Origin of the sequence: Rhizobium tropici CIAT 899 (genome assembly GCF_000330885.1) — a bacterium.
Classification (GTDB): domain Bacteria; phylum Pseudomonadota; class Alphaproteobacteria; order Rhizobiales; family Rhizobiaceae; genus Rhizobium; species Rhizobium tropici.
On sequence record NC_020059.1, the window covers coordinates 3,714,440 to 3,772,110 of the forward strand.

Sequence of the window (57,671 nt, forward strand, 5' to 3'; positions counted from 1 at the left end):
GCCGGTTTTGCACTCACGGGGCTGACGGCGGCTGCGATGGCCCAGGTGCCCGGCGCGCCAATGCAATTCATGCTCGTTCACGCGGCTCCCGGCTCCGACAATTGTCGGCCCGAGGGCTGCATGGACTGGATTGCAGCCGAAGGCATGATCGATGCAAGATCCCCCGACGACTTGCGCAAGCTTCTTGCAAGCACGGGCAACAAGAAGCTGCCTATAATCGTGAATTCACCCGGCGGAAATGTAGAAGCCGCGATGCAAATCGGTGAGATCATCCGCACCCACGGCCTGTCCGTTGCCGTGGGTGGAACCCGGCTGCAATCCTGTCCAGGCAATCAGCCGCTGTGTGCCGACGGCTGGCGCGCCGGAGCAAAAGCTATTGCATATTCCGCAGGTAGCAGATGTCTTTCGGCCTGCCCCTTCGTGCTGTCCGCCGGCGTCAGGCGCGTCGTCAGCCCCTTCGCTATAGTCGGAGTCCATCAGGTCAAAACGACCTATGATCAGGAACGGATCATTTACCGAATGAAGTATCAGATCGTTAACGGCAAGAAGCACCTCATCAGTCGCCAGGAAATCAGCCGCAAGTTTGTCGGACTGCACGACAGTACGAAACTGTCGAAATCGCAGCGATCGAAGATGCTCGCTTACTTCAAGAAAATGGGTGTTGATCGGTCGATACTGGATATGGCGATGAGTATCGTTCCAAGTTCGATACGGCTTATCACGCCGGATGAGGCGACGAAAATCAACCTAGTGACCGACAAGGCGACCACCGACGACTTGATCAAGGCCGGCGCTTGCGCAGCCGGCCAGCCGTTTTCGGCCTGCTTGGCGCCCATATCGACGGATTCGACAGCTCTTGTCGCAAATCCGCCTTTTGCGGACTGGCAGCTGAACCAGGTTCAGGATTTCCTTGCACCTTCTATCACCGATCACGCCGACCGGAATCAGCAAGCTGGCGCCTGTGCCCAACAGCCGTCAGACTATTCACCCCATTGGGTTTCAAGCACGGTGATTTCGTCAGACAATTCGGCGATCCGTTGCCGCAACTCCGCCTCGGTACCGTCTTCGACCTCGCCGTCGCCGAAACAATAGCGAGCTATATGCAGCTCAAGCTTGGCTTCGAGATCCTCTCGCTGTGAGCGTAGATACTTGAGATGGCTGTTTCGCATCGCGAACCACCCTTTCCGAGAAAATAACTGTTGCCCTTATAAATAGGTTCGGGACGAGAAAGTTTCGATGCCCATATCAGGCGCGTTGCCAAAACCAGCCCCAGTCCCGTATCTCCAGCCTATTGCAAAGCCGACAGCCGATATTCACATTCACGCGACCGGCAGCAGAAACCACGCCTGTGGCAAATATTGCCGCTGACATCGGCTTCGGATTTAGGCTAATTCAGGCGGAGTGTTCGAGGTATGTTGTGTTGAACGAAAAAATTGCCGTCATCGGCCTCGGTTATGTGGGCCTGCCTGTCGCGATTGCGCTTGCCGAAAAATTCCCTGATGTGGTCGGCTTCGACATCAAGGCCTCCCGCGTCGCCGCGCTGAAGGCAGGCGAGGACGATACCCGGGAGATTTCTGCCGAGCGGCTGCAGTCGAGCGGACTGCGTGTCAGCGGCGATATCGCGGATCTCAGGGATCGCGATATCTTCATCGTCGCCGTGCCGACACCGATCGATCGGAACCGGCAGCCCGATCTGCAGCCGATGATTTCGGCCTCGCGCACGGTCGGCAAGGTTTTGCGCAAAGGTTCGGTCGTCGTCTACGAATCCACCGTCTATCCCGGCGTCACCGAAGACGTCTGCGGCCCGGTGCTGGCGGAAGTTTCCGGGCTGCGCCAGGGCGAGGATTTCCATGTCGGCTATTCCCCGGAACGCATCAATCCCGGCGATAAGGAGCACACCTTCGAGCGCATCGTGAAGGTCGTCGCCGGCGATGATGCACAAACGCTGGAAAGGATCGCTGCGATCTATGGCGCTGTGGTCGAGGCCGGCATCCACCGCGCCCCCAGCATCAAGGTGGCGGAGGCCGCCAAGGTGATCGAGAATACCCAGCGCGACGTCAATATCGCATTGATGAACGAGCTTTCGATCATTTTCGAGAAAATGGATATCCGCACCGCCGACGTGCTGAAGGCGGCGCGGACGAAATGGAATTTCCTGCCCTTCACCCCCGGCCTGGTCGGCGGCCACTGCATCGGCGTCGACCCCTATTACCTGACGGCCAAGGCCGAAGAACTCGGCTATCACCCTGAAGTCATTCTTTCCGGCCGCCGCATCAATGACGGCATGGGCGCCTTCATTGCCCAAAAGCTCATCAAGATGCTGGTCGCGGCGAAAAAGCCGATCAACGGCGCCCGGATCGGCATATTCGGCCTGACTTTCAAGGAAAACGTGCCCGACCTGCGCAACAGCCGCGTTCCTGACATTATAAGCGAACTGCATCAGTTCGGCCTGGAACCGCTGGTGCACGACCCGATGGCGAGCACCTCGGAGGCTGAGGAGGAATACGGCATAAAGCTCCGGGAATTGCGGGACTTCGGCAAGCTTGATGCTATCGTGCTTGCCGTTCCGCACAAATCCTATCTGGCAGAAGGTGCAGCCACTATCCTCGATCTCTTGAGCGAGAACGGAGTCGTCGTCGACGTGAAGGCAGCCCTCGATCGAGCCAATCCTTTGCTGGAAGATCATTCGGTCTGGAGCCTGTAAGGCTGAAAGGCCCGCTCAGCGTGCCTTCGTCCTTGCACCGGCAACCGTTGCCGCCAACCCTTCTTCGACCGAATAAGGTGGCGACCAGCCGGTGATCGCCCGCGTCTCGCCGATATCGACCTGAAGCGAGCCAAGCAACCGCTGCGCGGCGGCTCGACGGCCCAGCAGCGCGGCAAGTCCCTCGAGCAGAGCAGGCGGCACCGGCAGCATCCAGGCCTTGCGCCCCGCGGCCAGGGATAGTTTGGCGATCAGCTGGCCGATCGAAACATCTTCACCGTCGCTCACCAGGAAGACGCGGTTTCGAACGGCAGGATGGTTGGCGCAGAGCAGTATAAAGTCGACGAGATTGCCGACGTAAACGAGCGACCTGCGGTTCCGAACCGCACCGAACGGCCAGGGAAACGGCCGGGCGGCCCATGTCATCAGGCTTGCGAAATTCGCCTTCACACCAGGCCCGTAGACGAGCGGCGGCCGGATGATGACAACCTCCATGCCTGTTTCCGCTGATATTGCCAACAATGCCGCCTCAGCCTCCAGCTTCGAGCGGCCATAGGCATCTTCCGGATGCGGCACGTCCGAGGCCCTGAAGGCCTTACCCGCCGACGTCCCTTCGCCATTGACCTTGATCGAGCTCAGGAAAATAAAGCGTTTCACGCCTGCGGTCACTGCCTGTCGCGCCAGGTTTACCGTTGCATCGACATTGACGGCGCGAAACGCGGCCAACGGATCGGCAGCACTCTCGTTCATGACATGGACGCGAGCCGCCAGATGCATGACGGTATCGATGCCGGCAAGCGCCTCCGACCAATCTGTCTGGCCATCGATCGCCCCGATGGCGAAGAAGCCCGGACGAGAGTTGCGGCTGACCGGCCGATAATCCATCCGGCGGTGGGAAAGCTCCGTGCACAGAGCCTGTCCGACAAAACCCGTCGCACCCGTTACCAGGATCATCCGCGCACTGCCTCCGCTTTTCCGCATCATGATTTGCTGAGACATGCTTTGCACGGGATATCCGCTCGGAACAAGGGCGAGGAATCTTGCCGGGGATGGTTGTGCTTGAAATCGCGATATGAGATGGACGGAGCATTGACGACCTTGATCACCCTTAGAACAGAGGGCGATGCAACGACAAGAGACGATGCTTTATACGATCGCCAAGCGCCTTTTCGATTTTCTCGCCGCTCTCGCCGCGACCATCGTTTTTTTCATTCCGGTCCTGATCGTCGCACTCGCGGTACGGCTGACCTCGCCAGGTCCGATCCTCTATTGGTCGGATCGGGTCGGCCGGAAAAACCGAATCTTCCGCATGCCGAAATTCCGTAGTATGCGCACCGACACGCCGGCGGTTGCGACCCATCTGCTGAAGGACCCCGACATTTATCTGACGCCGATCGGCTCCTTCCTGCGCAAGTCGAGCCTCGACGAGCTGCCGCAGCTCTGGTGCATCCTGAAAGGCGAGATGAGCATCGTCGGCCCGCGCCCGGCGCTCTTCAACCAGCACGATCTCGTCGCCCTGCGCACGCAACGCGGTGTCGACGCGCTGCTGCCAGGCTTGACCGGCTGGGCGCAGGTCAATGGCCGCGACGAATTGCCGATCCCCGAGAAGGTGGCACTGGACGAAGATTATCTGCGCCGGCGCTCCTTTCTTTTCGATCTCAAGATCATTTTCCTGACGGTCTTGAAAGTGGTTCGACGCGACGGAGTTGCCCATTAACAAACAATCGGCAAAATCGACATCGTTGACCCAACGGCATAGGAAAATTGCCGCATTCCTGCCCCTTTGCGACCATAGGGGCCGTCATGGGAGCGAGAAATGCCGGATGATGAACCGATTCTGGACGAAGGCGGATGACGACATTGGACGACTCGCGCATCAACAAACCGCGTGCTGACCTTGCAGCCGAACCGATCGGCGTCATGAAGGCAGGAAGCAGCATGACGAAACCGGTCGCCATCATCGGCGGCATTCTCTGGCTGCTGGTCGCCTCCCCCACGGTGGTCGAAAGCGATGCCTATCGCTATGCCACCGCGCTCCTGTCCCTCATCGCCCTCTACTACTATATGAAGGCACCGATACGACCGCGCACGGACTGGATCGGCTGGCTCTGCATGGGCTGGGCCTTCTATGTCATGGCGCGTTTCTTCATCACCTTCTGGCTGACGCCGCAGCACGATATCGGCGCCTCCGACTGGCTTTATGCTTTTCCCTTCTTCTTCCCCATCATGGGCGTCGCCTTCCTGCTATACGAAGAGCTGATGGAGAAGATCGTCGCGGCTTATTTCGCCATGGTTCTCATCATGCTTGTGGCAACACAGCACCTGCGCGAAGTCTTTGCCGGCGAAACCATCCGACCGCTGATCATGAACAATCAGATCCACGGCGCCGTCGCCTGTGGCATGATCGTGATCTTCACCCTGTTCTGGCTGTTGCATTACCTGACAGATAAATCGAGCGACCGCCGGATCGCCCGCTTCGCCTGTATCGCGTCGCCCTTCATCTTCGCGCTCTGTTTCATCGCCATTTATGGCGCCAAATCGAAAGGCGTCTGGCTGGCACTCGGCATCACCCTGCCGCTGCTGGCACTCATTACACTGACTTACCTGCGGCTGAAGAGCGGCGTCATCATCATCATTGCCGTCGGGGCCCTGCTGATCGCCGGTATCTATGGCGTCAGGCACAATCTCGACAAGACGGCCGGCCCAACTGTGTCGGCCGCCCTTTCCATGGTCGAAAATGTGGCCAACGGCCATGAGATGGGCGGCGTGGTTTCAAACGCCATTAGCTCCAGCAATACACCGGTGTCGATGGACGAACGCCTGCAGCTCTGGTCGAACAGTTGGGAAGTCTTTTCCTCCGCGCCGATCTTCGGCTGGGGCAACCGGTGGCTCGAACGCTGGGCCGAGACGCGCTACTCGCATGTCCAGTACACGCTGCTGCACAACGGCTATCTGGAAATCCTAGTGCGCTACGGGCTGTTCGGTGCGGCAATCATGGGCTTCATGCTCGCCACCTTCATCCGCGCCGTCTGGCGCGCCCGCAAGGCCGGCATTATTCCGCGCGCCGCATGGCACGCATACATCGCCTGCCTTTTCTTTTTCTCATTGACGCTCCTCAGCAACTCCAACAACCGCCTGGCGATCGGCGAAAGCCTCGCCTTCGCCTCCTCCGCCTTTGCCTGCTGGTGCCATATGCGGCTGAAGGGGGAGTATTTGGCGGTGGGGAACGTGGAAAGGAAGGAAGCGGTGGCGAGAGCGTGATCATGATAGTTGCACGACCGCCTCTTCGCGGGCTCCGGCGGCTTCAAGACGACCATCAATGTCGTCCCGACGGCGCTGCGCTACAGAGCCGCTGATCTGTCTCGATCCATCGACGGGGCGCGCGATGATTCTCGAGCATCGCGCCCATCTGCTCGGCTGCAAAGTCATGGTACTCGATACGACCAATCCGGTCATGGGCTTCAACGTTCTTAATGGGATCGAGAGATCGATGCGTAAGGAAGAGGACATCTTTGGGATCGCCCATATGCTTTTGTCGGAAAGCCTACGCTTCGGCGCCTCGACTGGCTCCTACTTCCGCCGAATCGAGATCGAGCTGGCCGTCGAACCAGTCGCGCCGACGCTTCAGAAGGTCGGGGCGCTCCTGCTCCAATGCATGTGCGGTCTTTTTTTGAATGTCCAGCCGCGCTTTCGCAGCCAGACGTCAAGCCCGCGGCCAATGGAGACCGCCTTCTGTTCGGCTAACCGCAGAACCATTTCGTTCAGCGTGATGTCCTTTTCCTCTTCGATCATGCCGACGATGTAATCCTCGTGGGTATCGAGGCGCGAGCCGCCGCGTCGTCCCTGTTTCGACGGGGTCAGCCGACCCTGCCGCGCACTCGCAATTCACGCGATGGCTGTCGAAATGCCAATCCCAATCGGGCTGCTGAGCGCGCCGACATGCCATCCCGTGACGCAGCCAGGACGCGGCTACGCAGATCATCGCTGATAAGCTCGGGTCATAGTGCCTCCGACCAAATCACCAGTCGGAGCCAGGGAATCAGAATTCGGCCAGTAAGGGAAGCCCCAACGCGATTCCGCGTTCAACGGATGCGCTCTAGGCTGAGGTGTTGACCGCGAAGCCAACAGCAAATTTCGGCAGCTAGCGGTCATAGAGTGTGACCTTGCATTGATTTCAAAACATCCTTGAAATTATGTTTCTAAGGCGCCGAAGATATCGGTGCCTGCCTGCGGCTTTTGTCTCTACTGCCGGAAAGGCTTCCTGCAGCGCAGTTACAAAAAGTACTGACTCGTGGCCATACTTTCGCAGTATCTGCTCAATCCGACTGGTTTCTCCCCAGCCCCTCACGCCATACAGAAGATACTTCGCTTCCTCTTTCAACAAAAAGGGAAAGTTACGTTGGATGACACTGCAGGCCTCCGCTATGATTTCTTCCGGATTGGTCGACGACGTGCCCTCTGTTCCAAACTCGACGAAGACCTGTTCAACCTTGCGGCATGATATATCCGATTTGATCGCGCGATGAACCCACTCCGCATCGGCACAAATTCGATAGGCTAGATCATACAACCCAACCTTCCGATAAGCCTCTTGGGAAGCGAACATTGCATTGTGACCAAATGGAATGCCGCTGATCAACGCCGCCGGCCTATATTGTTCGTCCGCCCGCAATTGCCCGTCGATCAGGGTCAAGCCTGCAACGATCTCCACCCCTCGCGAAGCATTTTCCTTCACAACCGAAAGTACGTTCGGTTTGTAGACATCGTCCGCGCCAAGAACACCGATCATTCCGCCTTGCGCGCGCGAAACACCCTTGTTGATCGCATCGTAGATGCCTCGATCGGGTTCGGAAATAATAGTAAGGTTTGTCGATGAAAAGCTCTGCACGATGGAGATTGTCGCGTCCGGCGATCCTCCATCGACGACGATGATCTCCGTGGACACGCCCTGCTGGGAAAGAACTGACTCCAGACATTGTCCGACAGTCTTTTCAGCCTTGAATGTCGGGATAACGACCGTGATATCGAACTCAGGCATATTCCGCCCCTTGCCAGTATTCTCAACTAAAAAATCGGTTAAGCCGCTCGCTCATTCGAGCGGTCTGGCATCCAGCATTACATGCCGAAACAAATAGAGTACGTGTAGCGGAAACAGGAAATACTGTGCTGAACGTCTGGTATAGCGATTCCGAACGTGCCGCATTTCCCGCTTGCCGGCTGTGAGTGCTGCCTGTGTCTTTTGGGAAGCATGAACCCTGAAGGCGCCCGTAAAAACAGGAATATGAGCGATATTCGCGCCAACAGATTGGAATTTCAGCACGAGATCCCAGTCCATCGCGAATTGCAAGGTATCGTCCAATTTTCCGCCCGCTTGTTCCCACAGGCTGCGGCGCCAGAATAAGGTTTCCTGCGGCACGTAGTCGACGACGCGCGTTACTGCGGAACTATGGGCAGGCAGCCGCCAGTGGCCGATGACGTTACTCTGCTCATCGATTATGAGGCGATCCGCGTAGAGCGCATCGACATCCGGATTGGCTTCGAAATACGCGGCCACCTGTGTCAAGGCATCCGGAAGAAGAAGATCGTCAGAATTTAGATAGGCCATGATGTCTCCGCTCGTGCGGAGGAAACCACGATTTATCGCATTGGCCTGACCAGTGTCCTTTTCATAGAAGGCCCTTAAGCGTGGATCATGGAAAGATGCAATTACCTCAGGCGTTTCATCCGCCGAGAGCGAGTCCTGTATGACATATTCGAGAAGCGGATAACTTTGTGAAAGAACACTGTTGATTGTTTCGCCGATATAACGCCCTTGATTATAGGATGGCGTCACGAGGGAAAATGTCAGCCTCGCCCGCTCGGCAACGGGCAAAACACATGTGCGCACCCCGTTCAACGGTCGTGCGTCATAAAGGTAAAATAACCCAAGCGAGATACCCAGTTTCTGCTTTAGACGGGCGACAAACCGTGAATCCCTACGCTGCTGGCTATGCATCCGAGCCCTTCCTAGCTACAGCCAAATGCGATTGTGAGGGAAGGCCCGCCAGACCGTAAAATGGTTGCGCAGTGTAGCCACCGCCGGTTTTTCCCACCACCGAGAAGCTGGTCGCCGCTGTGACCACACTATGCCGTGCGGCCGTTCCCTCCAGCTCGATGGTAGGAATGGCATTCTGCCTGGCATAAACATCTGGCGGAAAACTGGAAAAACCCAAATCGACTACATACTCACCTACCGATACGTCCAGCTTAAGCTCATGAACCACCCGAACCGCAGCACCATTGGGGATCGACCTCGGCACAGCGGCATTGGTCTGCGCCGTGTGACGCCCATGAACGACGACGCCTTTGTCCGTTCGCACGACAAACCCGCCACAGGGTGATCCGATATCACTCTGTGTCCGATATTCGGCAAGCAAATGCATCGTATCACCCTGACGAAATACGTTCTTTGCCTGGCCCGCGTCGTCTTGCATTCGAATGGCTGTACAAACGACTTTTCCATCCCCTGTCTGACGATCGGGCGCTACGCTGGAAAAGCCGTCATTTGGCCATGCGGCGGGTAGCATAATCCTATCGGCCTGCATTTCCTGGTCGTCTTCACCGATCCATGCAGTCACTTCTTTTGCCTCAGCTGGAGCACTCATATGCCCAAGCTCATAGTAACGGTTGACAGCGTCGGTGGGGTCACCACAGAAGAGTGCGTTGCCGTGATCGAGTAGCAATGCACGATCACAGTAATACATTATATCTTCAGAGCTATGCGTTACCAGGATTACCGTCGTGCCGTTCGCTTTGAGTGCGTTGAGGCGATCATAGCACTTTATGCGGAAAAAAATGTCGCCAACGGCAAGAGCTTCGTCGATGATGAGGATATCCGGGTTGATCGCGGTCTGGACTGCGAAAGCTAGCCGGACAAACATACCACTCGAATACGTCATGACGGGTCGGTCGATAAAGTCCCCAATATCCGCGAACTTTTCGATCTCAGGCATCGCTGCGGTTATGTCCGCATTCGATAGACCGAGTATCTGCGCATTAAGGCGTGCATTTTCACGCCCCGTAAACTCTGGATTGAATCCGGCGCCGAGTTCCAGCATAGCCCCTACACGACCGTTGACATGAATATGCCCGCTCGTTGGAGGTATAATACCCGATATCATCTGAAGGAGGGTCGATTTACCGCTTCCGTTACGTCCGATAATTCCAAAGAATTCTCCTTTTTTGATTTCAATATCGAGCGAATTCAAAGCGGTGAAGCGCTTGATATGGCTAGCGCCGAAAATCAGACTTCGAAGCCGCTGAGCGCTGCTGTTATAGAGACCATAACTCTTCGAAACCCCACGGCAGATAATCGCCGTCTCATAGGACATCTGCAAAACCTACTCTCAATTTCTGGAAGAAGAGATATCCCGTGACCATAATTACCGCGGCTATCAAGCAATAGATGCCAAGAACGTCGAAACTAAAATCGCCGCCGAAAATCATAGCGCGAATGGTTTCGACCGGAATGGTCAGCGGATTGAATCGCAACAGCCGGCCGAATTGTTCAGGCACCATAGTCTTCGGATAACAGATAGGGGCGGTGAAGAGCAGGATTGTGCTTAGGAACGGCGTTATCTGATTGATATCTCTGAAATAAACACCCAGCGCCGCCATGTACCAACCAATTCCGAGCGCCATACAGGCCAAGGCAAGTAAGGGGACGATGATCAGCGGAGTCCACATCGATACGTGACCGATAAAGCCGATCGAAATCAATACGACGAGTGCCAGAGCAATAGCGGCGAGAACAAGCGCGCTGAAAACGACGATCATGGGCAGAAGAGCGAGGGGAAAAACGACCTTTTTCACATACGAGGTACTGCTCGAAATGATGGCTGGGCACCGGATCAGTGCGTCCGCCAGCAAGGTGTACACACTTAGCCCCGTAAACAGAATAAGCCCTACCGGAACATTACCGTTCGAAAACGCGGCATCTTGCCATCGCACGCGCATGACGACTTGGAAGACAAACGAATATACGAGCAGAAGAAACAAGGGTTGCAGCACGAGCCAGAGAAAGCTGAACGCGGACTGCCTGAAGCGCATCGTAATGTCACGATGCACCAAGCTGTAAATCAGGCTCCGATATCGCTTAGCCTGTATCAATAACGCGAGCGGATTTCCTCTTCCTCCAAGTCCTATCGACATTCAAACGCCTCCGCTTACATTCGTGACGATATTCATAAAGCTCTCAGCGAACTCGCGTCTGCGTGCAGCGTAGTCGATGGGGATATTCTCACCAGGATCAGCGAGGCGTTGCTTGATGGCCTTCGCCAGATCCACCGGGTTGTGCGGATCGAAGAAAAGGGCATTCTCGAGAAGCTGCTCGCGGTGAACCGCAATATCCGAGGCGATAATGAATTGAGACTTCGATTTCGCTTCTTCCACGACGGTGGACCAGCCTTCGAAGAGCGACGGCTGCAACAAGGCGTTGGCCCGCTCGATAAGAACATATTGGTCTTCCTTGCTGATAAACCCGAGAAATTTAATCCGCTCTGCGAGTCCAAGCTCGGCGACCCTAGTCTTCAAATTCGTTACATGCATTGGATCTCGACGATCAAGCTCCTTTCCGGAGAAAGCGACTGTGATCTCTATCCCCTCCTGCGCAAGCAAATGCACAGCCTCGATCACCAACTTATGGTTCTTGTGCATCCAGAACTGATTTGGGCAATAGAAGAAAGTGTCAGGAAGCTGAAGACGCTTAAGTACCGATACGTGATCGCGACTATCAGGGACATTTGCTACGGCGAATTGCATCACATGTTTTGTATTTTTTGCATCTGGATAATATTTTTCGAAATCGTCTTTCGCCGCATAGCTGCTGAATAATATATTATCGAAATTATTAATATAATACAGATGCTGTTCCGTTCGATATGTGAGCTCCTCTTTCGAAAAGAGATGCGGAAGTGCCCTCTCCTGAAAATCCGGGATCCAGCAAATAGTCTTGTGCCGCTCTTTCGTATCGATGGGAAACGGGAAGATCGCATCATAGGCGATCTTCCTTTTGACGAAACGCGGCAGCAATTTCGACAGAATCCGCAGCGTCTTAAACAAACCGCCGTCGATGTCGCTTATCATTAGCGACGAGATCCAGCGCAACCTGGGATAGTTAGATGATTGAGCGACAAAATCGAACGATGCGCGGTTGTGACTTAGAATGTAAACTTCCGGCTGCCGGATTGCCGGAATGCTGTTCAGCGATGAAACCAGGTTGGAAATATAATAATTCCCTCCGGTCCAACCCTCATCGTAATTAAATGGAATTATTATTCTTGTTCTTTTAGCCATTGGGCCGTCGCCTTGATCCCATCAATGAGTGATGTTCTGTTTTCGAAGCCTAGGGCTTTCAGCGTTGTAATATTGGCGCACCAAGAATCCGGATCGCCCTCGCGTTTCTGACCTACAAAATCGGCCTGGTGCGCGCCACCCAGTTCCTTCAATAGCAATGTGACAATTTCACGGATGGAAATGGCCGTTCCGCTCGCTATATTGATGCTTTCACCGCCAAATCCGGCTCTCTCCACCACCGCCCGTATGGCTTCGCAGACATCATCGATGAAGATGAAGTCCCGCGTCTCGTCGCCGGTGCCAAACAGTTTGACTTCGGTGGAATCCCGCCATTTGCAGTAGGTGTCCCAAAGAAGCTGCTTCCGCAGGCCCGGTCCGTAGGCGGAAAAAATCCGCAACGATACGGTCTTGATGCCATAGATGCTTGAAAACTCTTGGCAAAACTGTTCAGCCGCTAACTTATGGTAGCCGTACGGCGATACGGGGTTCAGCGGCGCACTTTCCGCTATGGGAAGTGTGACAGGGCTTCCATAAACCGCCGCACTCGACAGATGAACGAACCGAGTCCCAGGACTCTCCTGCCGTATCGCAGCCAGCATTTCATAAACGCTCGCAGTATTCATCTCGAAATCGTTAAGAGGATTGCTGAATGAGCTTGGAACATGGGCTGCCCCCGAACAATTTACGCAAATATCAGGCTGGATACTCGCAAATAATTGTGTGAGACGTTGCTTCCGATCACCTCCTTGAAGCGAAGACAAGCTTACAGCTACAACCTCACCGAAGTTGGCCATGTACTCTTTTAGGTGCGAGCCTATAAAGCCGCGCGCTCCGACGATCAACGTTTTCATTTCGACCGCCCAGGTTTGACTGCTACAAAAGTGTAGGGACGTCCGGCGATATCGCGTTCATCCAACTTCTGTGCAATTTCACGAGAATGCGGTTCGTAGTTGATAGGGCTATCACCAAACTTGAGCACTTTCTCAACGACCAGACCGCTCTTCTTGATGAAATCAATATACTCTTCCACAGTGTAGGCATTTTCACCGCCATAGAATTTTTGAAACGGATGGCCTTTCAAAAATGCCTGTTTGTCGTCGGCGTCGAAAACAACGTGCTCACGGACGAAGAGCGCGGTTCCGCCCGGCTTGAGCAGATTGAAAATATTCTGAACAGCAAGATGTGGATCGGAAAAATGATGTAGGGCCTGACGGCACAGAACTGCGTCGAAGCGCTTTTCTGTCTGGTATGTAAGAATGTCAGCTCTTTCCCAGCTCAATCTGTCAAATATCGTCGGATCAATCCAAGCGCCGTGCTTGGCCATTGTCTCAACGGCATCAATACCGCCTATAGGACCCTCCCCTGGCTCGATAGCAACAACCTCATGATTTTCAAGCGCAAAGGCCACGGAACAAACGCCATTCCCGGCGCCTACGTCTAGGATGCTAGCGGGTTGCTCATACCGATCAGCGATTATTCCGGCGACCTCCCGGAATTCCTCACTATGGCGGTATCTGTGGAGCGTGTCGGCATAATCCTTATGGATGTAGCTATGCCGCAGTGTATCTCGCATCGCTGGGTCACCATGCGCTGCCGCTAGCGTATCTTCCCAATTCCACTGGCCGCGCGGCACGTAAGAAATGAAAGACGCGGGATTTCCCCCGACGATAGTGAAGGGGGCAACATCCTTGGTTACAACGGATCTCGATGCGACAACCGCGCCTCGGCCAATAGTAACACCCTTCATGATCGTCGAGCCAAATCCGATCCATGCACGATCTTCAATGACGATTGGCGCAGCCGCTACATCCTGCCAGTCCTTGAACGCGCCGTAGTGGCCCGTCTCTATGCCTGACAACCAATCGAAAGCGTCGCCGGCCCTCAACTCTGGATCAAGCGGATGGGAGTTGCTATCGATGACGGTCACATCCCAGGAAATCAAGACTTGATTGCCGATTTTGATGCCTTCCGGCTGGGTACAGATCATCATCGTCCCGTGCCCGACAGAACTGAAGTCACCGATCGAGATAGTGCCAACACCACGTTCGAATACGTAACTGCCGCCAACGAGACTGTGATTTCCAACCACAAGGTAATCACGTTGCTCAGATTGAAGACGGACATCGACCCGCGCATGCTCAAGTCTGGAACCGGTCCCCAGACGGTAGTTCAGAGCGGGAACCTGGCCGACTTCGATAAGCTGACGTGCCTGTACTCCAAAAGACCGTGTTTTACGCAAAAAACGCCGTAACAATCCAATCAGGCGATTCCTGAGGGCAAGACGCAAACGAGTGCGCCCTCCGGCCGACATCAAAAGCTTGATCCGACGTATGGTTGCCTTTTCCGGCTTCGGCACGCGGCCAGCAATAGCGCCGCGAACGAAATCTATGCGAACCGGATCGTCCAGCTTTTCAAGCAAGGCTTGGTCTTCAGGCGTAATCAGTTTTCCCAGACGCTCGACAAATTCCTGGCGGAAGGGTTCCGCGACATGTGCGTCGTAGAAGTTGCGGGGCGAGACATAAGAAGAGGCCAGTTCGCTGAACTCTTCGAATTTGCCAAAACGCTTGAAAAGATCAATGGATAGCTGCCGAACCGTCAGAAAATCGAACGCTTTGCGGTCATTGGCGTGCGTGGTCGAGCCGGGACGCTGGAAATATGCATAAGAGGCTGGAGGATAGATGAAAACCCGTTCCGCTACCAACATCAAATGAATCGCGAACGGGTGATCCTCGTAGAAGACACCCTCTGCGAATACGATACCGTGATCGAGAAGCAGTTGCCTCTTGCAAACTAGGCGCCAGGGAGGCGTATTCCAGCAGGACACGGAGGCGAACACATTTTCTTTTTCGGCTGGCTTTATGACCTTTCCAAGCAGTTCAGGCGCGATATTGGACCTCGGGATATAACGACCGTCATCATATGCGTTGACGTAGTTCAGAACAACGACGTCCGGCGAATACGCGCCCGTCACCTTCGCCACGCGCGAAACGGCACCATCGAGCAACCAATCGTCGCTGTCGACAAACCAGATATATTCGCCCCGCGCGGCCCTTACCCCTGCGTTTCTCGCGGCACCTTGCCCGTTATTAGCTTGGTTGAGCGGACGAATAGCCGAAAAACGCCGCGCCAATCCTTCGATTATCTCCGCGGAACCATCCGTAGAACCATCATTGATGATAATGATCTCGTAGTCGGAAAAGCTGTTGGCCGTGATGGATGCAACACATTTCTCCAGAAGGCTACCAGTATTGTATACCGGGATGACGAATGAAAATTTCATTTCTCAATTCCATTTCGGCTAGTGGAGCGACATCCATATCCACAAAGTCTTGAAAGCGGCCATTCTTGTGCTTGCTGCGATTTCCTGGTCAAATCCTGCCCATATTCATCGCTGGATGACATTGAAGAGGCCCTTGTACCAGACGGCATATGGCTGCGCGAGCCACCACTTTAGCGGTACGCGGCCATAGTGCTTTCTCACGGTCGTGATGGCTTCCCGGTAATGGCGCCGCCTCTGTGAACTGGTCTTTGTGAGTTCGTGTTCCCGGTTAACTGCGACGAATTTGTCGACATAGCACAACGGTCCACCGAAACGATAAAGCCGCCACCACAAGTCATAATCCATAACCATGTGAAGACTTTCGTCGAGGCCGTTCACGCCTTCCCAACACGAGCGTCTCACCAAGGTCGCGGGTTGCGAAACGATGCAACGTACCGCCATTCGCTCAACAGAAAACGGCTCGGTCCAAATGGGCCGCTTCGAGCCGGTCTTTTCTTTAACATTCCAAGCCCGGCCATAAACGGCGGGTGCCGTTGGATTCTTGTTGCAAGATTCCAAAAGCGTACGCAGTCCGTCGGGAAGAAACCAATCGTCGCTGTTAAGCCAACAGACGAAGGGCGCCCCCCCCCTAGCAATCCCTTCGTTGATGGCAGCAGCTTGCCCGCGATCATTATGACTTCGCCATCCAGCAAGCCGGTGCTCCCATCGACGAATGACGTCCAGGGAGTTGTCAGTCGAACCGCCGTCGATCACAAAAACTTCTACTGGTACGTCCTGCTCGAAGATCGAGCGCAGGGCGTGCTCCAGAAACTGCCCTTGATTGAAGGATGGAACGGCGACGGTGACAATTGCTGCAGTCATATCAGGAGCTGATGCCCTGAGACCGGAAATCGGCATAAGCCTTTGAAATGCCTTCTCGCAGCGACGTTTTCGCTTTCCAGCCAAGCTCGTTTATGCGGTCGACATTGAGAAGCTTGCGTGGCGTGCCGTCGGGCTTGGAGCGATCAAATACGATTTCTCCTGTAAAGCCGACGACATCCATGACGATTTCGGCAAGCTCCCGGATGGTCACATCGGTACCCGTGCCTATATTGAACAATCCGGCGGCAATCCCTTTCTCCATCAAGTACACGCAGGCTTCGGCCATATCGTCGACGTAGAGAAATTCTCGCATGGGTGTACCGGAGCCCCAGACTACAAATTGCGTGTCTCCACGCATCTTCGCCTCATGAGCTTTCCGGATCAGTGCTGGAAGCACATGACTCTTGCTCAAGTCATAATTGTCATTCGGCCCATACAAATTCGTGGGCATAGCCGAAACATACTGCGTCCCATATTGCGCATTAAAGCTATCACAGAGTTTTACCCCTGCGATTTTGGCGATCGCGTAAGGCTCGTTCGTCTGTTCAAGTAGCCCAGTGAGAAGATAGTCCTCCCGGATGGGCTGCGGGCAGTCACGGGGATAAATACAACTGGACCCCAAAAAGAGCATCCGGTCGACGCCGGCTTTGTGAGCCGCCCCGATAACATTGGCCTCTATCAGGAGATTCTCATAGATAAAGTCAGCTCGGTAAGTGTTGTTCGCGTGAATGCCACCCACCTTAGCTGCCGCCATGAACACATAATCCGGCTTCTCGATGGCAAAAAATTCCGTCACCGACCGTTGATTCACTAGATCGAGCTCATCGTGCGTCCTCGTCACGATGTTTGTATAGCCGTTTCCCTGAAGCTGCCTAACGATCGCGGACCCAACCATTCCGCGGTGGCCTGCTACATAAATCTTGGCATTTTTTTGCATGTTTCACTCGTGATAATCGTATGCCGAAAAGCCGTGACGCTTCACCAGCTCGTCGCGCTCCGCCGCCTTCATGTCTTCCAGCATCATCTCAGAGACCAGCTCGTTAAAAGTGATCTTCGGCGTCCACCCGAGTTTCTGCTGCGCTTTGGTGGGATCGCCCAGCAATGTTTCTACTTCCGTTGGCCGGAAATACCGCGGATCAACCGACACGATGCATTTGCCGCTTCCGTCATATCCCTTTTCGTCGACGCCTTCGCCCTTCCATGTTACGACAATCCCGATTTCGCGGGCGGCGGTGTCCACAAACTCGCGCACGCTGTATTGCACACCTGTCGCGATCACGAAATCCTCCGGCTGCTCTTGTTGAAGCATCAGCCACTGCATTTCAACATAGTCTTTCGCGTGACCCCAGTCGCGTCGCGCATCGAGGTTACCGAGATACAGGCAATCCTGGAGACCCAGCTTGATGCGGGCCAACGCGCGCGTGATCTTGCGCGTTACGAACGTCTCGCCGCGAACCGGGCTCTCATGATTAAACAGAATGCCATTACATGCGTACATGCCATACGCTTCGCGATAGTTGACCGTTATCCAGTAAGCGTAAAGTTTCGCAACTGCATAAGGCGAGCGCGGATAAAATGGAGTCGTCTCTCGCTGCGGTATCTCTTGAACCAACCCGTATAATTCCGAGGTCGAAGCTTGGTAGAAGCGCGTCTTCTTCTCAAGCTTCAAAATTCGAATGGCTTCGAGTATGCGCAATGCACCCAGAGCGTCCGAATTTGCTGTGTATTCCGGCTCCTCAAAGGAAACCGCCACATGAGATTGCGCGGCAAGATTGTATATTTCATCAGGCTGCACCTGTTGGATGATCCGCACCAAACTGGAAGAGTCGGTCATGTCACCATAGTGGAGGACAAATCGACGATCCTCATCGTGTGGATCCTGATAGAGATGATCGATGCGATCCGTGTTAAAGATCGAAGACCGCCTTTTGATACCATGAACTTCATAGCCTTTTTCAAGCAAAAGCGATGCGAGATAAGAGCCGTCTTGACCCGTTACACCAGTGATAAGCGCTTTTTTCATCTGTAGTCTACTTTCTTGATATCAACTCTTGAACTCGGTCTTTCTGATCGGTTCGCTTCGCTGGGGAATTACTGCGTCTAACGCGGCGGTGTCAACGAACGAGGCATCACGTGACATAAATCGGCTTGCCGGACATTGCGTAACGTCCGATGATAGTGCACCAGATTGCCGGATCTCATGAACAATCTAGCGTCACCTGTGAAATCACGTTCTCTGTAATCTGGAAAAAATCGTTTACTCCATCTCCATCGCTCAATCGCGCCAAGAACATAACGCCTTCATTTTGCGGAACATTCTGCACATACAGAATCACACAAAATCGAAACCACCCAATATCGCAAAAAGACAATGCCGCTCGGGCGCGATTGTGGTGGATCTAGCAAGAATGAACAAGACCGAACATCTCGTAGATAGATCCTCGGCAAACACTGATTTCTTGCGATTGTGTTCCTGAGAGTAGCGCCACCATTCGTCTTGAAGCCGCCTATCTCCGCTATCTAAGCATGCCCGTAGCATTTTCGCCGCCGAAAGAGCAACTCGGTTCGCGAATTTAACAACACGGGAGAAGCAAAAACTCAGCGTCCATCCAGAATGCGGTGATTGAGTCAACGAAATTATCCCAGGCAAAACTGCCGCGTTCATCGGGAAGTGCACTTGCCTTGGTATAAGCCAAACATCCATTTTGTCCCTCGCGCGCGTATTGGCCTTCCCCATTTCGTCTCCTCGATGCGTGCGTGCCGTCGTTTCACGCTTGAGAGCTGCCGCGGAAACTGAGCACAAATTGTCGGTCATCCTCGATCGGCGCAAAAAGCCCTTGTGGGAAATCGATGTAATAACCTCTTGTTATATGCATCAATGCTTTACGAGACATCGTGTAAATTGAAACCTTCTGGGGCTGACCAATCCGGGCCTGCGGTCCACGAGGACCGTACCCACACCGGCAAAAATCGGCTAATGTGGATTGAAGGCATTTTCGTCGATAGTGTTGAGCCAGCTACGGAGACACCGGATTCACGCACGGGCTCTCGCCAGAGTATGAATGTGGGTCGTCAATGTTCAGCTCACAATGGTGCCCGACAATTCGCAATAGAGACGATAATATTCGGAACACATCTTCTCTGCCGTAAAACACGTGAGATAGCGGTCGCGCGCCGCAGCACCCAGCACGGCAGTCTTTTGCTCGTTATCCCAGATAGACCTCATAGCGTTAGATAGAGCATCCACATCGTTGGGCGGCACCACAAACCCAGTCACTCTGTCCAGGTTGACAAAGCTTGTCCCCGTGCCGATTTCACACGAAATCATCGGCTTGCCAAACATTGCCGCTTCGACGAGAGAAAGTCCAAAGGCCTCGGAGCGAAGATGCGAGGGAAACACAAACACCGCACAAAGCTCGAGCAGAGCGATCTTGTCGTTGTCCGACAGGGATCCGAGAAAATGGATATTGTGCAGATTTTCGCCAGCAGCCTGCTTCAGTTCCGCCTCCATCGGCCCACTGCCGACGATCACGATATCAAGGCCATTGCGTTTCGCAGCCTGCAGCAGGATATGAACCCCTTTGTAATATCGCAGGACGCCAACGAATAAAAGGAAGCGATCGGGAAGCCTGCCACGCCAGCGTGCTAGCGTCAGTTCGTCTGCCTTTGGATAGTCTGCTTCATCCAGACCCAACGGAATCACCATCGTCTTTGATTTAAACCTTTTCAGGACATCACTCGACAGGAGGTAATTGGGAGACGTAGCAACAATGCGGTCGACGTTTTTCAGAAAGCGAAACATCAACGGCTTGTAGAACTGCAGCAGCACCTTCTGCTTGACGATGTCAGAATGATAGGTCACCACCGTCGGCTTGCCGGGAGGAACTGTAAGATGGACGATATCCATCACCGGCCACGGAAAGTGATAGTGGACGATATCAGCTTTCCGACTCAACTCCCGAAAACGGCCAAACACCTCGCGCGAGAAGCCAGTGGACGCGAATTCAAAATCGAGCTTGACCTTGTGAGCCATGTGGCCGTCGAATTCGACGCTGTTTTCGATCGGCGTTTCGCTCAGCGATAGAACATCAGATTCCACACCATATTTGGCGGTACCCTTGGCGATCGCGTGAATGGCCCGCTCAACCCCACCGAATGTGTCGGGCCAATATGTTTTGAAAAAATGTAAAACGCGCATTCCACTCCTGTATCGAAAAGCAATCGCTACGTCACCTGGGACACCGAAACAGGTTCGACTGGAGCGTGGAGAGTAGGCTCATTGTCGGCATCGGCGAAAAAATCTTGCTTTGCCGGCGCCGCCGGATTAATGCCGCGAATAATTTTCGGCCGGCGGCCGATTGACTTTTCGCGAGGAGATTTCGTTGAAATACGGAAGCTTTTACAAGATCGGCGACAATGATCAGCGCCCCTGGGGCACATGGCATGTGCTCGATATCGGTGATCGCCATGTCGTCAAACGCATTGTCGTAAACCCCGGCGAGCGCCTGTCGCTGCAGTATCACAACCATCGCTCCGAGCGTTGGACCGCCGTTTCAGGGCAGGGCATTGCCGAGATCGACGGAATCGAACACTCTCTGCAACTTGGGCATACGGTTGATATTCCGCTCAAGGCAACGCACCGCGCTTCATGCACCGGCGATACACCGCTGGTTTTCATCGAGATCCAATATGGTCAACTGCTTGATGAGAGCGACATCATCCGGCTCAGCGACGATTACAATCGGGTCTGATATCGAAGCCATATCAATCGAATAGCTCGCCATCCGCAAGCAGCGGCTGCCGCTGATCCTTGGCAGAAAGCGTCGGCTGACCATTGAATTTCCAATCGATAGCGATCTTCGGATCGTCCCAGCGGATGCCGCGATCGCTCTCCGGCGCGTAATAGTTGGTGGTCTTGTAGAGAAACTCGACATGGTCGCTCAATGTCAGGAAGCCATGGGCGAAGCCTTCTGGGATCCAGAGCTGACGCTTGTTTTCCGCAGACAGAAGAACGCCGACCCATTGGCCGAATGTGGGCGAGGATTTCCTGATGTCGACGGCAACATCATAGACTTCGCCAACTACAACCCGCACCAGCTTCGCCTGCGCATGCGGCGGCAGCTGATAGTGGAGACCGCGTAGGACACCCCTGCCCGACCGGCTGTGATTGTCCTGCACGAAATCGGCACTTCGGCCGATCGCTGCTTCGAACTTCGCCTGATTGAAGCTTTCGAAGAAGAAGCCGCGATCGTCTGCAAACACCGTCGGTTCGATAATCTTGACATCGGGAATAGCGGTATCGATGGCTTTCATTCGTCGTCCTGTTCGGATTGTTTGCGAGGGAGAAGCGGCGGCATAAAGCGCGTAGGTTAGAATATCTGCTCGCGCAAGATCCCAAGGAGATATTGCCCATAGGCATTCTTCTTCAGCGGGTTCGCCAGCGCCTCGACATCAGATGCACTGATCCAGCCGCTGCGATAGGCGATCTCCTCGGGGCAGGCGACCTTCAGGCCCTGCCGGTTTTCGATCGTCGCAATGTAATGGCTCGCCTCCAGCATCGATTCATGCGTTCCGGTGTCGAGCCAGGCATAGCCGCGGCCCATGGTCTGCACGTCCAGCTGTCCGGCCTGCAGATAGTGAACATTGACATCGGTGATCTCCAGCTCGCCACGCGGCGACGGACGGATGGATTTAGCGACGTCGACGACGGTTTCGTCATAGAAGTAGAGGCCGGTGACCGCATAATTGCTCTTCGGCATCTTCGGCTTTTCCTCCAGGCTGATCGCCCGGCCGCTCTGATCGAACTCGACCACGCCATAGCGATGCGGGTCCTGCACGTGATAGGCAAAGACGGTCGCCCCCGTTTCCTTGGCGCTCGCCTCGTGCAGCAATCGGGTAAAATCATGCCCGTAAAAAATGTTGTCTCCCAGAACCAGGGCAGACGGCGCGCCATCCAGAAACGTCTCGCCGATCAGGAAGGCTTGGGCCAGACCGTCGGGGCTGGGCTGAACGGCATAGTCAAGCTTTATGCCCCATTGGCTGCCATCGCCAAGCAGCTGTTCGAAACGAGGCGTATCCTGCGGCGTTGAGATGATCAGGATCTCGCGCATACCCGCCAACATCAAAGTCGTCAGCGGATAGTAGATCATCGGCTTGTCGTAGATCGGCAGGAGCTGCTTACTAACCGCAAGTGTCAGCGGATAGAGCCGTGTTCCCGATCCGCCGGCGAGTATGATTCCTTTGCGTGCCTTCGTCATGATCCTGCGTCTCGTCCTTAGTGCATCTGCCTCTGTCTCACCGGCGGGAGGACATGGTCGGAAATCATCGGCAAAATTACGGTTTTCAATTCCCTGCAGCCCGCAATCTCGCCAGAACGTCATCGACGCCCTCCTGCCAGAGAGGAAGCGCAACATCGAAGCGATCCATCAGCTTTCGACAATCCAGCCGCGAATTGGCCGGGCGCTTGGCAGGGGTCGGGTATTCAGCTGTCGATATCGGTTTCAGCGCATCGAGAGACAGCGCAAGCCTAACGTTTGCTGCCAATGCCTCACGAACGATATGCGCGGCATAACCATACCAGGAGGTGCTGCCTTGTGCGGTGAGATGATAGGTCCCCGAGAGGTCGCCTGGAGCCTGCGAGGCCATGATGCGCTCGATCACCGTGCGTGTGACATCGGCAATCAATGCCGCCGAGGTCGGCGCACCAACCTGGTCGGCAACGATGTTCAGTGCGCTTCTTTCACCGGCCAGCCGAAGAATAGTCTTCAGGAAATTGCTGCCGTGATGACCATAGACCCAGCTGGTGCGCAAAATGGCATGATGTGCGCCGGAGGCGCGCACCGCCTCTTCGCCACGCCATTTGCTTTCGCCATAGACCGACTGCGGATTGACCACATCCTCTTCCTGATAGGGATCAGCTTTCGTGCCGTCGAAGACATAGTCTGTGGAGTAATGGATGAGCAAGGCACCATTGTCCGCCGCCCAGCGCGCCAGTATCCCCGGAGCGGTAGCATTGACCGCCATGGCCAGCTCATTGTCGCTCTCGGCCCGATCCACCGCCGTATAGGCGGCGGGATTGACGATGATGCCGGGTTTATGCTCGTCGAGCGCGGCAAGGATGCTTCTTTCGCTGGCCAGATCCATTTCGGCGCGTGTCACTGCGCTTATCGTGCCGAGCGGCGCCAGGGAGCGCCGCAATTCGAAACCAACCTGCCCATTGGCGCCGGTGACCAGAATGGCGCTCACAACTCAACCTCGTACTGCTTGCCGACCCATTCACGATAGGCACCACTGGTGACGTTACGGACCCAGTCCTGGTTTTCGAGATACCAAGCGATCGTCTTGCGAATGCCGGTCTCGAAGGTTTCCGCGGGCTTCCAGCCGAGTTCGCGCTCGAGCTTGCGGGCATCGATCGCATAACGACGGTCGTGACCGGGCCGATCCTTAACGAAGGTGATCTGATCACTGTAGCGGCCGCCATCGGCCTTCGGCCTCAGCTCATCGAGGATGGCGCAGATCGTCTGCACGACATCAAGATTGGGCTTCTCGTTCCAGCCGCCGACATTATAGGTTTCACCGAGCTTGCCGACTTCCAGGACGCGGCGAATGGCGCTGCAATGATCTCGGACGTACAGCCAGTCGCGGATCTGCTGGCCATCGCCATAGATCGGCAGGTTCTTTCCCGAAAGCGCGTTCAGGATCACCAGCGGGATCAGCTTTTCCGGAAAATGGTAAGGTCCGTAATTGTTGCTGCAGTTCGTCGTCAAGACAGGTAGGCCATAAGTATGATGCCACGCCCGCACAAGATGATCGGAGGCCGCCTTGCTGGCTGAATAGGGGCTGTTCGGCTCATAGCGATTGACCTCATTGAACGGTGCATCATCCTGCGACAGCGTGCCATAGACCTCATCCGTCGAGACATGCAGAAAGCGAAAGCCTTGCTTCTCCCCGTCCGGCAAGCCATCCCAATAGCCGCGCACGGCTTCCAGCAGATTGAAGGTACCGACAATATTCGTCTGGATGAAATCGCCGGGACCGTGGATGGAGCGATCGACATGACTTTCGGCTGCGAAATTGATGACCGCGCGCGGCCGGTGCATCGACAGCAAATCGCTCACCAGCTCGCGATCGCCAATATCGCCATGCACGAACACATGGCGATCATCACCCTTCAACCCCTTCAGCGTATCCAGATTGCCGGCATAGGTCAGCTTGTCCAGATTGACGACCGTCTCGTCATGTCTCTCAAGCCAGTCAAGGACAAAGTTCCCGCCAATAAACCCGGCTCCACCTGAAACCAATATCGTCATCGAAAACCTTTCCATTTAATCATACGGCTAAATTGTCGGGACAAAATTCAAGCCAAGTCAAATCTAACTACAAGGAGTAGTTTCTTCTGCGAAAGGATTGCAATCATCGGGAAGACGGATATTTGCCCCAGGGAGTGAGACAAACGTGCTCACTCGAATAGGGAAGCTTGAAATTGGCTGGGGAACCTGGACTCGAACCAAGATTAACGGAGTCAGAGTCCGTCGTTCTACCATTGAACTATTCCCCAACGACCGCCAGGCGATAAAACCGTTCGCGGTGAAGGCTGGGCCTCTATAATAGAATTCGTCGCAGATGCAAATAGTTTAACGCAGGCAAATGCATTTTTTTGGCGGAGCCCCGTCGATGCTCAAGATGATGGCCCCTGGTGGAAGTTTAGGATTGATTATTTCACCAGCGCAACAGGCGCCTGCCGAGGACATATCCGACCGCCGTCACCATGGCGATCGCGATCGGGTACCAGAGCAGGACGAAAAGTGGGCTGTCGTCCGTGCAGTTGGAGGCGTAGAAGGTCGCCGCGATGCCGCTGGCGGCAAGGCCGGCGACGGCGCCGGCAATACCCGGCTTTTCCGGCGCGCCCTGGCGCAGGGCAAACAGGAAGCAGGCAAGCGGCCCGATCGACAGCAGCGGGATTAGTGTCAGGCAGAAGCGGGCATTGTGCCCGATCATCCGCGCACTCCAGCTGTAGGCCGGCATGACGGCCATTTCGACAGCGGCGGCGGCAAGCAGCAGGACGGGCGCCAAAAGCAGCGTCCAGCCCCACAGGCGTAGTGAAACGCCCGGCCGCCCGATGCGGAAGACGACGGCGCAGGCTGTTGTGGCAAGTGCGATCGTCACGACGAACTTGAACAGGAAGCGAACGGTCTCCATCGCTGTATCGATATCGGCACGAAAGCCGATCGCGGCGAAGAAAAGCCCGCCGCTGATGAGGATGCCCGCGATAACCGCCATGGTCAGGGCCTTGCCGATCCGCGTGCGGACCGGCGCGTCCTGCGCCAAAAGATTGATGAGGTCATCGGTTTTCACTGGTCTCACTCCGATACAAAGCCGCAAGCGCCTTCAACGCGCGGTGCAGCGCCACGCGCACCGCCCCTTCCGTCATCTTCAGCCGGCCCGCCGTTTCCCGCACGCTGCTTCCCTCGACGGAAATCGAGCGCACGATCGTCTTCTGCGGGTCTTTCAGCAGCTCCAGCATACGATCGACATCGAACCGGTCCAAGGCGTCGGTATGCACTTCCGCCTCCAGGAAATCGATCACGTCGTCGATCGGTACGCTCGTATGCCGCCCGCGCCGCCTCAGGCTGTCGATCAGCTTGTTGCGCACGATCGTCGACAGCCAAGGTCCGATCGGGCGGGATGAATCCCATGTGCCGCGCTTCAGATGGATGGCCAGCAGCACTTCCTGCACCACATCCTCGGCCTCGCTTACCGGCGCGCCTAGCTGGTCGCAGCGCCGGCGCGCCATGGCGCGCAGGTGCGGCGTCACAGCGGTGAGGAAACGGTGATAGGCCTGCGCATCGCCGCTGATGGCGGCGCGCATCCAGACTGCCCATTCCTCTTCGCGCGCCGAATGATTCATCCGACATCTCCTCTACGCGGGACCGCAAGCTTTCGTTACCGGCAACGGCAACTATTTTTCAAGCCTTTTCGTCTCCGCGACAGATTCTCCGGCGGATGCGTCCGCTACCCATGCACATTCCAGCCTCATCGCCACACCTGCTCGGCTATTGCCCGCCGCAGCAGATAGCCGGCACAGTATAAATGACGCCATCTCGAAAAAATTCCGATGCGGCTGTAACATCCGATCGAGACGCTCCGTAGACCTCGATGCAAGCCAATGACGGCTCGCATCCAACTAGGAGACAGATCCATGAAGAACAGCATCCTCACCCTGGCCATTGCTGGCTCGATCGCCTCGGCACTTGCATCCGTCGCCGTCCCTGCTTCGGCCGCCGATACCAAGGAAAAATGCTATGGCGTCGCCCTCAAGGGCCAGAACGATTGCGCCGCCGGCAAGCATGATTGCGCCGGCAAGTCGACCATGAGCTACGACAAGATGTCCTTCAAGCTCGTTCCCACGGGTAGCTGCACCTCGATGAAGACCCCGAAGGGCCACGGCTCGCTGACCCCGGCCTGATCCGAAACCGGATTGATCGTCAATCATCTCTCGTAAGGAGTTTGTCATGAGCAAGATGTCCGCACTCGCCCTGGCCGCCTCGGTCGCAGCCGCAGTGACGCTGATTGCCGGCGCAACGACAGCATCTGCCGCCGATGCCAAGGAAAAATGCTACGGCGTCGCCCTCAAGGGTCAGAACGATTGCGCCGCCGGCCCCGGCACGACCTGCGCCGGCACGTCAAAGGTCGACTATCAGCGCAACTCGTGGAAGCTGGTTCCCGCCGGAACCTGCGAGACGATCACGACGCCGAACGGCCACGGCACCCTGATGCAGGGGCCGGCCCCGGTCTGACAAGACAGCGTAAACACGTGGGCGGCGCAGCCTTTCACAGGCGCCGCCCCCCTTCCGAACGCAAACCGCTTCGTAACTTTGCTGGAATTGCCCGAACCCGGAGGCCCGCAATGAAACCGTCAGAACTTCCCCGCCACGCCGGCGTCGGCTTCAAGCCGGAACATTTTGCCGCGATCAATGCGGCTGCGCAGCCGATCGGCTTCTTCGAAGTCCACGCCGAAAACTATATGGGGGCCGGCGGTCCGCCGCATGCCCAGCTCGGGAGGCTGCGCCAAGACTATGCCTTGTCCGTCCATGGCGTCGGCCTCTCCATCGGCTCGATGCTACCTTTGGATAGCGATCATCTTGCCCGCTTGAAGATCGTCTGCGATCGCTACGAGCCGGAGAGCTTTTCGGAGCACCTCGCCTGGTCGACGCACGATACGACCTTTCTCAACGATCTCCTGCCCCTCCCCTATACCGAAGCGACGCTATCGCAGGTCTGCACCCATATCGATCAGGTGCAGACAATACTCGGTCGCCAGATGCTGCTCGAGAATCCGGCTACCTACCTGCTCTTCGAGGAAAGCACGATCGAGGAAACGGATTTTCTCGCCGAAGTCGCCAGACGCACGGGCTGCGGCCTGCTGCTCGACGTCAACAATGTCTTCGTCGCCGCCACCAATCATCACATGGATGCGCGGGCCTATCTGGAGCGCTTTCCTGTGCAATGGGTGCGCGAGATCCATCTGAGCGGCCATTCGGAGACTATCGACGATTCAGGTGCGCCACTTTTGATCGATAGCCACGATACGCCGGTGAAAGATCCTGTCTGGGCGCTCTATGAAGAGCTGATCGGCCGCACCGGGCCGATTGCCAGCCTGGTAGAGTGGGATAACGACGTGCCGGAATGGCCGGTTTTGAGGGCCGAGGCCGAAGCGGCCGACACCATCCTGAAGCGCGCTGCCGCACGCCGGGCAGCCTGAGGAGGGTTGGATGTCTTTTTCCACGCAAAGCGAATTCGCCGCAGCGCTCATCGATCCCGCTCTGGCGGTGCCCGATGGACTGACGGCCTGGAACGGCTCACGGCCCGCACGGCGTTTCGGCGTCTATCGCAACAACGTCGCCATCGGCCTGATCGGTGCGCTCTCCTCGCGTTTTCCGGCAGCGGAAAGGATCGTCGGTGAGGAATTCTTCGCCGCCACGGCGCATGAGTTCATCCGCCTGCATCCGCCGCGATCGCCGCTGCTGCTTGCCTATGGCGATGATTTCCCCGATTTCATTGAAAGTTTCGAACCGACACGGGAAATCCCCTATCTGGCCGATGTCATGCGGCTGGAGGCGCTGCGAGGGCGGGCGTATCACGCGGTGGATGCCGTGCCGCTCGATGCAGCGCTCGTGGCGACCATCGAGCCGGCAGGCCTGGCGGAGCTGACTTTCGTGCCGCACCCCTCTGCCTCGATCGCACGTTCCACCTATCCGGCCGTCACCATATGGGCGATGAACACCGGCGAAATCGAGCTTGCGGATATCGACGATTGGACGGGCGAGGATGCTCTCGTCATCCGCCCGCAGATGATTGTCGAGGTGCATCGCTTGCCGCCGGGTGGCGCAACCTTTCTGGAAGAGCTGTTTTCGGGCGCCGCCCTTGGCGAGGCCTATGAGAGGGCTCTCGCCGAAGCCGCCAATTTCGATCTTTCCGCCAACCTCGCCGGTGCGTTCACGGCAGGCGCTTTCATGGCCATTCGCTGAACGCCAAGAGGAATGAAGATGCAGAACCAGATGATGACGGCCGCCCCGGACGAACGCGAAACCGTGCCCCGAAGGCTCTGCGGCGCCCTGAAACTTCTCGACCGCATCCCGCACGATCTGATCGCGCTCGTTGCGAGGCTGTCGATCGCCGCGGTCTTCTGGCAATCCGGCCAGACGAAGGTCGATGGCTGGCATGTGACCGACAATGCCGTCTATCTCTTTCAGACGGAATACAAGCTGCCGCTGGTCGATCCCTGGATCGCTGCGCATATTGCCGCCTTCAGCGAGCATTTCTTCCCGTTCCTGCTCGTCATCGGTTTCGCAAGCCGGCTCTCGGCGCTGGCGCTGCTCGGCATGACCCTGGTCATCGAGATTTTCGTCTATCCCGATGCCTGGCCAACGCATGGCACATGGGCAACCTGTTTTCTGGTAATCATCGCGGGCGGGCCGGGGCGCATCGCGCTCGACCATCTGATTGCCAGACGGTTCAGCCGCTCGGCCTGAGATCGGTCAGACGGGAGCGCCAATTATAAAAGGCGCTCCATGATGCCAGCTAAATGCGCGTTTTGATTTTGCGCCTGTCGTTGTTGCGAAACCGCAGTGGACTTCGCGCGGCGTGCTCTAGCGCAGGACCGGTTCGCCGTGGAAACGGCGGTGCGACGGCTTCGAGACCCCGAAACCCACCTCCATCATCAGCCGCGGCTTCTGCGTCGGTACGGTGCCCATATGGAAACCGAAGGGATCTTCGACAAAGCCGGAGCCGGCCTTGCCTGTCAGCGTCAGCGCGTTCGCCTGCCCATAATAATCGAGCACCTCCTTGGCCGGATGCCCCACAAGCAATGTCAGCTGATGCCGGACGCGCCGGCGCTTGTGGCTTCCCTTGACGAAGACATGCGGGCCGGTGCCCTCATCAACGTCGACGAGATTGAAGAAGAACTTCAGCATCCGCCAATCATCGAGATCGAAGTGGTATTTGTCGAGTGAGGCGAGGCTTCTGTCGGCCTCGGAAGCCTGCGTCGGGAAGCTCCACCAGATGCGGGTGGTGATTACCTTGGCCTGCCCGCCGAGATATTGGCGGGCGACATCGATCAGCAGCGGATCGCGCTGGACCGCCATGACAGCCTCGCAATCGAGCGAGCGCTCGAAGAAGTGTCCGCTCAGAAGCGGCCGTCCGAAACGACCCTCCGCTTGCCTGTGTTCGCTTGCGACAAATTCGAGCTTCCTGTTGAAATTGCCGAAGCAGGCGGTGTGGGCAGCGAATTCGGCGATTTCCCGATGAATATGGTCCGGCAGCATCAGGCTCGGATAGATGCCATCATTCCGCAGGGCCTTGACGATGGCGCTGCGATCGGCGCCGGCAAACATCGAGGCGCCGGAAACCGGAAGCCTGACGGGCTGCCTGGTGGCCAGCCAATGGATGCGCCGAAACGGCAGGGTCCTGGCCAACAGGAACATAGGCAGCCAGGCTGGATTCTCTTTGAGATCGGTCAGGTAAGTCGGTATCCTGACGGCCATACGCTTGAAGCGGCCGCCCTGCCGGGCGATGGACTCCAAGTCCTCTGCCGGGGGATTGTGCATAGCGATCCTTTCCACTCTTTTAAAAGATCCGCGACGACAGGCCCCCAACCCGCTGCCGATAATTCATTGAAACCTTAACATTTATTCGCTCTCACGAATGTCTGTTGCACTGCGGCAAATAGAAGTCGGCCGGCCCTGGTCAAGGGGTGAAAAATCAAAACCTGATTGAATCGGTAGAAATTCCTGCAGAAACACGTAACGCTTTTGAAAACGTTTAAGAAATCGCGCGGAACGGTTGTTTTTGGAGGTCCCGGCAAAATTCGGCGCAACGGATCGCAAGGACGGCGCACGGTGTTTGCCGTTGCTTAGGATAATGGCGCTAGAATTTTGCCGGGAGCAAATGGAAGAGTAAAGTTGCAGATGGGAGATAGCGGCCTGTATCGGTCGCAATATCCCCTGTCTTCGAACAGTCATATTCCTGTTCGCATTATTGGCTAAATGAGCGAGAAAACGTCAAAGAAGGCCCCTTAGATGACAGAAACGAAGACCTTTGAGCCGGCGGAAGGTATCGTCGATTTCGACGCGGGCGAGGGCGAGAGCCCAACCGTTGTGGAGATGGACGATTATACCAAAAGTCTCGCGCAGGCGAAGGCCAAGTCCGTCAAGCTGATCGACGCCATCACCGGTCAGGTGCTCAAGAAAAAAGATGCCGTCCATGTCGATGACCTCCGCCCCTCGCTGGCGGATTTCATGCGGCTCAAGCATCCGGAGCTTCGCGCGGACGACTATATCAGCCGCAAGGTCATGGACGATTACCGCGCCCAGTATATTGCCGAGCTGCTGACGGTGGAGCGCGGCGAGCTTTCCAACCTCGAGGACGAGGTCGTCGAAAGCCTGAAGACGCATGATACGCTGGCCGAAAACATCGAAGAGGATTACGAGGACCACCGTTCGATCGGCGACCGCATGGCGGATGGCGTCGCGTCCTTCGGCGGCAGCTGGGTCTTTATCATTTCCTTCTGTCTGTTTCTCGCCGTCTGGATGGCCGTCAACATCGTCATGGGCGAAAAGCAGGCCTTCGATGCCTATCCATTCATTCTTCTCAATCTCGTCCTGTCGACGATCGCCGCACTGCAAGCGCCCGTCATCATGATGAGCCAGCGCCGCCAGGAAGAGAAGGATCGCCTGCGCGCCCTCAATGACTACAAGGTCAACCTGAAGGCCGAACTGGAAATCCGCCACCTGCACGAAAAGGTCGACCACCTCCTCAATCGCCAATGGGAGCGCCTGACCGAAATCCAGCAGATCCAGATCGAGATGATGCTGGAACAGGCCAAGGCCGCGACACGGGCGATCAAGGCCAACAAGGCTACGAAGGCGAAGACCAGTGCGCTGAAGAGCCTCTTCACCAAGGTCAAGGATCCCGATCCGGACGATTCCGTCAACTGACCGTGGACAAACCGGCGGCTCTTATCCGGCCCCGCATGGATCGATTGTTCACCTCCTTCCTCTATATCACCGACTGGGATGCCGCTCAGTGCGGCTCTCCTTGGTGATGCCCCGCTCCTTTCCTCGGTCGATCTGCCTGAGCCCCGTTTGTGAACAGAACCGGCATACAGAGAAGATAGAGCGAAGCACCGAGAACCCAGACCAGCCGGGAAAGATATGCCTTGAGGCAAAATAGGTCTCGCTGATCACCCAGGGCGCGATCATGGAGGCAAGGCTCATCAGGCAGGTCAGCATTCCTTGCAGGCGCCCCTGCGCATCCGCACGCACCCGTTTCGTCATCAACGGCAGCAGCGCGGGCCGCGCCAATGCCGCCGAGGCAAAAGAGCGGGAAAAGCAGGAAGGCGATGAAACCGCGCGTGGCAAAGACGATTGTAACGATAGGCGCAAACCGCTCACCCAGCGCTCGGCATCTGAACCTGAAGGGTAACTAGACGCTTATTCTCCAGCTTCACGCCCGCTCAGCTGCGATATTGACTGCCCGATCGATCATCTCACGCGTAATCATCGGCACAAAGTTCATCCGCTTCCCTTTGCGGAATATTTCTTGGTAATCGACTAAAGTAGTGAAATCTGCAAGATACGCTAGCGCAGTCAAATGTCGTAATTGACCTCCGCCAACATCTGGACGCCTTTGATCGCGAGTTCATGTATGCAGTTTTGAAGATTCAAATTTTGGCCCCAAATCTCGATCTCTCGAAGAATACTTTTGAACAGTTCTGAATATTCTTCGTCGTGTTCTGGAATTGCCTTTGCAACCTCCGTATAAGCAACCGCCTGAAATTTAGCTTTATTTTGGAATATTTCTTTCTCAATTTTGCTGAACAGAGCATTTGTCAAAAACGGGCCAACGCGGACTTTTGGATTCAAAGTTGGGGCCAATACGCTTCTGTTATTGGTGACCAATCGGACACTCGACCCATCGAAATCACGCGAAACGGTCCAGAAGTTCTTGCGTTTACCATGCTGCGAGAACCAGCCCTGCTCTTCGAAATATTCGACAAACTGACTTATGAAGTTAGCAGTGTCCAATCGAAACCTCATGGGCTTTACCGTTATCGGTTTTTACTTCGCACCACTCCTTATCACGGAGGTACTGTATCAACGGTTGCAGCTTTTTGAGATCAAAGCGTCTGGTCATTTTGTGGGCCCTGGAGTTGTAGTGTGATAGAAGGGCATTCCGTTAGGATAGGTCTTGTGCCTTCAACAATCTACCAACAGCAAACCTCAGACTAAAAACTAGGCTTATTTAGATTTTCTGCACGTTTGCTACTCAAAGGCCATTTTCCAGTTTCACGCCCTCTCAGCTGCAATATCGACTGCGCGATCAATCATCTCTGGCGTGATCATCGGCACAAAATTTAGCCGCTTCCCCTTGCGGAATATCTGCTGATAGTCAATCAAGGTATTGAAATCGCCCAGATAAGCGAGAGCAGCCAAATGCTTCAATTGAGGTTGACCAGTATCGGGTGGTGGCGCAGCGAGTGCCTTGATTGCTGAAAGATTGTCTTGTTCCACCCACCAAGCAAGGGCCTCATTGCTCGCTTCTTCAATATCCGTATCGCAAAACTCGGTCTTCCGCTTCAATATATTTCGTTGATAAAGCCACATATGTCTGGGCTCTCGACCGGCTATTTTCTCAACTATCTCCGAATAGACGCTCAAACCAGAAGATATGATCAGTGTCATAATTTTTTCGTTGGGAAGTTGCCGAAGCTGAAGAATAGCCTGGAGCTCATTGTCGCCGCTTTTTCTGAAAACAACGGCGTCACCTGTCATCTCAGGAACAGTGGTCCAGCCCAATTGCTTCAAGACAGATACCGCTCTCAGTTCCATATCATTCATTGCTTACAACCCCGGCGCCGTAATTTGATATATAGGAATTCCGTTTGGATAACCTTGATCCCGCAAGGGTACGCCCGGCTCCAGTCCCAATTTCTCTGCTATTGGACCTGAAGGCACGGCATCCCCGTTTGAAATCTGAGGGTAAATTGCGGCCTGGTTCGTGGTGTTTTGGGCATCTCCAGTCTTGATCTCGATAATACCGCCGACCTGAGTTTGGCCGGGCCGACGGTATACGATATCCGGCTTACAGGTGCTGGTCCCACAGGAACTTTGGAAAGTGACGTCATTCTGAACATCATACCCCTGTGTGCGGAGCTGATCCGTAACATCATCGACATACCCTTGGTGATACGCCCTCTGTTGAGTAATGGACACATCTGGACGACCCGCAGGATTGGAAGCATCCGTTTTAACACCGTCAAATGTATAATACCGCCCACCGCTATCCTTATAAACTATTTGACCGTCCAAGTCGGAGCCCGCAATTCGGTAAATTCCACCGCCAGGCCCGGTAATTGTACCATCGGTGTTGCGAGTGTAGTCGGCAGGAAGTGCCTTGCCTTCGGTGCTGCCGAGAACGTCATCCGCCAGAGCTCCACCTGGGGTTCGAGCCCCCACGGCCCCGATCTTGCCGTAGACCAGATCCTGGGCTGCTTGCTGAGCTAGTTTTAAACCAATTGCGATCGAGACGCAGCTACCTCCGGGATTTGAGGCGCAATAGTTACCAATCACTTCCGCGTTTTGTAGCGTGTGCTCGGCGTCGTTCTGGCTATACAGCAAGATTCGGGCAGCATTCTCATCGATTCCAAGCAGGGTTGCATAGTCCTCTTGGAAGTACTGCTTGGAATCTATAATCTCCTTTTTGATTGCTTCCACGCAAGCCGGATCACGGCAGGCCATGAGGCGATTGTTCTGGTCTGCATTAAGGCGTCCCAAATCAGCTGCGGCAGTTTCCTTGGCAGCAGTGCATGCCGCCGAGCCAGCCCCAGCCTGGGCGCAAACCGCCTCGATTTTCTTGCGGGCGTCCTCGACGTCCTTATGCGTCAGATAGTTGTAATTGATATTGTCGAGGGCAGCCGCGGCACCCGTGGCGCCGCCAACGGCAGCACCGACAGCGGCTGCCACCCACTGGGTAATGACGCTCTTCTGATTGTCGGAAAGGTTGGAATCGGCCTGTAGGACTTGCTGAAGCACACCGTTGGCGATTTCGCTCGCAGCGCCACCAAGAGCACCGGCGCCGATATTGGTGCCAGCCAATTTCGACACGATAGCGCCGACCGCTGCATGGAGGGCGACCTTTTCAGGAGACCCCTCGTCAAAGCCAAGCCGCTGCGAAAGTTCGCCGACTCCCGTATTCAGAAGGATCGACAGTGCCGCGGCGCTCTGCTGCTGCGCCTTGAGCTTGTCGATGTCGAAGGGTTCGACCTGGTTGTTGGCCTTCGAGGCATCGGTATTGAGGCTTGCGAGATCCTGGCTCTGGCCAGTGAGATTCCATGTCCCAGGTGTAATCGTCGCCAGCGTTGCACCGTAATCGCCCTGCTTAGTAGGCTGGCCGACGACCGGGACCGGAATACCGCCTTGGAGGGCGAAGCCGTAGCTCGTCGAAGAGGCCGACATCGAGTTTCCGATGTCGGAATAGAGGATCTGGTTCGCATTCAGCATATTGTCGGCCGGTGCAGCGGTCGAGCCGATGAAGCCGCCCTTCAGATCAATCGTACCATTGGTGCTGACGTGATAGCCGCCGGATCCGGCAAAAATGCCGCTCTGCTGGGTGACATTGGCATAATCGCCGGTCACCGTGCCCTGATTATAACCACCGGTCAGACCGCCACTGCCTGGGCCAATGCCGAGTGCGGCCCCTCGGGATTTTTCGTTGTAGGAGGCGGTATCCTGGCGGCTTTCGATGACAATACCGTTGGCTGCACTTACATCGACCGTATTGCCAGATAGCACGCCGCCCGCCACCTTGAGCGTGTCGCCGGCATTGACGGTTACGACATTTGTTCCCACAATGTTGGAGTTGACCTGCGTGACAGAAGTGCCGTTCGACTTGCCGCTGTTGAAACTCGCGCTGGCGGTCGGCCCTCCGCCGATGAGGTTGCCGCCGATATCGACGCCTGCGGCGACGCCGATACCGACACTTCCGGCCTTACTGCTGCTTTTGCTATCGGACGTTCCCTGTACGCTTTCGAGATCGACATTGCCGGCTGCCGAAATCAGCACATTGCCGTTTCTGGGGTCGTCAGAGGCAACTGGGGTACGACCGTCCTTGCCCAACCCCGCGCTGATCTGCACACCGCGGCCAATGACGTCACCAGATTCGGCAACGATGGAGACGGAACTCCCGCGGATGGACGGCGGAACGGGAATCGAAGTCGTCGATTGCGACGAACTCTCACTGAAGCTGTAGCCGGCCGTCAGCGAGATTCCTGCGACCGGGGGACGCAAACCGGTTTTCGGGTCGGGCGCAGCGGTCGCTGCGGGGTAGGTCTGCTGCAGCGCCTTATAGCCATTATATCCAGCAAGTACTGCGGGTGCGATGCCATAGGCGCTATTGTCGCTCGACAACAGGCTACCCGCTTGCGCCGCTTGTTGCCCGGCCGCAATCAGCGACGATTGGACGGTCAGGCTGATGCCGGCAAAGCTCTTTTTCTGCATCTCGGAGGCGTTGGTCACGTCGTTGCTCGAGAGCAGTTGGACATTATCGCCGGCGATCAGGCTGATCGGGCCGGCTGCCAGGATCTGACCGGACTGATCGTTGATATTACGGTTGGCGGCAATTGTGATGCTGGCATCGGACTCCAGCGTGGTGACCGCATTGATATTGGCGTCTTTCGAACGCTTCTCTTCCGAGGTGCCGACACCAATTCCGATCGACAAGCTTCCGCTGTTGGACGCGAAGTTGATTCCGAAGCCGGAGCGCTTGGTCTGGCTCGAAGACGACTGTTCTTCAGCGCCTGGTGCGATGTTCACATCGCGCGCTGACGAAATCGCCGTGCCGGTGCCAGAATGCGACGATGATCCGAAGATGTTGACGTCGCCCTTGGTCGATGTAATCGACGTCGAGCCACCAGAGTTCAGTGTCGAGCCGATATTGTCGGTCGAACTTTGGCTGCTCTTCTGATCCTTCGATCCGTAAATGGAGATGAAACCGCCACCAGAGCCGACGCCAATACCGGATTTCTTGACTTGGCTGTCGCTCTCGTGGCTCTCCTCGGCACCCATGACGGTGACCGTCGAACCCGAAAGAGCAAGGTTCCCACCTGCTGCCATGTTTGACCCGGAAACGACCGCCTCGCCGCCAGCGCTGACGTTGATATCGCCGGAGGCCGAAATAGACGAGCCGACATTGTTTTCGTCGTAGCTATGGGTGTGCGTCTTTTTGGAGGACAAGAAGCCGCTCGACTTGCTGTCGGAGGTGGTCTCCTTCGTATCCTTTCCGGAGGCGATAATAATGTTTCCATCCGCCTGAACATTGGCGTTGGCCTTATGCGTCTCATCGCCAGCGGTGACGTTGGAGGCAGAGATCGTGACATTGCCGCCGCTGGAAATAACATTGACCCCGGTCAGCCCGGCAATGGAAGAACCCTGTACGGTGATGGTGGTCTCGCTGCTCTTTTGCTTGCCACTGCTGCTGGAGGACGAAGCCGTATCCGTCGCTTCACCAATCGTGACGTCACCCTTGGCGATGAGGTTGGTGCTGCTGCCCGCCGCGTCCACGCGCGAACCGATAACACTAATATTGCCTTGATCGGCTTCGACGGTGATGCCGCCGTTCTGCGATGTAATGGAGGAGGCGTTGCTGGTGACGGCGGTCGAAGATGACTGGCCGCCCTTGTAGCCATTGGCAGCACCGGCGATCGTCTTCGATTGGCTTGCGGTCTGGTCCTGCGAGGCCGTGATCGCGATATTGCCGTTCGTCGAAACGATGCCGAGATTGCCACCGGCGTCGAGCGACGAGCCGCCGATTAGCACGCCCTGACTGCCCGACACCAGCATGGCGCCGCCGGCGATGAGCGATGAGCCCTGCTGGATCTGACTGGTTGTCGTCGTGATCGTGCCGCCCTGCGAAAGGTTCAGGCGGTCCTTGCCGAGAACGGTATTGTCGACTCCAGCCGAAATGATGCTGACAGAACCGTTCGATGAGGAGACGGAGAGATCGCCACCGACCTTGGCGGAACTGGCGATGATGTTGACGCCATTGGTGCCAGCAATGCTCAGATTGCCGCCTGTCGTCACCGTGGTGCCGACCAGTGTCTGCACGCCGCCATTGTCCTGCTTGACGGCGCCAACCGTGACGGTCTGGCCGGAGAGCTGCGCGCTGCCGCCGGCGGCCACCTTCGTCCCGCTCAGCGTCAGGCTACCCGCCCCGGCATCCATCTTAAGGTTGCCGCCGGCCGTGACGCCGCCATTGGCGGCAACCATGGTCTGTCCGCCGATGTTCATGGTCTGGGCGGCGAGCGTGATGCCGTTTTCGGCATTGAGATTCATATTACCGCCAGCGAGGAAAGCCCCGCCATTGGCCTTGATGCTGCCCGCGTTGATGGTCATGCCGTCTGCTGCGGCAATTGCGCCGGAATTGTCGACGCTTGCCGCATCGATGCTGACCGTGTTGCCGGCGATCATTGCCGCGGACGTGGTTTTGGCCCGGTCGGCGGCCGAAAGATAGACGACCGGCACCAGCACCGGCGCCCCATCGACGATCTCGGTCTGGTAAATGACCATGGACTGCGTCAGCGACGCCGCCTGCTGTGGCGTCAGCGCCTGCCCGAGGCCAAGTCCGTTCGCCTCGGCGTAGGCGACGCCGTTGTCGAGCAACGACTTCATTTGGTCGGTGGCGTTATCGCCGGGAACAAAGGAGCCCGCGCCGAGACCATTGCCGACCAGTTGCCGCATCTGCTCGTCGATAAGCTGATTGTCGAAATAGGCATCGCCCAGGAAGGGAACCTTCGTCTCGGGCGTGTAGCCAACCCGATCTATAAAATAGGCCGAACCGTAGAACTTGGAGACGTCAAGGAAGGCCGCCCGCGTCTCGAACAGGAAGACCTGGCCTGGAACCGTGCCGCCGACCCCGCCGGACTGAGGTTTGGCAAGCGAGGCGAGCTGGGTGCCGTTCGTCTGCAGGATCTGGGTGAGATTGCCGCTATTGCCGATCGCGGCGGTAAGCTTGCCCATCAGGCTGTTCGGACTGACCGAAGCGCCAGCAGCCGTCAGGGTGTTGCCGCTGATTGCGGGTCCTGCCGCTGCGGTCACGCCAGTATTGCCTATCGATGTACCAGCCGTCGTTGTCACGGCAGTGCTGCTGACCGCAACACCGTTGGCCACGGCCATGTTGCCGCCGCCGACCAAAGGACCGTCGGTTGCGGTCACGCGCCGGTTGCTCACCGCGACGTCGCTATTTGCCGTCAAAGTGCCGTTGTTGATCGAAGTGCCACCGCTGGCTCGCAGATTACTGTTGCCGACCGCCGGTCCCGAACCGATCGTCGGACCGCTCCCAGTAAGCGCCGGACCGCTGCCGGCGTTGGCGCCGCCATTGGCTGCGACGTTTGAAAGCGCCGCACTGACATTGAACAATGCCCCGCCGGCGGTCATGCTGTTGAGGGCGCCGAGCGGATTGTTCGCAGTCGCCGGAGCGTCGATCGCAACCTGACCGGCGATCGAGCCGTTGGAGGCGACATTGTTGACAGCGCCGCCGCCGTTGATGGCAAGGGCGCCACGCGCCTGGATCACACCGGAAATAGCGCCGATCACTTGCACGTTGACCGTGGTACCGGGGTTCAGATCGCGCGACGGATCGCGCCGCCCGTTCGGGTTCGGCGTATAGTCGAGTGTCGGGTCGTTGCCGCCGATGCAAGGACGATTGGGGCCGCTGCAATCCTGCCCGCCTTGCGTCGGGTCGGAGGAGACGACGTCTGGGTAATATTGGCATGGAGTGCTGCTGTCGCAGATCGTCTGGGTGACACGGTTCAGCGTCGCGCCGTCGTTGGTGAGTGTGCCCGCCACGGTAAGGAGCATGTTGCCGTCGGACTTGATCGAGCTGTAGCCATTCCAGAGATTGATCGCATTGACGGTCAGATCTCCACCAGCGCGGATCTGTGCGGAGGCGCCGGCGCCGCTGATCAACTGATCCTGCGAAACGATCTGGCTGACCAGATGATCGACTGCTTGTACCCAAGTATATGTCGGAGGGTCATGATCGCCCGAGCCGTTGCAACGGGTCGCGCAGCGGTAAGTCCTGGTGATTACGTCATAGGCGCTGAGGATAGCATTGGAAATCTGCACATTGCGCTGGATCGCCGGTGCCGAGGTCGTGACGTTGCTCAGGCCGTTGGTCAGGATCGACATGGAGCCGCCGGACTGAATGAGACCGGCAGAGTTGACGACGGCGCCGTTGCGCTGACCGCCGCCTGGCCCTGCTATGGCAAGGCCGTTACCGGACAGGATAGCGCCCTGGTCGTTGGTGAGCGTGCCGCCGACGAAGAGGTTGGCGTTGTTGCCGGCAAAGACGAGACCGGATGGGCTGTTGTAGAAATCGCCAGCAACGTTGAAGGCCAGATTGTTGCCGGCCGCCAATTGGCCGGTGTTGCCGAGCGATGGCAGGTTGAGCGTGAGGTCATGTGCGGCGAGCAGCGAAGTGCCGGCGGTGGTGGCAAGGCCTGCGGCGGAAATGGTGATATCACCGGAACCGCCGGCATTGGCGACTGTGCTGACCTGTGCATTGGAGAGATCGGCGCCGCCGGAAAGATTGAGGCTGAGGCCGCCAAAGACGAGATTGCTTCCCGAGAGATTGGCGGATGAAGCGTTGACGATCAGCGTGCCGCCCGCGGCAATCCGGCTGCCCCTGCTGCCCGAAAGATCCAGCGCCCCGGTATTAAGGGTCAGGCTGCCTCCAACGCGGGTGGTGTTGGTATAGGCAATGGCGCCAGGACTTGCGAGCGCAGCATTACCCAGGCTCTGCAGGCTATTGTAGCTGATATTTTGCGTCGCGGTGGCTGAAAGATTACCGCCCGAGAGCAGAGAATTGGCGCTAATGCTACCGCTCGAGGCGGCAAGCGTCATGGTGCCAGCGCGACGCAGCATCAGGCTGCGGTTGCTCGATGCATTGGTGGCGGCAAAGTCGACGCCCGAGACCAGCGTATCGATCGAGATCGACCGGGCGTTGAGATTGATATTGCCGGTCCCCAGCGATTGGCCGTTGAGCGTGATGGCGTTGCCCGCTGTGAGCGACAGATCGCCATGGGCGACGGCGTTGGCGCCGATATTGTTTGCAGCGTTGGCCGCAATCGTCCCGGCAGCAAGCAGGCTGTTGAAAGAGATGTCGCCAGCTGTGCTCGCGAGCGTGAGATTGCCGCCCTGGCCTAGAATGACGTTGCCGGCACCCGATTGGTCCATCGCCGCAAAATCGACCCCGGCCGCGATGACGTTGCCGCTGACGCCAGATCCGGTCACCGAGACGTTGCTGGCGCCCAGGAGCTGGCCGCTGATCCTGACCGTGCCGGGTCTGGTGGATGAGCCGATCGCGACGGCACCGTGGCCCGTGATGTTGCCGCCCGTAAAGGCGCTTGCCGCCACGTTGAGGTTGCCTGCGACGATCAGCGTGCCGGCCGATGCACTTACGGCGTTAATAGTCAGATCGCCGCTTGATCCGAGAGCGATGGCGCCGTTTGACGATCGCGCAGTGGTAGCGAAATCGACGCCGGTCACTGCCTGACCGAGTTGGACGGTCGAACCGGAGAGCAAGACGTCACCGGCACTGAGGAGCTGGCCGGTCACATTGACGTTGCTGCTGCCAGCAAGGGTAATGTCGCCATGCCCGGTTACAGCGTTGGCCACAATCGCGGACCCACTGGCATTGATAGCGCCGGCAGACAGCATGGTCGGCGCGGTGAGGCCGGCAGACGCGGTCAGATTCAAATCGCCGGCAGTTCCGAGCACTATACCGCCGCCGTGGGCATTGGTGGCAGCAAAGTCGATGCCGGAGATCAACGTCGGCGCGTTGATGTGGCCGCCGCTAACCGTGAGATTGCCGGCAGCAATGATCTGGTTGCTGATATCGACATTGCCGACAATGCCTGCGTTGCCATGAGCGGTGATGCTGTCGGCAATGACATCAGCCGCATTCGCCATGAAGCCACCGGCCGAAAGGATCGTGCCAGCCGTGAGATTGCCGGAGGCCGTAAGATTGGTGCTGCCAGACGATGCCAGTACGATGTTGCCGCCGGCGGCATTGGTGGCGGCAAAGTCGATGCCCGAGATCAGGGTTGGCGCGCTGATGCTGCCACCATTGATGGTGAGGTCGCCCGCGGCCAGGATTTGGTTGCTGACATCGACGTTACCGATGATGCCGACATTGCCGTGGCTTGTGACGCTACCCGCCTGGAGGTTGGCCGTCTTTGCCGTGATATCGCCCGCCGACAAGATCGTGCCGGCCGTGGCATTGCCGGAGACGGTGAGGTCCGTCTTACCGGCCCCTCCAAGCACGATGTTGCCGCCGTTGGCTGCCGTCGCGGTAAAATCCACGCCGGAGACCAGAAGTCCGGCGTTGAGGCTGGCGCCATCGATCGAGAGATTGCCGGCCGATAATACCTGGCCGCTGACGTTGACAAGACCGTTGGCCGCCAGATCGATCGTACCATGGCTTGTAATGCTATTCGCGCTCAGATTACTCGCTTGCGCGGTGACATTGCCCGCCGACAATAGCGTGCCGATCGTGAGATTACCGCTCGAAGCCAGGGACATATCGCCACTTGATGTCTGGACGATATTGCCGTTGGCGGCAGCGGTGCGAGTAAAGTCGACACCGGAGACGATCGCGCCTGCAGCGATGCTCGGGCCTGAGATGCTGATGTTGCCGCCACCAAGGATTTGGCCATGGACGGTGGTCGCACCGGCAAGCGCGATGTCCTTGTGGCCGGTGACGGTATCGGCCGTCACGGTAGCTGCATTGACGTTGATGGCACCGCCGGCCTGCATTGTCGATGCAGACAATCCGTCATTGAGCTCGGCGGTCAGGAATCCGCCTCGACCAAGGACGATATTGCCGCCAGACGCGTTGGTAGCAGCAAAATCGATACCGGCGACGACTGATTGGGCCGACAGGCTCTGGCCAGTGATCAGGATGTTGCCGGCGCCGAGAACCTGGCCGGTAACGCTGGTGGTGCCATTAAGCGTGACGTCGCCATGCGCTGTGACTGCGTCCGCAGTCACAGCGGTGCCGCTGGCGGAAAAATTACCGGCCGACAGCAATGTCCCGGTATTGATCCCACCGGTCGAAGCGAGCGTCAGATTGCCGCTTGTCGTCTGGACGATGTTCCCATTGGCGGCTGCCGTCGCGGCGAAATCGACGCCCGAAACGATAGCGCCGGCCTTGATGCTCGAACCTGAGATGCCGATGTTGCCGCCAGCGAGCAGTTGATTGGCTACGGTCACGCCCCCGACGGCCGTTCCGGAAAGCGCTACATCCTTGTGGCCAGTGATCGAAGCCGCTGCGACGGACGTGCCGCTGAGATCGACGGCGCCCGCTGCCTGTATGGTCGGCGCGGCGACGGCGCCATTGACATTCACGGTCACATCACCGCGTTGACCAAGGACGATATTGCCGCCGGCAGCATTAGTGGCATCGAAGTCGATGCCGGAAACGATCGTTTGAGCGGATAGGCTTTGGCCCGTGATCGAAACGTTGCCGGATCCGAGGATCTGGTTTGTGACGCTGACCGCGCCATTGAGCGTCACAGCGCCATGCGCCGTTACGCTATCAGCGCCGACGGTCAAGCCGGAGGCATTGAGATTGCCGGCCGATAGCAGTGTTCCACCGCTGATGTTGCCCGACGACGTCAAGGAAATGTCGCCACTCGCCGTTTGGACGATGTTCCCGCCGTTGGCAGAAGTAGCTGCGAAGTCGACACCCGAGACGATGGTCCCAACCTGGACGCTTGGGCCGGAGATGCCGATGCTGTCGCCGCCAAGCACCTGGTTGGCGACATTCACTCCTCCGACTGCGGTGCCGGAAAGGCTGATATCCTTATGACCGGTGATTGAAGCTGCAGTGACGGACGCACCGCTGATGTCGATGCTGCCCGCAGCCTGTATGGTCGGCGCCGTAACGGCTCCGTTAACATTCACAGTCAAATCGCCGCTTTGGCCCAGGACGATGTTACCGCCTACCCTGTTGGTCGCATCGAAATCGATACCTGCAATGACAGTCTGTGCCGACAGACTCTGGCCTGAGATCAACACGTTGCCGGAGCCAAGGATCTGGCCTGCAATGTTCACACCGGCGCTTGTCATCGTACCGGTGCCTTTGAGCATAATATCGCCATGCGCCGTGACTGTATCGGCGTTTACGGTGATGCCGTTCGCCGAGAATGCACCGGCCGCCAGCAATGTGCCGGCATTGATCGAGCCGGTCGACGTAAGCGTCAAGTCGCCGCTTGCCGTCTGAACGATATTGCCGTTAGCGGCTGCAGTTCTGGCGAAATCGACACCGGAAACCACAGTGCCGACTTTGATGCCTGGACCGGAGATGGCGATGCTACCACCGCCAAGGACTTGACTGGTGACGGTGGTTGAGCCGGACAAGGTGATGTTGCCATGGCTGGTGACGGCATTGGCATTGATGGTCGCCCCGCCGGCATTGATGCTGCCGGCTGCCTGCACGGTCGGCGCCGCCACGGTACCGCCGACCGAAATCGCGAGATTGCCAGACTGGCCAAGGACGATATTGCCTCCTGCCCTGTTGGTCGCATCGAAGTCGATACCAGCCACGACGGTTTGGGCGGAAAGGCTCTGGCCGGAGATCGATACGTTGCCGGAACCCAGGATCTGGTCTGTCACGCTGATCGCGCCGCCGAGCGTCACGTCGCCATGCGCCGTGATGCCGTCAGCGGTGACCGTCGAACCGAAGGCGTTCAGATTGCCAGCCGAGAGCAGTGTGCCAACACTGATGGCGCCCGGCGACGTCAATGAAATGTCGCCGCTCGCCGTCTGGACAATATGTCCGTTGGCGGCAGCCGTCCTTGTGAAATCGATGCCGGAGACAATGCCGCTGGCCTTGATGGCAGAACCCGCGAGACTGATCTTGCCGCCACCCAGCACCTGGTTGGTCACGTTAACGGGACCGCTCACGGCCGAAACGGTGATGTCCTTGTGACCGGTAATCGCGTCGCTGGTGACCGTTGCAGCGTGAATATCGATGGTGCCAGCAGCTTGAACCGTCGGCACTGTCACAAAGTCGCTTGCTACGACCTTCAGATCGCCGGTTTGACCGAGAACGACATTGCCGCCACCCGCATCGGTGGCATTGAAGTCCAGGCCGGCAACGAGACTCTGGGCGGACAGACTCGGGCCGTTGATCGATACGTTACCGGCGCCCAAGATCTGGCCACTGACGCTGATCACGCCGCCAAGCGTCATGTCGTGATGGGCGGAGATATTGCCAGCCCTTATCGTTGCGCCGTTCGCAATGAGATCGCTGGCCGCCAGTACTGTTCCGGCGTCGATTGCGCCGCTTGAGCCAAGGGTCAGATCACCGCTTGCGGTCTGAACGATATGCCCATTGGCGGCGGCGGTGGCGGCAAAATCGACGCCAGAGATAATCGCGCCAGCCTTGATGGTCGGCCCGGAGATGGCGACTTTGCTGCCGCCAAGGACTTGGTTGTTGACGGCGGTCGCGCCGGAAAGGGTGATGTTCTTGTGGCCCGTGATCCCATCGGCAGCAATGGAGGAGCCACTAACATCAATCACGCCCGCGGCCTGCATGGTTGGTGCCGTAACGGCGCCATTGACCGTGACCTTTAGATCGCCGGCCTGGCCAAGCACGATATTGCCACCGGCGGTGTTGGTAGCGCCAAAGTCGATGCCAGCCACCACAGTCTGTGTCGACAAGCTTTGGCCGCTGATCAGTACATTCCCGGATCCAAGAATCTGCTGCGTTACGTTGATTGCGCCACCGAGCCTCATATCGCCATGGGCGGTCACGCTGTTCGCCGTGAGGCTCGAAGCGACCGCGCCGAGACTACCGGCCGACAGGAGCGAGCCGACGTTGAGTGCATTGGCCGCCGCAAGCGTCAGGTCGCCAGTGCTGGCAAGCACGATGTTGCCATTAGCGCCCGCCGTCCTGGCAAAGTCGACACCGGAAACGATGCTGCCTGCCTTTATGCTTGGCCCGGAGACACTGACGTTGCTTCCCCCAAGAAGCTGATTATGGACCGTGGTGGTACCAGCAAGGGTGATGTTCTCGTGACCGATGATCGAATCTGCGGTGACGGACGCGCCGCTGACATCAAATACGCCCGCGGCTTGGATCGTGGGCGTCGTGACGGCGCCATTGACCGATACCTTTAGATCACCACTTGCGCCGAGCGTGATATTGCCGCCGGCGGCATTGGTGGCATTGAAGTCGATACCAGCGACAAGCGTCTGTGCCGACAGATTTTGACCTGAGATCAGCACGTTGCCGGCGCCGAGAATCTGGCCACTGACGCTGACGACGCCGCCAAGCGTCATGTCGTGATGCGCGGAGATATTGCCTGACGTTATCGATGCGCCATTCGCGATGAGATCGCCCGCAGACAGAAGCGTTCCAGCGCTGATGGCACCTGCGCTCGTCAACGTCAGATTTCCGGTTCCCGTGATCGTCGGGGCAAGAGTGATGCGCCCGCCTGCCGCATTGGTGGCGGCGATATCGACGCCTGAGACAATGGCATCGGCGGCAATGCTCGAGCCGGTAATGCCGACATTGCCGCCGCCAAGCACCTGGCCGCTGATCTCAACGCGACCGCTTGTGGTCGTCGTGGCCACGCTGCCGCTTCCGGCGGTCGGACTGGTGGCGCCGGTCAGCGTGATGTCCTTGCCACCGGTGATCGCATCGGCAGTGATGGTCTGGCCTGCGGCATTGATCGCACCGGCTGAAAGCACGGTTCCCACCTGGATGGCGCCAGCGCTGTCGTTGATCGTCAGATCACCGCTACCTGCCAGCACGATATTGCCGCCGGAGGCCTTGGTCGCCGCAAAATTGACCCCAGATGCAAGCAGACCGGCGCTGACACCATTAGCGTTGCCATTGATGGTGATATCGCTGGCTCCGAGCAATTGGTTGGTGACGCGCATGCCGCCGTCGATACCGACGTTGCCGTGACTGGTGAGGTTGTCAGACTGCAGCAAGGAAGCCTGGGCGGTCAGATTGCCGGCCGACAGCAACGTGCCGACCGTGATGGTGCCGGCGGCAGCTGTCAGATCGAGTGCGCCGGCCGAACCTAGGACGATGTTGCCACCAGCGGCCTTGGTTGAGGCAAAGTCGACGCCGGACGCGATAGCGGTCGCCTGAATGCCAGCCCCGGAGATCAGGATATTGCCCGCTCCAAGAATCTGACCGCTCGCGTTCATCGCAGCATTAACGGTGAGCCCGCCATGCGAGGTAACGTTAGCGGCCGTGAGCGAGGTTGCGATCGCGGTAAGATTGCCGGCTGATTGAATATTCCCCGCCGTGATATTGCCGGTCGCACTGGTGTTGAGGCTTCCAGCCGACTGCAGATTGCCAGTGGCGATATTGCCGCCGGTTGCTGTCAGGCTCAAGTTGCCTGCCGAGCCAAGAATGACATTACCGCCAGGATCGGCACTGGTGGCGGCAATATTGATGCCGGAAACAACCATGCCGGTGGAGATTGACCGCGCAGTGGCGTTGACATTCCCCTGCGCCAGGACATTGCCGGAAACGGCAAGACTATTACCAGCGGTAAGAGCGAGATTGTTGTAGCTCAACAGCGAGGCGGCCGAGATCGAACCGGCCGCGGCGGTCAGAGTAAGGTCACCCGTGCTACTAGCCCCACCAGCGATCGCGATATCGCCGGAGGCTGCGGAAAGCGTCGCTGCACCATTGCCAGCGGTGACGCTTCCGACGGCAATCCCGCCGCCCGAACTCATCTGCACGGTCGCGCCGCTGTTGACGTCACCCGATACGCTGAGCAGGCCGGCGCCGTTTGCAAGCACGATATCGCTATCCGCTGCGACCGATTGCAGGGTAATGCCCTGGTCGGCCCGGATTGCAACCTTCTGCCTCGATGTGACCTTGGTGGCTGCGACCTTCTGTTTGGAGGTAATGGTCACGCCATCGCGTGCGGACGCATTGCCGATCGAGATCTTGCCGTCGGCTGATAGCGACAGTTCGCCGGCATTGGCGGCCATGTCGCCGCTCATCCTGACACCGGCGCCCTTTTCGGTGACGACGACCTTGATGCGGTCGGCCTGCATGGCGCCGAGCGCCGTGCCGTCGATCGCATATTCCGGCGTGCCCGAGGTGGCGGTCAGCGCTGTCGCCTCACCGGTGGCATAGTTGTATTGGCTGGCGCCACCAGTCAGGCGCACGGTCTTGCCGTAGATCGGCGCGTTGACATGGATCTGGCGGGAGACGACGTCGAACAGATCGACAGCGCCCGGCGCAGCCGCGAAATTGCCGCCTGCCCCTTCGAAGGTGACATCACCGCCATTGACGGTGAATCCTGTCAAGCTGCCGTCGGAGCCGATATTGGGTACACCGGTCGTCAGCGTCGCTCTTGGCGTGTTGATGAAGCCGCAGCCGGCGCATGTGATCCCATTCGGATTAGCTATGATGACGTCGGCCCTGCCGCCATAGACTTCTGTCGGGCCGTTCAGCGCCGAGCGATTGCCTGAGGTGACCTCGTTGAGGATGACAGAAGCGGGGCCGGAGCCGTTGAGGTTCGGGTTGCCGGGTGTCGCGCCGCCCAAGTTCGACGTGCCGACTTCACCTTTGAAGTTATTGAGGATCAGACCCTGGGTGCCGACATTGAAGTTGTCGTACTTATTATGTGAGAGGCCGGTGGCGTTCGGCGTGACGATATCGATCAGCGGCACGCCGTTGGGCGCCGATCCAACGCCCGGCTGGTTGGCCGCGGGTGCAGATCCGGCAGCGGAGACAGATTGCGCGTTGGCCAGCATCGGCTGGAAGACAAGCAGGGCGCTCAGAAGTGTCGCAGACAGTTGACGCATGGCGCGGCCCAGGCCCCTGACACTTACCTTGCCATTTTCGCCACTTGAAACTCGTGCTGACGTCCTGGTCATCGCCCTGCCCTGTTAAACGCTTTCTGCCTGCTTCGGATTTTCGATCGACTACTTCCGTGGCGTCAGCCACGTCTTCACCTGCTTCATGAAGGTTTCGGCCAGTTGGGTCGCGACTGCGGTCTGGTTGGGGGTGACGGCCGCATTGATGACCATCGCGGGAATGAGCGCTAACCCATCCCCGCGGACCGTCATGTCATTGGCGCGGATCTCCTGAGCCTGCGCGATCAGTTTTCCTGTGCGCATGTCCTCCAGGCGGACGGTTCCATCGATAAAGCTGTTGTTGCCTGCGATAATTCTGCCGGGAGCAGACGCCACATCCAGATCGTGGAGGGTAACAATCAACCGTGCGGGAACGTTACCCCCTGGATAGCCCTTCAGATCTTTTGCAAGTCTTTGCTGCAGGACACGCGACACCAGTGCGACCTGAGATTCTCGCGTGTCACCATTCAGTAGAGGTGATCCCATCCTCAGATCGGGCGCCGATTCTATGCGGACATCAGCTATACTGGCCGTGCTAAGTGCTGCGGTGAGGCGTGGATCTTGTGTGGTGCATCCGGCCACGACAGTCGAACCCACAAGCGCAGCGGCAAGCAGAGCTCTGGTCACGCCGCGATGCAATTTCTTACTACTTTCCTTCATCTGCTCACCCATTTCACCACCTCACCGAAGTACTTACGAAAAGAAGCCCGGAGTCACGGCGGTCGACCGTGCCGCCAAGAACATCGGAATAACCCATATCGAAATTGACATTGCCGCCGGCGAGCTTGGCGCCGACCGTCCAGCCAAGCATGTCGCCGCCTGCGATCTGGTAACGGGCCTGGCGGGCGATCCGCCCGTAATCGAGACCGACATAGGGCCTGAATTCTCCAAGGATCTTCGCCAGTTCGGCATTCTCGGCAAAGGGCTGCGTGCGCCAGACGAGATCGTTGCGGATGAAGAAGCCGTTATTGCCGTAAAGCATGGTCTCGCGCGTGCCGCGCACCGAGGAATAACCGCCAGCCGAGATCTGCTCCGCCCCGAACAGATTGTCGGGGGAATATTGCCCGGTGGCGATCGAATTGATCTCGAAATGCTGCTCCGCCACTTCGAATGGCCGCGTCACAGTGATGGTGCCTGAGAACTTCGAGAAGCGGGGATTGGCGTTGCCTGCACCGGCATCGCCGGGAGCGACCGCGTCAAAGAGGTTAAGCCCCTGGCTGTAGGAGAGATCGAACACCCAGAGGCCACCGAGCATGCGGCGCGAATGCGAAAGGCCGAGATCACCGACCGTGTATTTGCGGCTGCCGACCTCGATCCTGTTGCCGAGCAGGAAATTGTTGGTTTCCTTGTAGGTCAGGCCGCTGTTGAAGGTGGTGATCGAATCCTTGTCGCGGAAGATCACGCGATCGGCGCCGATACCGACCTGCTTGCTGTCGCCCGATGTCTGCAACGTGCCGAAATTGCCCGGAACGGAACTGTCATATTCATACCAGGAGCCATTGGCGGAAAAGGTCCAATAGCCGTAGGGCACGCTGACATTGCCGGAATAGCTGTTGCTCTTGCCATGGCCGTCATCGCGCCAGGGATAATCCGGGCCGGTATGCTCGTAGCCGAAATTCCACTGATCGTTGATGCCAAAAAGGCCGTCATAGCCGAGCGAGGCCGAGCTTTTGGAATAACCGGTCTGCTCCTGGCCAAGATTGCTGTTGCCGAATGAGAGGTGCCAGGGATGGCTGGGCTTGTTCTCGATATTGAGGATCGAGGTGCCGTCCGTCTTGCCGGGCAACATCGCCGTCTTGGCATTGTTGGAGGTCAGGCGATTGATCTGGTCGAGGCCCTGCTCGATATCGCGCAGATTGGTGATCTCGCCCTTCATACCGGGAAAGGCCGTGGCGATCACGCCGGAGCCTGCCGCACCGAAACCCGAAACCGGTTTGCCGTTGATGTAGATGTCGGCAAGCGTGCCCTCGACAGCAACGAGGCGCAGCACCTTGGTCTTGGCGATATCCTGCGCCGGTACATAGACACGGGAGCTCACAAAACCTTTGTCGAGATAGAGATGCGTCAGGTCGCGCAAGAGCGTATTGATCTCGCCGACTCCGACGCAGCGATTCGTATAGGGCGCGGTGACCTTGTCGATTGCGCCGGCCGAAAATTGCCTGACGCCCTCGACCTCGATATGGGTGATGGCAAAGCATGGGCCAGCCTTACCGCCGCCAGCCGCCGCCCGCTGCGGAACCTCGGCCGGAGAAGGCTTCGGCGTCATCTGACCCAAGCTCTGCAGCCGCTGCTGCTCGGCTTCCTGCGCCTGCCGGCGCGCGAAGTCGTCGTTGGGCGTCTGCGCCGCCGCGGCCGAAGCCGCGAGAACCGCTGCCAAAAGCCCGCCTATCGCGGTCGCCGCGCGCGAGATTGACGTCATAGGTCCGCCCCGGTCAGTTCGAAGCGGCCTTCTGCAGCGCATCGAGCGCCGCCGACAATCCCTTCAGCGAGAATTTGATGTTGACCTTCTGGCCATTCATCATCTGCACATGGCCGGTGCCATCCGCAGCCTTGGAAAGGGCCGACACCATCTTGGCGTCCAGCTTCTGCTGCGCCCAGCAGCCGGCCTGATTGCAGTTGCGGTAGGCCAACTGGACGACAGGTTTGTCTGCCACATCGATGCGAAGCCCGGCCGGCAGATACATATTGAGCGGCACGAGCGTGGTCAGCACCAGTTCACTGGCAGGCTGCTTTGCCCCCTTCTTGTCCGTGGCGGCGGGAGCAGGCACGTTCGCGACTGCGAGCGTCAAAACGTTGACGTCCTGGTCACCCTGCTTGACCGTCGCAATCTGTGCAACTTCGCAGCTCTCCGCTGCAGAGCCGTCCGCCGCCTTGCCGTCAATGCAGCGATAGTACCAATCGTCGAACTTCTGCACCCGCGCCTGAGGTGCTGGCTTTTGTTCTTCTGTTTGAGGGGCCGCGCTCTGAGCAGAACCGGCGCTGGACGGCGTAGTGGCAGCCGGGGCGGGTTGTTCCTGCGCGGCCGCCGAAAATGCAACCAGCGCCGAGGAAAGGAACGCGACAGCGGTGAAGGTCTTGAAGGAGAAAGACTTAATTGCGTGGGACATACAAACTACCAGTCAAAGCCATCCGCTTGCGCAAGGCGTAACTTGCTCAATCGGCATGTCGGTCAAAATTCAGGAAGAGTCACCACAAGGTGGCGTAGCCGATCATGGGCCTGGTCCGCTCAATAGCAGATTTCTAAAAAAGTACAGCAAAAAGTAGCAAGAACATGGGTGACCCACACGCTCGTTTTTAGATATGCGTGTAAGATTTGCAACAGCTACGCTCAACAATTGAATAAAATTGCCTCGCTCTTCAGCAGGTCAAAACCCAAGATCCCTCGGATTTAGGCTTAAGGCTCCGGCCGACCAACACGCCTCCCTTCTGATCGCAATTTGACTGACAAAAAGCGAAAGCTTGCGCAACTCATTACGATCAACTCCTGCCGATTTTCGGCGGATTAACGCCGTTTGCGGCAGTCGCTTTTTCGTCAATAAACTGAGAGTCAAAGAAGCAATTTTGGCCGGAGAGCTAGATCGCTCACTGCCTATGCAGGGCACCGATCTTCATTGATTGTCGGCCATCCGCGGAAGATTGAGGCCGTAGCCAGTCAGCGTCGTCGGCGCTTTGAGGAAAATTGCGCTCGCGGGGTTATGGTAGGTCGTCCAGCGACTCGCAAAGGTTAGCTGCATTTCAAACAGTCAGGTGCATGGAAATTAGCGGAGTTGTGTTGAGTACACGCCACTCTATGACGCGCGGATCGAACCGCCATGGATTACTCGCTTGGTTGCGCAAAACTCAGGTACGGCCTGTAATGTCTCATAAGGGCGTCGTCTGAAATTGCATGCATCATCTCTCCGCCTTGAAGGTGCGGCCGAGATCCGGCCCGGTGCCGAAATAATGCCGAAACACATAAAACAGCGGGCTCCATCCGCTGGTATCGATGTGATTGGTGCCGGCGACGACGATATTCTTGTGTGCGTGGACGCGAAGAACCATCGCTTCGATGATGGAGAAGGCTTCGGGACGCTCCGAGGGCCATTCCGCACCGGGAGGATGCGCCGCCACCACCTCCGCCTCGAACTGGATCGGACATTCGGCGATGCGCAGAGGCCGCACAAGATCGGCTGGCTGCGGCGTGAAGCCGGCCACATCGAATTTATCGGCCTCGAAACGATAGCCGATCTTTTCCTTGTGTGGGGGAACGGGATCGCGGCCCGTCGTCGGCGCGATCGCCTCGACCTTCGGCCACAGCTCCGGCGACGGAAAATTCAGCACCAGCTGACGCTCGCGCAGGAGATTTTCCCGCCCCTTGCTGGTCGATGTCAGGCCTGGAACGACACGATCATATAGAGCCCAAACTGAAGACATCGGCGAGATATTCGTCGTGCCGTCAGAGTTGAGGCTCGTAATCAGCACGAGGGGAGTGCCGACATAAAGCACGCTGGGCTTGATTTCGATGTGGTCGTGATCGCTCTCGGCGGCGTTGAATTTGGCTGTGTTGGTCAACATCGCAACTCTCCTTTGAGAGTTCCAGTGTAGCCGACATGACACCTGAAATAGTTCGACCGTGATCGAACTGTTGCTCGAAGGCAGACACACCAGCCCTAAATCTCTGAGACACGCCTTTGACGCTGATCCCACTTCTCTTCCTCTCGCTCCCGCATCGAGGCAAGCGAGCTGCCGTATAAACCCAACTAACGGCTCGCAAGATTTTCGCCGGCTAACTTTTTCGCTAACCTACCTGCGCCGGCATCGCGACCGCGGATCCGCAGCCATATAGTCCGATTGACATTCTCAGCGCTTGTGACACCGTCCGATATGGTTGCTCACCCAGAGTTTTGAGGCAAATGATAAACCGATCGCAAGCCGTTATCACCACAGCCGAAGAGCGCCCGCGCGACGGATGGAACGATCCCGTCCATGGCTCGATCTCCTGGCAAACTCTGCTCAGCAGCGATATCACCCCCACCGACAGCATGAGCGCCGGCATCGCCGAACTGGCACCGGGCGGCGAGCTCAAGCCGCATCGCCACGACCCATCGGAAATCTACTTCATCTTCAAGGGAACCGGCATCGTGCGGATCGACGGCCATGAAACCACAGTCAAATCCGGGACGACCGTCTTCATCCCCGGCAACGCCGAACACGGCATCCGCAACGAATCATCCGCCAATTTGAAATTCTTCTACGCGTTTCCGACAGGGTCTTTTGCGGACGTGGTCTATCGGTTTCCGGAGGGTTGAGGCTTTTGAGCTGATTGCCAGCGAATCTGTTAGCTTGATAGTGGCTTGAAACAAAGGCCCAAAATGGCGGAGAGGGTGGGATTTGAACCCACGATACCCTTGCAGGTATGCCGCATTTCGAGTGCGGTGCATTCGACCACTCTGCCACCTCTCCGGTTATGCTGGTCGGCGCTGTCAGGCGCGGGCTGTCTCATAGCGACAGACGAGGGGGATGGCAAGGGCGAATATGAAAGCTTTTCATCCTTTTGCCTTGACAGATCAGGGACGCTTATATATCCCGTGCGACGCAATAGGTGTGGATAAGTCCGCGCCTTGCCCGCCCTGCTTAGCGCAGGGTTTCACCGGCAGATCTTTTACAAGGCCTCAGGCCTTTGGAATTCCTGCTAGATTTCGACTGATAAAAAGACGGCCGCTCGCCCCTATGGCGAGAGAGCCGGAACGAACATGAAAGGACAAAAAATGTTCGCAGTCATCAAGACCGGCGGTAAGCAGTACCGTGTGGCAGCCAACGACGTGCTGACCATCGAGAAGCTCGAAGTCACCGCCGGCGGTACCGTAGAATTCACCGAAGTCCTCGTTATCGGCGAAGGCGCCGACGCTGCGATTGGTGCTCCCTTCGTCAAGGGCGCTTCCGTCAAGGCCGAAGTGGTCGAGCACAACCGCGGCAAGAAGGTCATCGCCTTCAAGAAGCGCCGTCGTCAGAACTCGAAGCGTTCGCGCGGCCATCGCCAGCATCACACGGTCGTCCGTATCACGGACATCGTGGCTGCCAAGTAAGTAACGGGATCAAGGTTTAAAGGAGAACTCCAATGGCACACAAAAAAGCTGGCGGTTCCTCGCGCAACGGTCGCGATTCCGAATCCAAGCGCCTTGGCGTGAAGAAGTTCGGCGGCGAAGCCGTCATCGCAGGCAACATTATCGTGCGTCAGCGCGGCACGCAGTGGCACCCGGGTTCCAACGTCGGCCTCGGCAAAGATCACACGATTTTTGCGCTTACGGCGGGCAACGTGAACTACCGTACGAAGGCCAATGGCCGCGTGTACGTGTCTGTAATGCCGAAAGCGGAAGCAGCGGAATAAGCCGGTAGCGCTCTAAAACAGCCGGCGTCTCATCGACCCGGCTGACCGCATCAGGTTCAGTCCAGAAAAAGGGGAGATGGGGCGCCATCTCCCCTTTTTCTTTACCCTCAACCAAGGAGGACTGAACCATGCAAGGCGAATTGTTAAGGGAAGACCAATCGAGGTCTCCCGAAGAGCGGCTGAGGCCGGAGCGGTTAAGGACCGATTGCCCCGTCTTACTGTCGGAAAGGCTCGTTCTGCGCGCGCCCCACGAAGAAGACATCGACGCCCTTGCCCATCTCGCCAACAACGCCAACGTCGCCACTATGGTATCGCGTATGCCGCACCCGTATACGACCAATGATGCCGCCGATTTCGTGCGACGCACGAAGCTTGGCGAGATTGGCAAGTGCGTCTATGCCATTACCAAAGCCGACAACGGCGCCTTTCTCGGTTGCTGCGGGGTCGAACCCACGGGCGATCCGAACACGGTCGAGATCGGGTACTGGCTGGGCGAGCCTCACTGGAACCAGGGCTATACCACGGAAGCGGCCCATGCCCTCATCGACATGGTCTTCCGCACGCGTGAGAACGTGGCGCAGATCGACGCCCGCTGCCGGGTGACGAACGTCGCATCGAGGCGCGTCGTCCAGAAGTGCGGCTTCCAGTTCCAGGGATCAGGCCTTGCCGCATCGCTGGCACTCGGCAGCACCGTGCCCGTCGAATGGTACAGGCTGGATCGCAAGACCTGGATCTCGTTGCGCAGCTGGGGAGGCATGAGATGAACGCTCTCGCCCTCACCCGCCGCGATGCCCGAATCCTGATGCCGGGACCGACGCCGGTCATCCAGACCGGCCGACTGACGCTGCGCCCGCACCGGCTCAGCGATGCCGATATGATTGCGGAATCGCTTTCGGATTTCGCCGTCACCCGCATGCTGGCCCGCGTTCCCGCGCCCTATGACCGGCAGGATGCGCTCGACTGGCTGGTCGAGCACACCTCCGGCCTCGGTGTCGATTGGGAGCTCGCCATCACCGAGCGGGATGATGCCCATATCGGCTGCGTCGGCATCGAGCTTCGCCACGGCCGCTGGCACCTCGGTTATTGGCTGAACCGCTTCTACTGGCGGCAAGGCATCATGACCGAAGCGGTCAAGGCTGCGCTCGAACGTTTTGCCCGCCGCATGCCTGACGTCGCCGTTCATTCCGGCGCCTTCGCCGACAACCCGGCATCCTTGAAGCTGCAGCAGAAGCTCGGCTTCGAGATCACGGGTTGCTCGGAGATCTACAGCTTTGCCCGCAACACCATGGTTCCGCACATCGAAACCGTGCTGAAGCCGGGTGCGCTGCGGCTCTCGCAGGCGGCTTAAGACCCTGTAAATTGGCCATCGCCGACCCGTTCGGCGATGGCCGTCATACCAATCATGCGGTTCCGCCCCTTTATGGCTCTGGAACCGCACGATATTCTTTGACCTCAGCCCGAAGCGCCTATATCGAAGGCGACATGACGGGCAAACGCCGCCCGATGTGTCTTTTGGATGCAGAAGGAGCGGCAGACATTGAAAAGAGCGCATAGGCTTTTGTGAATCCCATTCGATCCGAAGGGGTATGCGCGACACCGAGTGACGGACGTAAGATGAAATTTCTCGATGAAGCAAAAGTCTATATTCGCTCAGGCGACGGCGGCGCGGGCAGCGTCTCCTTCCGACGCGAGAAATTCATCGAATTCGGCGGCCCCGATGGCGGCGACGGCGGCCGCGGCGGTGATGTCTGGGTCGAGGCCGTCAACGGCCTCAATACGCTGATCGACTTCCGCTACCAGCAGCATTTCAAGGCCACCATCGGCACGCACGGCATGGGCAAGAACCGCGCAGGCGCCAAGGGCGAAGACGTGACGCTGAGGGTGCCTGTCGGCACGCAGATTTTCGAAGAAGATGGCGAAACCCTGATCTGCGACATCACGCAGGAAGGCCAGCGTTTCCGCCTTGCCGCCGGCGGCAATGGCGGCTTCGGCAACGCCTATTTCAAATCCTCGGTCAATCAGGCGCCCGATTGGGCCAATCCCGGCCTGCCGGGCGAAGAAAAGACCGTTTGGCTGCGGCTGAAGCTGATCGCCGACGCCGGTCTCGTCGGCCTGCCGAATGCAGGTAAGTCGACGTTTCTTGCAGCGGTCAGCCGCGCGCGGCCGAAGATCGCCAACTATCCGTTCACGACGCTGCATCCCAATCTCGGCGTCGCCACCATCGATGGGCAGGAATTCATTCTCGCCGACATTCCCGGCCTAATCGAGGGCGCCCATGAAGGCGTCGGCATCGGCGACCGCTTCCTCGGCCATGTCGAGCGCACCCGCGTGCTGCTGCATCTGGTATCCGCACAGGAAGAGAAAGTCGGTAAGGCCTACAAGACCGTGAAGCACGAGCTTGAAGCTTACGGCAACAGCATCCCCGACAAGCCTGAAATCGTCGCTCTCTCGCAGATCGACGTGGTCGACGAAGAAACGCTGAAGAAGAAGACGCGCGAACTGGCGCGGGCCTGTGGCAAAACGCCCTTCCAGATTTCCGCCGTTACCGGTCGCGGCATGACGGAAGTGCTGCGCGCGCTGCGCGACGTGATCGTCGAAGCCAATGCCGGCGAAGCGGACAAGCCGGCAAAGACCCCCAAAGTGCGGCATCGCGACATGCCGCTTTCCGACGATGAGGAT

At 57.5% G+C, this 57,671-nt stretch carries 46 protein-coding genes, 2 tRNA genes and 4 pseudogenes (1 of these 52 cut by a window edge); 17 read left to right on the top strand and 35 right to left on the bottom strand.

The annotated features are described in order from the left end of the window. Nucleotides 1–225: 225 nt before the first annotated feature. Both RTCIAT899_RS34055 and RTCIAT899_RS34060 read right to left on the bottom strand, forming a co-directional pair. A complete protein-coding gene (locus tag RTCIAT899_RS34055; protein WP_081598392.1) occupies nt 226–597 on the bottom strand; it encodes a hypothetical protein in 372 nt (123 codons plus the stop codon). Between the two features lie 383 nt (nt 598–980). Then, complete coding sequence (locus RTCIAT899_RS34060) at nt 981–1,169, bottom strand: hypothetical protein (RefSeq protein WP_077470473.1); 189 nt, start codon at nt 1,167–1,169, stop codon at nt 981–983. A gap of 248 nt (nt 1,170–1,417) precedes the next feature. Between RTCIAT899_RS34060 and RTCIAT899_RS18075 the strand changes: the two genes are divergently transcribed. Continuing rightward, complete coding sequence (locus tag RTCIAT899_RS18075; RefSeq protein WP_041677732.1) at nt 1,418–2,704, top strand: nucleotide sugar dehydrogenase; 1,287 nt, start codon at nt 1,418–1,420, stop codon at nt 2,702–2,704. A gap of 15 nt (nt 2,705–2,719) precedes the next feature. On the opposite strand, the gene RTCIAT899_RS18080 is transcribed toward RTCIAT899_RS18075, so the two are convergent. Continuing rightward, the gene (locus RTCIAT899_RS18080) at nt 2,720–3,655 is read right to left on the bottom strand and encodes a UDP-glucose 4-epimerase family protein (protein ID WP_015341683.1); all 936 of its coding nucleotides are present in this window, start codon (nt 3,653–3,655) and stop codon (nt 2,720–2,722) included. Between the two features lie 187 nt (nt 3,656–3,842). Here RTCIAT899_RS18080 and RTCIAT899_RS18085 point away from each other — a divergent pair, with 187 nt between their 5' ends. From RTCIAT899_RS18085 to RTCIAT899_RS31995, 3 genes and pseudogenes are all read left to right on the top strand, one after another. Continuing rightward, nucleotides 3,843–4,418: a sugar transferase gene (locus tag RTCIAT899_RS18085; protein ID WP_015341684.1), complete on the top strand. Its 576-nt coding sequence runs from the start codon at nt 3,843–3,845 to the stop codon at nt 4,416–4,418. Between the two features lie 134 nt (nt 4,419–4,552). Continuing rightward, nucleotides 4,553–5,962 (top strand): O-antigen ligase family protein, encoded by a 1,410-nt coding sequence (locus RTCIAT899_RS18090; protein WP_015341685.1) that lies wholly within the window; start codon nt 4,553–4,555, stop codon nt 5,960–5,962. A gap of 12 nt (nt 5,963–5,974) precedes the next feature. Further along, nucleotides 5,975–6,281, top strand: a pseudogene (locus RTCIAT899_RS31995) (type IV secretory system conjugative DNA transfer family protein); the annotation flags it as partial. Between the two features lie 3 nt (nt 6,282–6,284). Here the strand turns inward: RTCIAT899_RS31995 and RTCIAT899_RS33940 are convergent. From RTCIAT899_RS33940 to RTCIAT899_RS18150, 14 genes and pseudogenes are all read right to left on the bottom strand, one after another. Next, nucleotides 6,285–6,642: pseudogene (locus RTCIAT899_RS33940) on the bottom strand (IS630 family transposase); the annotation flags it as partial. Nucleotides 6,643–6,875: 233 nt separating this feature from the next. Next, nucleotides 6,876–7,739, bottom strand: a complete 864-nt coding sequence (locus RTCIAT899_RS18100) for a glycosyltransferase family 2 protein (RefSeq protein WP_015341686.1) — start codon at nt 7,737–7,739, stop codon at nt 6,876–6,878. Between the two features lie 51 nt (nt 7,740–7,790). Continuing rightward, nucleotides 7,791–8,696, bottom strand: coding sequence for a glycosyltransferase family 2 protein (locus RTCIAT899_RS18105; RefSeq protein WP_135488247.1), 906 nt, complete (start codon nt 8,694–8,696; stop codon nt 7,791–7,793). Next, entirely contained in the window at nt 8,689–10,071 is a 1,383-nt protein-coding gene (locus tag RTCIAT899_RS18110) for an ABC transporter ATP-binding protein (RefSeq protein WP_015341688.1), read from the bottom strand. Before RTCIAT899_RS18110 ends, RTCIAT899_RS18105 begins: the two co-directional genes overlap by 8 nt. Further along, the gene (locus tag RTCIAT899_RS18115) at nt 10,061–10,891 is read right to left on the bottom strand and encodes an ABC transporter permease (protein ID WP_015341689.1); all 831 of its coding nucleotides are present in this window, start codon (nt 10,889–10,891) and stop codon (nt 10,061–10,063) included. The genes RTCIAT899_RS18110 and RTCIAT899_RS18115 overlap by 11 nt, the downstream gene beginning before the upstream one ends. Next, nucleotides 10,892–12,034: a glycosyltransferase family 4 protein gene (locus RTCIAT899_RS18120; protein ID WP_015341690.1), complete on the bottom strand. Its 1,143-nt coding sequence runs from the start codon at nt 12,032–12,034 to the stop codon at nt 10,892–10,894. It lies immediately after the preceding gene. Continuing rightward, the gene (locus RTCIAT899_RS18125) at nt 12,013–12,885 is read right to left on the bottom strand and encodes an NAD-dependent epimerase/dehydratase family protein (protein WP_015341691.1); all 873 of its coding nucleotides are present in this window, start codon (nt 12,883–12,885) and stop codon (nt 12,013–12,015) included. The genes RTCIAT899_RS18120 and RTCIAT899_RS18125 overlap by 22 nt, the downstream gene beginning before the upstream one ends. Further along, a complete protein-coding gene (locus RTCIAT899_RS34565) occupies nt 12,882–13,607 on the bottom strand; it encodes a class I SAM-dependent methyltransferase (RefSeq protein WP_425281487.1) in 726 nt (241 codons plus the stop codon). Before RTCIAT899_RS34565 ends, RTCIAT899_RS18125 begins: the two co-directional genes overlap by 4 nt. Nucleotides 13,608–13,673: 66 nt before the next feature. Continuing rightward, nucleotides 13,674–14,003: pseudogene (locus RTCIAT899_RS34570) on the bottom strand (acyltransferase); the annotation flags it as partial. A gap of 927 nt (nt 14,004–14,930) precedes the next feature. Further along, nucleotides 14,931–15,314: pseudogene (locus RTCIAT899_RS34575) on the bottom strand (glycosyltransferase family 2 protein); the annotation flags it as partial. 105 nt (nt 15,315–15,419) lie between these two features. Next, complete coding sequence (locus RTCIAT899_RS18135; RefSeq protein WP_015341693.1) at nt 15,420–16,175, bottom strand: glycosyltransferase family 2 protein; 756 nt, start codon at nt 16,173–16,175, stop codon at nt 15,420–15,422. Between the two features lies 1 nt (nt 16,176). Further along, on the bottom strand, nt 16,177–17,112 hold the full coding sequence (fcl, locus tag RTCIAT899_RS18140) for a GDP-L-fucose synthase (RefSeq protein WP_015341694.1): 936 nt from the start codon (nt 17,110–17,112) through the stop codon (nt 16,177–16,179). Nucleotides 17,113–17,115: 3 nt separating this feature from the next. After that, nucleotides 17,116–18,198, bottom strand: a complete 1,083-nt coding sequence (gene gmd / locus RTCIAT899_RS18145; RefSeq protein WP_015341695.1) for a GDP-mannose 4,6-dehydratase — start codon at nt 18,196–18,198, stop codon at nt 17,116–17,118. Between the two features lie 1,056 nt (nt 18,199–19,254). Further along, nucleotides 19,255–20,373, bottom strand: a complete 1,119-nt coding sequence (locus RTCIAT899_RS18150; protein ID WP_015341696.1) for a glycosyltransferase family 4 protein — start codon at nt 20,371–20,373, stop codon at nt 19,255–19,257. A gap of 184 nt (nt 20,374–20,557) precedes the next feature. Between RTCIAT899_RS18150 and RTCIAT899_RS18155 the strand changes: the two genes are divergently transcribed. Next, the gene (locus tag RTCIAT899_RS18155; protein ID WP_015341697.1) at nt 20,558–20,926 is read left to right on the top strand and encodes a phosphomannose isomerase type II C-terminal cupin domain; all 369 of its coding nucleotides are present in this window, start codon (nt 20,558–20,560) and stop codon (nt 20,924–20,926) included. 13 nt (nt 20,927–20,939) lie between these two features. On the opposite strand, the gene rfbC is transcribed toward RTCIAT899_RS18155, so the two are convergent. The 7 genes from rfbC to RTCIAT899_RS18190 all read right to left on the bottom strand — a co-directional run bounded on the left by rfbC (nt 20,940) and on the right by RTCIAT899_RS18190 (nt 26,082). Further along, nucleotides 20,940–21,488, bottom strand: a complete 549-nt coding sequence (rfbC, locus tag RTCIAT899_RS18160; RefSeq protein WP_015341698.1) for a dTDP-4-dehydrorhamnose 3,5-epimerase — start codon at nt 21,486–21,488, stop codon at nt 20,940–20,942. 56 nt (nt 21,489–21,544) lie between these two features. Then, nucleotides 21,545–22,432, bottom strand: a complete 888-nt coding sequence (gene rfbA, locus RTCIAT899_RS18165) for a glucose-1-phosphate thymidylyltransferase RfbA (protein WP_015341699.1) — start codon at nt 22,430–22,432, stop codon at nt 21,545–21,547. A gap of 85 nt (nt 22,433–22,517) precedes the next feature. Then, nucleotides 22,518–23,420 (bottom strand): dTDP-4-dehydrorhamnose reductase, encoded by a 903-nt coding sequence (gene rfbD, locus RTCIAT899_RS18170; protein WP_015341700.1) that lies wholly within the window; start codon nt 23,418–23,420, stop codon nt 22,518–22,520. Beyond that, nucleotides 23,417–24,484: a dTDP-glucose 4,6-dehydratase gene (rfbB, locus tag RTCIAT899_RS18175; protein WP_015341701.1), complete on the bottom strand. Its 1,068-nt coding sequence runs from the start codon at nt 24,482–24,484 to the stop codon at nt 23,417–23,419. The genes rfbD and rfbB overlap by 4 nt, the downstream gene beginning before the upstream one ends. A gap of 174 nt (nt 24,485–24,658) precedes the next feature. Beyond that, nucleotides 24,659–24,732: transfer RNA gene (locus tag RTCIAT899_RS18180), tRNA-Gln, on the bottom strand. 161 nt (nt 24,733–24,893) lie between these two features. Next, nucleotides 24,894–25,529, bottom strand: coding sequence for an NrsF family protein (locus RTCIAT899_RS18185; RefSeq protein ID WP_015341702.1), 636 nt, complete (start codon nt 25,527–25,529; stop codon nt 24,894–24,896). Next, entirely contained in the window at nt 25,516–26,082 is a 567-nt protein-coding gene (locus tag RTCIAT899_RS18190) for a sigma-70 family RNA polymerase sigma factor (protein WP_015341703.1), read from the bottom strand. Before RTCIAT899_RS18190 ends, RTCIAT899_RS18185 begins: the two co-directional genes overlap by 14 nt. Before the next feature lie 291 nt (nt 26,083–26,373). On the opposite strand from RTCIAT899_RS18190, the gene RTCIAT899_RS18195 reads away from it, so the two are divergent. From RTCIAT899_RS18195 to RTCIAT899_RS18215, 5 genes are all read left to right on the top strand, one after another. Then, nucleotides 26,374–26,640 (top strand): BufA1 family periplasmic bufferin-type metallophore, encoded by a 267-nt coding sequence (locus tag RTCIAT899_RS18195; RefSeq protein WP_015341704.1) that lies wholly within the window; start codon nt 26,374–26,376, stop codon nt 26,638–26,640. Between the two features lie 46 nt (nt 26,641–26,686). Further along, entirely contained in the window at nt 26,687–26,971 is a 285-nt protein-coding gene (locus RTCIAT899_RS18200) for a BufA1 family periplasmic bufferin-type metallophore (protein ID WP_015341705.1), read from the top strand. Nucleotides 26,972–27,081: 110 nt separating this feature from the next. Next, on the top strand, nt 27,082–27,936 hold the full coding sequence (gene bufB / locus RTCIAT899_RS18205; protein ID WP_015341706.1) for an MNIO family bufferin maturase: 855 nt from the start codon (nt 27,082–27,084) through the stop codon (nt 27,934–27,936). A 10-nt stretch (nt 27,937–27,946) separates the two neighbouring features. Further along, nucleotides 27,947–28,702 carry an HvfC/BufC N-terminal domain-containing protein gene (locus tag RTCIAT899_RS18210; RefSeq protein WP_015341707.1) on the top strand — a complete coding sequence of 252 codons (756 nt, stop codon included), beginning with the start codon at nt 27,947–27,949 and terminating at the stop codon, nt 28,700–28,702. An 18-nt stretch (nt 28,703–28,720) separates the two neighbouring features. Continuing rightward, nucleotides 28,721–29,206: a DoxX family protein gene (locus RTCIAT899_RS18215; RefSeq protein WP_015341708.1), complete on the top strand. Its 486-nt coding sequence runs from the start codon at nt 28,721–28,723 to the stop codon at nt 29,204–29,206. 117 nt (nt 29,207–29,323) lie between these two features. Here RTCIAT899_RS18215 and RTCIAT899_RS18220 read toward each other — a convergent pair whose 3' ends face one another. Further along, complete coding sequence (locus RTCIAT899_RS18220; protein ID WP_015341709.1) at nt 29,324–30,280, bottom strand: phytanoyl-CoA dioxygenase family protein; 957 nt, start codon at nt 30,278–30,280, stop codon at nt 29,324–29,326. Between the two features lie 471 nt (nt 30,281–30,751). Between RTCIAT899_RS18220 and RTCIAT899_RS18225 the strand changes: the two genes are divergently transcribed. Further along, entirely contained in the window at nt 30,752–31,669 is a 918-nt protein-coding gene (locus RTCIAT899_RS18225; protein ID WP_015341710.1) for a DUF1003 domain-containing protein, read from the top strand. Between the two features lie 66 nt (nt 31,670–31,735). Here the strand turns inward: RTCIAT899_RS18225 and RTCIAT899_RS33115 are convergent, their stop codons facing one another. From RTCIAT899_RS33115 to RTCIAT899_RS18270, 9 genes are all read right to left on the bottom strand, one after another. Then, nucleotides 31,736–32,125: a hypothetical protein gene (locus RTCIAT899_RS33115; protein WP_135488248.1), complete on the bottom strand. Its 390-nt coding sequence runs from the start codon at nt 32,123–32,125 to the stop codon at nt 31,736–31,738. A gap of 52 nt (nt 32,126–32,177) precedes the next feature. After that, entirely contained in the window at nt 32,178–32,324 is a 147-nt protein-coding gene (locus RTCIAT899_RS34580; protein WP_376766896.1) for a DUF6990 domain-containing protein, read from the bottom strand. Beyond that, nucleotides 32,321–32,758: a hypothetical protein gene (locus RTCIAT899_RS18235; RefSeq protein WP_135488249.1), complete on the bottom strand. Its 438-nt coding sequence runs from the start codon at nt 32,756–32,758 to the stop codon at nt 32,321–32,323. The genes RTCIAT899_RS34580 and RTCIAT899_RS18235 overlap by 4 nt, the downstream gene beginning before the upstream one ends. A 261-nt stretch (nt 32,759–33,019) precedes the next feature. Next, nucleotides 33,020–33,571, bottom strand: coding sequence for a DUF6990 domain-containing protein (locus RTCIAT899_RS18240; protein WP_041677736.1), 552 nt, complete (start codon nt 33,569–33,571; stop codon nt 33,020–33,022). A 3-nt stretch (nt 33,572–33,574) separates the two neighbouring features. Continuing rightward, on the bottom strand, nt 33,575–48,574 hold the full coding sequence (locus tag RTCIAT899_RS31680) for a hemagglutinin repeat-containing protein (RefSeq protein ID WP_015341713.1): 15,000 nt from the start codon (nt 48,572–48,574) through the stop codon (nt 33,575–33,577). A gap of 120 nt (nt 48,575–48,694) precedes the next feature. Next, entirely contained in the window at nt 48,695–49,297 is a 603-nt protein-coding gene (locus RTCIAT899_RS18255) for a hypothetical protein (protein WP_184462105.1), read from the bottom strand. 1 nt (nt 49,298) lies between these two features. Continuing rightward, a complete protein-coding gene (locus RTCIAT899_RS18260) occupies nt 49,299–51,044 on the bottom strand; it encodes a ShlB/FhaC/HecB family hemolysin secretion/activation protein (protein WP_015341715.1) in 1,746 nt (581 codons plus the stop codon). 13 nt (nt 51,045–51,057) lie between these two features. Beyond that, nucleotides 51,058–51,732, bottom strand: coding sequence for an invasion associated locus B family protein (locus RTCIAT899_RS18265; RefSeq protein ID WP_015341716.1), 675 nt, complete (start codon nt 51,730–51,732; stop codon nt 51,058–51,060). A gap of 784 nt (nt 51,733–52,516) precedes the next feature. Beyond that, entirely contained in the window at nt 52,517–53,179 is a 663-nt protein-coding gene (locus tag RTCIAT899_RS18270) for a flavin reductase family protein (protein WP_015341717.1), read from the bottom strand. 338 nt (nt 53,180–53,517) lie between these two features. On the opposite strand from RTCIAT899_RS18270, the gene RTCIAT899_RS18275 reads away from it, so the two are divergent. Next, a complete protein-coding gene (locus RTCIAT899_RS18275) occupies nt 53,518–53,913 on the top strand; it encodes a cupin domain-containing protein (protein ID WP_015341718.1) in 396 nt (131 codons plus the stop codon). Nucleotides 53,914–53,977: 64 nt separating this feature from the next. Here RTCIAT899_RS18275 and RTCIAT899_RS18280 read toward each other — a convergent pair. Continuing rightward, nucleotides 53,978–54,067, bottom strand: a tRNA-Ser gene (locus RTCIAT899_RS18280). A gap of 305 nt (nt 54,068–54,372) precedes the next feature. Here RTCIAT899_RS18280 and rplU point away from each other — a divergent pair. The 5 genes from rplU to obgE all read left to right on the top strand — a co-directional run. After that, the gene (rplU, locus tag RTCIAT899_RS18285; protein WP_004127263.1) at nt 54,373–54,690 is read left to right on the top strand and encodes a 50S ribosomal protein L21; all 318 of its coding nucleotides are present in this window, start codon (nt 54,373–54,375) and stop codon (nt 54,688–54,690) included. 32 nt (nt 54,691–54,722) lie between these two features. After that, on the top strand, nt 54,723–54,992 hold the full coding sequence (rpmA, locus tag RTCIAT899_RS18290) for a 50S ribosomal protein L27 (RefSeq protein WP_004127267.1): 270 nt from the start codon (nt 54,723–54,725) through the stop codon (nt 54,990–54,992). A gap of 128 nt (nt 54,993–55,120) precedes the next feature. Then, nucleotides 55,121–55,756: a GNAT family N-acetyltransferase gene (locus RTCIAT899_RS18295; protein ID WP_015341719.1), complete on the top strand. Its 636-nt coding sequence runs from the start codon at nt 55,121–55,123 to the stop codon at nt 55,754–55,756. Beyond that, nucleotides 55,753–56,340, top strand: coding sequence for a GNAT family N-acetyltransferase (locus tag RTCIAT899_RS18300; protein ID WP_015341720.1), 588 nt, complete (start codon nt 55,753–55,755; stop codon nt 56,338–56,340). Before RTCIAT899_RS18295 ends, RTCIAT899_RS18300 begins: the two co-directional genes overlap by 4 nt. 266 nt (nt 56,341–56,606) lie before the next feature. Continuing rightward, a protein-coding gene (gene obgE / locus RTCIAT899_RS18310; RefSeq protein ID WP_015341721.1) for a GTPase ObgE crosses the window boundary here: on the top strand, nt 56,607–57,671 show its 5' portion. The gene runs 39 nt beyond the window's last position; 1,065 of the gene's 1,104 nt are visible here — the first part of the coding sequence; its start codon is at nt 56,607–56,609; its stop codon lies off the right edge, out of view.

What these genes read in the sequence shown, in the direction of transcription:
- RTCIAT899_RS34060 (WP_077470473.1), bottom strand. Translation starts at nt 1,169, where the DNA reads ATGCGAAACAGCCATCTCAAGTATCTACGCTCACAGCGAGAGGATCTC.
- RTCIAT899_RS18080 (WP_015341683.1), bottom strand. Translation starts at nt 3,655, where the DNA reads ATGATCCTGGTAACGGGTGCGACGGGTTTTGTCGGACAGGCTCTGTGC.
- RTCIAT899_RS18085 (WP_015341684.1), top strand. Translation starts at nt 3,843, where the DNA reads ATGCTTTATACGATCGCCAAGCGCCTTTTCGATTTTCTCGCCGCTCTC.
- RTCIAT899_RS18090 (WP_015341685.1), top strand. Translation starts at nt 4,553, where the DNA reads ATGACGACATTGGACGACTCGCGCATCAACAAACCGCGTGCTGACCTT.
- RTCIAT899_RS18100 (WP_015341686.1), bottom strand. Translation starts at nt 7,739, where the DNA reads ATGCCTGAGTTCGATATCACGGTCGTTATCCCGACATTCAAGGCTGAA.
- RTCIAT899_RS18105 (WP_135488247.1), bottom strand. Translation starts at nt 8,696, where the DNA reads ATGCATAGCCAGCAGCGTAGGGATTCACGGTTTGTCGCCCGTCTAAAG.
- RTCIAT899_RS18110 (WP_015341688.1), bottom strand. Translation starts at nt 10,071, where the DNA reads ATGTCCTATGAGACGGCGATTATCTGCCGTGGGGTTTCGAAGAGTTAT.
- RTCIAT899_RS18115 (WP_015341689.1), bottom strand. Translation starts at nt 10,891, where the DNA reads ATGTCGATAGGACTTGGAGGAAGAGGAAATCCGCTCGCGTTATTGATA.
- RTCIAT899_RS18120 (WP_015341690.1), bottom strand. Translation starts at nt 12,034, where the DNA reads ATGGCTAAAAGAACAAGAATAATAATTCCATTTAATTACGATGAGGGT.
- RTCIAT899_RS18125 (WP_015341691.1), bottom strand. Translation starts at nt 12,885, where the DNA reads ATGAAAACGTTGATCGTCGGAGCGCGCGGCTTTATAGGCTCGCACCTA.
- RTCIAT899_RS34565 (WP_425281487.1), bottom strand. Translation starts at nt 13,607, where the DNA reads ATGCGAGATACACTGCGGCATAGCTACATCCATAAGGATTATGCCGAC.
- RTCIAT899_RS18135 (WP_015341693.1), bottom strand. Translation starts at nt 16,175, where the DNA reads ATGACTGCAGCAATTGTCACCGTCGCCGTTCCATCCTTCAATCAAGGG.
- fcl (WP_015341694.1), bottom strand. Translation starts at nt 17,112, where the DNA reads ATGCAAAAAAATGCCAAGATTTATGTAGCAGGCCACCGCGGAATGGTT.
- gmd (WP_015341695.1), bottom strand. Translation starts at nt 18,198, where the DNA reads ATGAAAAAAGCGCTTATCACTGGTGTAACGGGTCAAGACGGCTCTTAT.
- RTCIAT899_RS18150 (WP_015341696.1), bottom strand. Translation starts at nt 20,373, where the DNA reads ATGCGCGTTTTACATTTTTTCAAAACATATTGGCCCGACACATTCGGT.
- rfbC (WP_015341698.1), bottom strand. Translation starts at nt 21,488, where the DNA reads ATGAAAGCCATCGATACCGCTATTCCCGATGTCAAGATTATCGAACCG.
- rfbA (WP_015341699.1), bottom strand. Translation starts at nt 22,432, where the DNA reads ATGACGAAGGCACGCAAAGGAATCATACTCGCCGGCGGATCGGGAACA.
- rfbB (WP_015341701.1), bottom strand. Translation starts at nt 24,484, where the DNA reads ATGACGATATTGGTTTCAGGTGGAGCCGGGTTTATTGGCGGGAACTTT.
- RTCIAT899_RS18190 (WP_015341703.1), bottom strand. Translation starts at nt 26,082, where the DNA reads ATGAATCATTCGGCGCGCGAAGAGGAATGGGCAGTCTGGATGCGCGCC.
- RTCIAT899_RS18195 (WP_015341704.1), top strand. Translation starts at nt 26,374, where the DNA reads ATGAAGAACAGCATCCTCACCCTGGCCATTGCTGGCTCGATCGCCTCG.
- RTCIAT899_RS18200 (WP_015341705.1), top strand. Translation starts at nt 26,687, where the DNA reads ATGAGCAAGATGTCCGCACTCGCCCTGGCCGCCTCGGTCGCAGCCGCA.
- bufB (WP_015341706.1), top strand. Translation starts at nt 27,082, where the DNA reads ATGAAACCGTCAGAACTTCCCCGCCACGCCGGCGTCGGCTTCAAGCCG.
- RTCIAT899_RS18210 (WP_015341707.1), top strand. Translation starts at nt 27,947, where the DNA reads ATGTCTTTTTCCACGCAAAGCGAATTCGCCGCAGCGCTCATCGATCCC.
- RTCIAT899_RS18215 (WP_015341708.1), top strand. Translation starts at nt 28,721, where the DNA reads ATGCAGAACCAGATGATGACGGCCGCCCCGGACGAACGCGAAACCGTG.
- RTCIAT899_RS18220 (WP_015341709.1), bottom strand. Translation starts at nt 30,280, where the DNA reads ATGCACAATCCCCCGGCAGAGGACTTGGAGTCCATCGCCCGGCAGGGC.
- RTCIAT899_RS18225 (WP_015341710.1), top strand. Translation starts at nt 30,752, where the DNA reads ATGACAGAAACGAAGACCTTTGAGCCGGCGGAAGGTATCGTCGATTTC.
- RTCIAT899_RS18240 (WP_041677736.1), bottom strand. Translation starts at nt 33,571, where the DNA reads ATGAATGATATGGAACTGAGAGCGGTATCTGTCTTGAAGCAATTGGGC.
- RTCIAT899_RS31680 (WP_015341713.1), bottom strand. Translation starts at nt 48,574, where the DNA reads ATGCGTCAACTGTCTGCGACACTTCTGAGCGCCCTGCTTGTCTTCCAG.
- RTCIAT899_RS18255 (WP_184462105.1), bottom strand. Translation starts at nt 49,297, where the DNA reads ATGGGTGAGCAGATGAAGGAAAGTAGTAAGAAATTGCATCGCGGCGTG.
- RTCIAT899_RS18260 (WP_015341715.1), bottom strand. Translation starts at nt 51,044, where the DNA reads ATGACGTCAATCTCGCGCGCGGCGACCGCGATAGGCGGGCTTTTGGCA.
- RTCIAT899_RS18265 (WP_015341716.1), bottom strand. Translation starts at nt 51,732, where the DNA reads ATGTCCCACGCAATTAAGTCTTTCTCCTTCAAGACCTTCACCGCTGTC.
- RTCIAT899_RS18270 (WP_015341717.1), bottom strand. Translation starts at nt 53,179, where the DNA reads ATGTTGACCAACACAGCCAAATTCAACGCCGCCGAGAGCGATCACGAC.
- RTCIAT899_RS18275 (WP_015341718.1), top strand. Translation starts at nt 53,518, where the DNA reads ATGATAAACCGATCGCAAGCCGTTATCACCACAGCCGAAGAGCGCCCG.
- rplU (WP_004127263.1), top strand. Translation starts at nt 54,373, where the DNA reads ATGTTCGCAGTCATCAAGACCGGCGGTAAGCAGTACCGTGTGGCAGCC.
- rpmA (WP_004127267.1), top strand. Translation starts at nt 54,723, where the DNA reads ATGGCACACAAAAAAGCTGGCGGTTCCTCGCGCAACGGTCGCGATTCC.
- RTCIAT899_RS18295 (WP_015341719.1), top strand. Translation starts at nt 55,121, where the DNA reads ATGCAAGGCGAATTGTTAAGGGAAGACCAATCGAGGTCTCCCGAAGAG.
- RTCIAT899_RS18300 (WP_015341720.1), top strand. Translation starts at nt 55,753, where the DNA reads ATGAACGCTCTCGCCCTCACCCGCCGCGATGCCCGAATCCTGATGCCG.